Genomic DNA, 56,072 nt, shown 5'->3' with positions numbered 1-56,072 from the left:
CCAGGCCGCCCAGGTCGGTGAACGTCCAGCCGATCTCGGAGGTGGGCTGGAAGCCGTAGACGAAGCTGGAGGCCGACCAGATGAGCGCCCCGGTGGAGAGGCACAGGGCGAGGCGGCGCACGGTCGATTCGGACGGCTGCGCGGACGAGCCGGCGTCGCGGGTGGTCTGCTGCGTGTGATCGCGGAGGGTCTCGGTCATCGTTCTTCGTTCCTTGTCCGGTTCGGCGGTACGGAGCACCGCGTACGGTTCGGCGGTACGGAGCACCGCCTGCAGTTGGCGGTACGGAGCACCGCGGTGACAAGGACGATCCTGGTGATCCGCCGCCCCAGGCCGTCAGGGCGTCGTGTCCCGACTCCGGACCCCTCTGGTGTCCCAGGACAAACAGGACGCGCGTCCTAGGGACATCCCATCCCTGGTGAGGCACACTCATCGGGTGCAGTTTGTGATGGTTTGCCGGTCTTTACGATCAAGGCCCGGCCTCGCGTTCCTCGTGGTCGCCGTGATCATCGCGGTGGCGGCGGCGCTGCTGGACATGCGGGTGCCGCAGGCCCACCGCACCGTGATCGACCTGCGGCCCGGCGGATTCGACGCGATGGCGGGTGTCGCGCTGGCGGCGGCCGGCACGGTGGTGCTCGCCAGGTATCCGCGGCATCTTCTCGGCTGGCTGATGTCGGCCTTCGGCCTCTGGTGGAGCGTGGACGGACTGGCCGCCACGTGGCTCGCCTACGCCACCGTGGCCGCTCCCCCGCTTTCCGGCGCCTCCGCGGCCTTCTACATCTATCACCGGCCCGGGGCCGCCCTGGCGCTGCTCCTCCCCCTGGTGCTGTTCCTGTATCCGGAAGGGAGACTGCCCCAAGGACAGTGGCGGGTCGTCTCGCTGGTCAGCCTCGCCATGACCGCCCTGCTCCCGCTCACCCTGATCGCGGCCCCGTCCGGCATCGCCCAGGACACCTCCGGCGCCGGGCCGATGCCCGCGCCGCTGCGGACGCTGAACCTCGACCCGCTCTACCTCCCCCTGCCGGACGAGGTCTGGACCGGACTGCTGCTGGTCGCGCAGTTCTGCCTCCCCCTGAGCCTGATCGCGCCGTTCATCCTCGTGGTGCGGCGCTACCGTACGGCGACCGGGATCAATCGGATGCGCATGCGCTGGCTGCTGTGGGCGGCCGTGGTCGACCTGATGGTCATGCTGGCGTTCCGGCTGCTCCCCAGCTGGTTCGGCTCCGTCGGCATGACCGTCGCCGTCACCCTCACGGCCGCCTCGGTCGCGATCGGGATCGCGCGCCCCGACCTCGTCGACATCGACCGGCTGCTCGGCGGGACCGTCGTCTACGGCATCCTGCTCGCGCTGACCACCGTCCTCGACCTGCTCGTCCTCGGCGGCGTCGGCCGGTTGCTCGGGGCACACCTGAACGAGGGCGAGCGCCTGGTCCTCGCCGTCTTCGCGGTCGCGATCATCTACGCACAGCTACGCCACCGGCTGTGGCGGCTGGTACGGCGCCGGGTGGTCGGAGACCGGGACGACCCCTACCAGGTGATGTCCGGCCTCGCCGAACGGCTGGAACGCACCGACGACTCCGAAGCCCAGCTCCACACCCTCGCCAGAACGGTGGCCCAGGCCTTCCGCACCCAGTACGTGGGCGTGGAGATCACCCAGGTCAACGGCGAACGACTGCTCGTCGAAGAGGGCGAACCTCCCACCGAGACCCGCGCCCTGCCCATCACCTATCGGGGTGAGCGGATCGGCCGCCTGTTGCTGCCCCGCCAGGCCGCCCGCCTCAACCGTCTCAGGGACAGCGACGAACGACTCCTCGCCGACCTGGTCCGCCAGGCCGCCGCGGCCACCCGCGCCGTACGCCTCGCCGAGGAACTGCAGCAGAGCCGCGAACGCATCGTCTCGGCGGTCGAGGACGAGCGACGACGTCTGCGCCGCGAACTCCACGACGGCCTGGGACCGACCCTCGCCGCGGTCGCGTCCCTGATCGACACCGCGAGGATCACCGGGCGCCGGTCGGCGGAGAAGGCCGACCCGATCCTCGGGCTCGCCCGCCAGGAGCTCACCGGCATGCTCACCGAGGTGCGGCGGCTGGTGCACGGCCTGCGTCCGCCCGCTCTCGACGACGTCGGCCTGGTCGGCGCGATCCGCCAGTTGGCCGAACGGCTGCGCCCCCCGGAGCTGGCCGTACGCGTCGAGGAGCACGGTGATGCGGCCGGCCTGCCGGCCGCGGTCGAGGTGGCCGCGTACCGGATCGCCTCGGAGGCGGTCACCAACGTGGTCCGCCACGCCCGGGCCGGCGAGTGCGTCGTCACGCTCACCCGCGACGTCGAAGCCGGATGCCTCGACGTGGTGATCGTCGACGACGGCGTCGGCTTCGCCGCCGAGGCGGTGACCGGCGTGGGGCTGGTGTCGCTGCGCGAGCGGGCCGCCGAACTCGGCGGCTCGGTGAGCGTGGGCCCCGCGACACCGGGCGGTACGCGAGTATGGGCGCGGCTGCCGTTGGCGCCGTCCAGGCAGGCACCGGCACTGATCACCACTGGAGAAAGCGGGATATGAGCCCCGAACAGCCGATAAGAGTCCTCGTGGTGGACGACCACCCGGTGTTCCGTGAAGGCTTCGCGGCACTGCTCGGCAGCATCGACGAGGTCGAGGTCGTCGGCACCGCCTCGTCCGGCGTCGAAGCCCTCGAACAGGCCGCTCGGGCAGAACCCGACGTGGTCGTGATGGACGTACAGATGCCCGGTATGGATGGCATCGAGGCCACCCGCCGCCTCCTCCAGGAGCGCCCCGGGATCGGCGTCGTGGTGCTCACCATGTCCGAGGAGGACGGCACCATCTTCGACGCGCTGCGCGCCGGCGCCCGCGGTTATCTCCTCAAGGGCGCCGAACCCGACGAGGTGGTGCGCGCGATCACCACCGTCGCGGGCGGCGGCGTGGTCTTCGGCGCGGTGCTCGCCTCACGCATCGCCGACTTCATGACCGGGAAGCCGCAGACCGGCACCACGGCGTTCCCCGGCCTGACCGCGAGGGAGCACGAGGTCCTCGACCTGGTGGCCGCCGGTCTGTCCAACGGCCAGATCGCCGCACGCCTGTTCCTGTCCCAGAAGACCGTACGCAATCACGTCCACGCGGTCCTCACCAAACTCCAGGCGGCCGACCGGGCGGAGGCCATCATCCGCGCGCGGGACGCCGGCCTCGGCCGCTGAAGTCCCCGGAGTCCCTGAAGCCGCTGAAGCCGCGAAGTCCCTGAACCCCTTGAAGTCCCCCGCCATTCGTGATCGGAACCTGTCCACCGGCGCCTCCTGCGCCCGGACCGGCGGCGGGCCACCACCGTCCGGGGCATATCGGCGTCCGGTAGGACCCGATGCCCATGGCGACCTGGAAGACCAACCTGTCCGGGATGGAGGCGGCGAAGGCGGAGGTGGGCAGCGTCGTCATCTGACGCTCCACGATCCGCACGGCGGCCGCTCCGGCGGTCAGCAGAGATCGAGAGCGAGCTCCAGGCGCAGGTACGCGTCGGCCCAGGTCTGCTCGGTCGCCTGGTCACGGCCGTGGGTCAGCGTCGCCCCGAAGGCCGTGACGGCCTGCGCGACGCGGTGCAGTCCGAGCGCGGTCAACCGCTGCGCCGCGTCCGCGAGCCGATCACCATAACTCGGGGGCAGGTGGCTCAGGCCCCGGTGGGGCGCTTCCGCGAGGAGATCCCGAGTGTCGGCCAGGGCCGCGAGCAACGGTTCGCGTGGGGTCGCGTCGGCGACCGCGAGCCCGACGGAGCTCCCGGCGGGCCGCAGGTCGGGGACGATGACCCGATCTTCGACCGCCAGGCCGACCGGTTCGATGACGACGCTTCCGGCGGTTCTGCGCACGATGCCGCTGACGAAACGCAGCTCACCTTCCGTACCGGCGAACACGGCCGCCAGGGCGTCGAGGCGTCCGGGTGCGGCGCTGGTGTGGGTGGCGGCGACGGTGACGGGGTTGCCCGCCCGATCGGTGATCACGGCGTCGAGACGCTGGTCACCGGGAGTGTAGGTGACGGACTCCACCCCGGCCACGGCGACGACCCGGACCAGTTCCGCTTCGACACGCGGACGGATCGGCTGCGGGGGGAGGGCGTCGAGCTCGCGGGCGAGGCCGGTGAAGTCGGTCGCCACCAGTGACGGTGGTAGTTCGTCCCAGTTGCCCCGCGAAGGGCTGACGGTGGTCTTGGCGATCCGTCCTGTGGCCAGCCGCACCGTCCGGTTGGCACTGCGGACCGCGGATTCGGTGACGAGGTTGCCGGCGGCGAGCGCGCCCAGCGTGGTCGTGGCGACCCGTCGCCGGGACAGCTCCGCGCCGTCGGCGTCGCCGTCCCAATGACGGCGAAGCACGAGCACCATGGAACCGGCACCGTGGACGAGATACACCTCGGCGATCCGCTGGTTGCCGAGGGCCCGGATCCGGCAGCCGAGACTGTCGAGCCGGGCCCGGCGCAGGGGTGTCTCCGCGGCCTCCGCGGTGCCCAGCACGCTGCTGCGCAGGGTGGCGTTCGGGCGGATCACCGCACGGTGGCGGGCGTGCAACTCGGCGATGTGACCGGCGAGCAGTTCCGGACGGTAGTGGGCACCGCGGTCGTGGTAGGCGGCCAGTTGCTCGGCGAGGTCGTCGACGGCCAGCAGCGGCCAGCGCAGACCGGCGTCGTCAAGGTGGCGACGCACGTCGGCGACGGTGGTCTCCAGGCTCTGCCCAAGATGCGTCGCGCCCTCGTGCAGGACCGTGGCGGCCAGCGTCAGCGCCCGCTCCAGCCCGGAGCCGGTTCCTGCTTCGACGCCGCCGACGTCGACCCGCACGTCGGGCACCTCGGGATGCCTGTCGTCGGCGGCGCGGAACGCCCACACCGCCAAGGCGACGACCTCGTCGCGGTTGCCCGCGACGGTGTCGGTGTGCACGAAGCCAAGGTCGCCGGGGACCAGGAAACGCACGGTCGCCGTGGCGAGCTCGACCTGAGGCACCGGATTCGCGGCGGTGGCGCGACGGACCCTGGCGGTGTATCCGGCCTGCTCGGCACGGCGGGCGGCGGCCATCATGCGGGTGCCGATCCTGGCGGTGAGTTCGTCGTCGGTCACCTGCCCCGGACTCCAGGGCACGGGCGGGCGGCCGGGTGGGCGTTCCACACCGGGTTCGCCGACCTCTTGACCGGCTGAGAGATCCTCACCCGGCTGGTCGGCACGCCGGGCCGGGAGCCCTTCACCCGGTCGGCCGGCACGCTGGTAGGCCAGGATCACGCCGACCAGGTGGCGGCAGATGCCGGTGGCACCGCAGGTGCACCGCCCCGCGTCGAGGCCGCCGGGAGGCAGACTGGCGGCCGGGCCGTCGGGAAACTCGCCGTGCACCGTACCGTCGGGGTCGGCGCGCAGTCGTGGCGCGACGCTGTCGAGTTCCCTGGTGGCTCGTTTGACCAGGCCACGATTGGTGAGTGCGGCGAGGGAGTCGGCGGTGAGCGCGAGCAGGTCGGTCCTCATCGGCCCACGTGCTCCGCGACGAAGGCGGCCAGTTCGCCAGGTGTCATCGCGCCCACGTGCGCCCCGACGTTCGCCAGGCGCTGCGCCAGCTCCCGGTCGTAGTCGGGGTTGGCCTGCTCGTCGAGAGCGGCCAGGCACAGCACCTTGGTGCCCTGCTCCACCAGGTCTCGAACGATGCGCACCAGCCGATGGGGAGCGCCGCCCTCGTAGAAGTCGGAGATCAGCACGACGATCGCCCTCCGCGGCTGGTCGACCAGGTCGGCGCCGTACGCCGTCGCGCGGGCGATGTCGGTGCCGCCGCCGAGCTGGACCTTCATGAGCAGTTCCACCGGATCGTCGACGTCGGCGGTCAGGTCGACGACCTCGGTGTCGAAGGCGACCAGGTGGGTGCGCACGCCGGGAAGCCCCCACAGGCACGCCGCGGTGACCGCCGAGTGGATCACCGAGTCGACCATGGACCCGGACTGGTCGACGAGCAGGACCACCTGCCACTGCTCAAGGTGGCGGCGGGTGCGGGTGAAGAAGTACGGGGTCTCGATCACCACCTTGCCGGTGTCCGGCCGGTAACGGCCCAGGTTGGCGCGCAGGGTCCGGGTGACGTCGAAGTTGCGGGCCTGCCGCAACCGGCCGGGACGGCGCGCCTTCGTGCCGGAGAACGCGGTCCGCACCTCGGTGGCGAGCTTGTCCGTCAACTGCCGGACGACCGTCTCCACGATCCGCCGGGCCAGCCGCAGCACCTGTGGGTTCATCAGGTGTTTCGTGCGCAGCACGGCCTTGAGCAGGGCCTGGTTGGGTTCGATGCGCTCCAGTACGGCCGGGTCGGTCACCACGTCGTGGATCTCGTAGCGTTCGACCGCGTCGCGTTGCAGCCGCTCGACCGTCTCCTTCGGGAACAGCCGGGTGATGTCGTCGAGCCAGTCGACGGTGGTCGGCGTCGATGCGCCGGTGCCGCCCTCCCGGGAACCGCCGCGCCGTACACCCCGTTTACGCAGGTCGTCGTCGCGGCCGTAGAGCCAGTCCATGGCCGCGTCGCGGGCGCCTGCCTGCGCGCTGAGCCTCTCTCCGCCCAGGCAGGCTTCGCCGGACTCACCGAGCAGCAGCCGCCAGCGTTCGAGGACGGGATCGATCATGAAACTTCCTTCGTCCTTGTGACCGGAACAAGCGTGGTCATGATGTGATCAGTCCCTCCCGGCGGAGCATCGCGTCGACCCGCTCGTCGTCATGATGTGATCAGTCCCTCCCGGCGGAGTGCCGCGTCGACCCGCTCGTCCAGTGCCATCCCGGCCGCCACCAGCTCCGGTCTCGCATCGAGCCGCATCAGGTCCCGGCTGGAGCCGGTGCGCCACCGGACCAGGCGGTTGGCGATGATGTGCCGTTCTCGGGGCGGGAAGTAGCCGAACGCCTGGCGCAGCGCCGGCAGCGCCACCAGGAAGTCATGGTCGGTCATCGCCCCCAGCAGTTCGTCGAGCAGCTCCAGCATCCCTGCGGTGTGCAGCACCTCCTCACGGGCCAGTGCGAACAGCCCGGCCAGCCAGTCGCCCGCCGAGGCCGGGGTGAACGCGCCGCGTACCGCCCGTGTGGGGTCGGCGTGCGACTGGCCGGCCGCACCTCGCAGTGACCAGCCCAGCCCGAACGACGCGCCCCGCAGGTCGGGCGGCGCCTCGTGACAGGCGGCGATCCGGTCGGCGACCCCCAGAGCCGCCCGGGTGTCCAGTTCGAGCGGCGTCGCGGCGTGGATCAGGACGTCGCGGACCGCGATCATGGCACCGATCCGCCCGAGGTCGGCCGGTGCCGGACCACCCCGCGCCCCCTCGGCCAGCCACAGTGCCCGGCGGGTGGCGGCCGCGATGACCGTACCCAGCGTGGTGCTACGGCTGGTCCGGAACATGTCATCGTGTCGCCACATCGCCAGGACGACGGTGAGCGTACGGCCCAGCGACCCCAGGTCGGCCGCCGCGCCGACGGCCCGCGTCAGGTCGTCCAGCACCCGCCCGGTCAGCTCGCCGATGCCGCACACCGCCGCGTCGAACAACAGGCGGGCCAGCTGATCCAGGTCGCCGGTCGTGACCTTCTCCGACAGGGCGGCGGCGGCCGCCTCCCTCGGGTCCACGCCGTAGCCGCCGGCCTCGATCAGGGCGGGCAACCGGTCGTCGGCGTCGGTGAGCGTCCACTGCTCGACCAGCACCGGAGGGCCTGCCAGGTGCGGTCCGGACTCGCGCGCCAGGCCGGGGATCGCCAGGACCCGCAGCCTGTGCAGCAGCCTGCTGCGCTCTCGGTCGATCTCCTTGCCAAGGTCGAGACGCACCTCACCGGAGCCGTCCAGACCGTGGCGGCACAGCTGCTCGGTGACAGCGTGCACCAGCGGCGGCAGCGGCGTCGACGGGTGCAGCCGGCCGACCCGGTCACCGCTGAGCGCCGCGACCATCTCCACGATCGCGGGATGGTTGCCCGCCCGCAGCCGCCCGCGGGTCGCCCAGGGCAGCGGAACCTCGAGCGCCTCGTTGACCAGGGCGCTCGCCAGGCCGTCCAGTACGTCGACCCGGGCCGGATGGCGGTGACCGCGCACCAGCGCCAGCCCGTCCGCGGTGACCCGGGCGGCGATCAGGTCCGCGGTGGACACCTGCAGGCTCCGCGCGCGCAGCCGTACCGCCACCGCCTCGGTGAGTCCGCGGGCGGCCTCCGCCGGGCCCGACTCCCACAGCCGCTGGTAGTAACCCGGCGACGGCATGCCCGACTGGTAGCCGTCGAAGGCGTCCAGCCGCCGGAAGGAGTACGGCACCAGGTAGCTGCCGACGACCGCGTCGTCGGGTGGTTCCGGCAGCTCCGGCCAGGTCCGCTCACCCTGCTCGCTCAGCCGGATCAACGCGGGGCGGTGGAAGCCGCCGGTGACCACGACGACCGGCCGCTCGCCCGCGTCGGCGACGGCGGCTCGGATCCACCGCGCCATGTACGCCTCGCGGGCCATGTCGTCGGTGCCGGGCTCGGCGTCACCACGCACCAGGTCGAAGTAGGTGGCCAGCCGTTCGGCCAGCCCGTCGGCGGACTCGATCTCGAACAGGTGGTCCCACAGGGCGTCCACGTTGTCGACCGCGAAGGTACGGCACAGCCGCTCGGTCACCTCGGCGTAGCGGGCCTCGGCGTCGGCGTAGCGGTTGTGGACCTCGGCCAGCGCCGGATGCCAGGCGGGCAGGTCGATGAAACGCGTCTCCGCACCGACGGCGTGGCCGACGGTCAGCGCCGTCCACTCCGGGGAGTACTCGCACAGCGGCGCCCACGAGCCGTGTCGGCGCTGCGCGTCGCGGTAGCCGGTGTACACCGCGATCGGCAGCTCGTGCCCGAGCAACAGTTCCCCGAGCCGGTGGTTCATGTCGGCCGGGCCCTCGATCAGCACGTACGCCGGCCGCAGCGCCGAGATGGTGTCGGCGACCAGCCGGGCACAGGCGGGACTGTGGTGCCGGACACCGATGAACGTCGCGGTCATCGTCAGCCCGGCAGCAGGTGACGGGCCTCGTACAGGGCCTGCCACTGGTCGCCGCGCCGCCTGCCGGCCTGCTGCTCCAGATATCTGCGGAGCTTCGCCAGGTCCTCGGGATTGTCCTTGGCCGCGGTCCCCGCCAGGCACGACACCAGGTCGGCCGCCGTGCCGGACTCACCGCGCAGGAACCAGCCGCGCAACCCGACGGCGTGCGCGACCGAGACGGCCTCGGCGGTGCTCATCACCCCGGACAGCCGGTCGGTGGCGTCACCCCGCCTGGTCTGCCCCTCGCGCAACTCGCGGAAGGCGGTGACCAGAACCTCCAGCACGTCACGCCGGGGCGGCGCGCCGACCCCCGAGCGCCGCAGGAGCGCCGCGGCCTCCGCCTCCACCAGCGACAACTCGGTGTCGAAGTCGGGAATGGGGAAGACGGTCTCGAAGTTGAAGCGCCGCTTGAGCGCGGCGCTCATCTCGTTGACGCCTCGGTCGCGGGTGTTGGCGGTGGCGATCACGGTGAAGCCCTCCTTCGCGAACACCATCGACTCCGGCCCGGTCAGCTCGGGTATGGAGAGAACGCGGTCCGACAGCGGCGACAACAGGCAGTCCTGCACCTCCAACGGGCATCGGGTGATCTCCTCGAAGCGCACCACCTTGCCTTCGGCCATGCCGCGCAGCAGCGGAGCGGGCACCAGCGACCGTGTCGACGGGCCGTCGGCGACCAGCAGCGCGTAGTTCCACGAGTACTTGATCTGGTCCTCGGTGGTGGCCGCGCCTCCCTGAACGGTGAGCATCGATGTGCCGCTGACCGCTGCGGCGAGCAGCTCCGACAGCAACGACTTCGCGGTGCCCGGCTCACCGACCAGCATGAGCCCTCGATTGGTCGCGAGGGTCACCAGGGCTCGATCGATCAGTGACGGGTCGCCGGCGAACTTGCGGCCGATGCCGAGTTTCTCGTCGCCGACGACGAAGCGCCGGGCGGCTCGCAGGCTCAGCGCCCAGCCGGGCGGCCGGTCGCCGTCGTCGGTTTCGCGCAGCCGGGCCAGCTCGTCGGCGTAGCGCACCTCGGCCGGAGGCCGCTGGATGTGGTCGTTCATCGGATGAGCTCCCGCAGGTCGCGCATGATCTCGGAGGCGGCGATGGGGTCGAGGCCGTCGAAGTTCTGCCTGGAGACATGCAAGGTCTGCTCCTCCTGCATGTCGACGTAGCCGATGGCGACACCGGGTTCGAGACCGACCGTGAAGGTCCTGCCCCCGGGAAGGTCGCGCTCGATCCAGCCCTGCCAACCGGCGTCCTGCGGATGACCACGCCGCCAGGCCCGTCGTTCCAGACCGAGCACCCGGCCGGTCGGGATCTTGGTGAATGCGTCCGGGTCGAAGTCCGCGGCCGAGGTGTAGACCTCCCGGCCCAGCTGCGGGAACGGCTGCAGGATCTCGTAGTCGGCGAACATTTCCGCCCAGGCGCCGAGGGTCTCGGTCAGCTCCAGCGGATGCGCCACCCCGATGAGCACACCGTCGGGCAGGGTCAGCGTCTCGTCCTCGACGTCGGCGAAGCCGCGGTCCTCGGCCACGCGCAACGCGCCGAGCGGCTTACCCGAGGAGTCGTAGTATCCCCAGACCAGCCGCCGCACGATGTGCCACAGCAGCGGGTGGCCGACGAACAGCCGGGCGAAGTCCTCCGCGCTCCAGCGCCGCTGGTCCACCATGGCCTGCTCCAGCCGGCGGATGTTGTCGGCGGCCACGGTACGGACATCCTTCTTCAGTCCGGCGAAACGCCGGTGGGCCGCGGGCGCCAGCTCCGCGTCGTCCTTGGCGCCCGGCTTGGGCAGGCTCTTCAGCCGCTTTCCCCCGGAGTCGACCACATACGGCTTGAGCTGCTCGTCGAAGCCGACCACGAACTTCCTGGCGCCGTAGTCGAGGGTGAGGCTGCCGTCGGCGGCCAGGCCGAAATCCGGCACCAGCCGGTCGGCGAGCTCCTGAGGCTCCAGGCCGAGTTCCGTGGCGACCTCGGCCATCTTCTGTCGGGCCCGGTTCTTGAGCCCGCTGAACTTGACCTTCTCCGCGATACCGTGCAGGTGCATCAGCGCGACCTCGGACCCGAGGGTGGCCAGGATGTCCAGACCGGCGACGGCCCGGCTGTGCCCGCCCTCCCCGGGCCAGATCCGGATCAGCGGGGTCAGTCTGCGGACGGTCTCGTCGTCACCGAGTAACGCGAGCGCGTCCATCATCCAGCTCTCCTTGGACGGGTACCCGGCCATCTGCCACCGCTGGAAGAGCGCCCAGGCGAAGTCCGCGAGACTCCGGCTGTCGCAGGCGTCCTTGACCAGGGAGATGCCGGCGTACGGGTCACCGGGCCGGGAGATCGCCAGCATCGTCATCACGTGGCGAGCCGCCTCGATCGACAGCGCCTCGGCGCCACCGCGCAGCCGGACACGGGTCAAGATCGCCGGATCGGCCCAGTCGGGCAATGCCGGGATCTTGCCGGGGAGCGCGTCGAGCGGGTCGCCCACCAGCAGGTCGGCGATCGCGGCTTCGGCAGCCGGGCCGTACCCTGTGGCGGCCTGGGTCACCGCGTCGCGGTTGCCGCCCGCGACCAGCGCCAGCAGGGCCTGCTCGGCCTGCCGGCGGGCCGGACCCGGCTTGCCCAGGGCCTGCGGAACCAGCGCCCGGGCGGCGGCAGCGGGGTGCCGCGTCAGCCAGGACAACGCGGTGGCCCGCACCGACTTCAGCCGGGTCAACCACTCGGCCATCAGCACGGCGATCTCCGGGGCGGCGAACGGGAGCAGCGCCGAAGCGATCGGCCCGGGGTTCTTCCTGGCGCTGTCGACCGCCATGGGCAGCGCGGCCAATTCGAAGCGGGCGAGCACCACCCGAATCCAGTCGGAGGCGCCCCACAGGTCGGCCGGGCGCCACATCTCGATCAACGGCCCGGCGAGTTCCTCCGGTCCGGCCGTGAACAGACTCACCTCCTGATACCAGGGAACGTTCCTCACCCCGGCCCCGGCGATGCTCTCGGCGGTGCGCTTCCAATCGCGGTCGCCGTAGCCGCTCCAGTAGTGCCCTGGAGCGGAGAGCCAGGCATCGCGCTCGCCCGCCCCCCACACCACCTTCGGCTCATCCGCGCACACCAGGCCGCCCACCACCACCGGCTTGCGAGCCGTACGCCGCCGCGTCCACGGCGGGCTGACCAGCACCTCGGGCAGGGCCTCCGGCGGGGCGACGGCGACCGCCGCAGCGGTCGAGATCGCGCTGACGCGCCGCGCGGCGGCATCGCCCAGCTCCGCCGACACCTCGTCCACCAGCTCGGGGTGGGCCAGCACGTGGGCCCGCAGCAGCTCATCCACCACCTTTCCGCCGGAGGCGGCCAGCATCCGCATCGCCCGGCGCGGGAAGCGGGCCGCCGCCCGCAGAAGCGCCGGCTGGGTGTGCCTGTGCTCGATCCGGTCGATCAGCGCCCGCATCGCCTCGTCGGTCGGCAACTCGGCGATCACCGCCAGCAGCCGCCGCTGCTCCTCCTTGCCGTAGGCGCCGTCGAACCATCCGGCCAGGACCGGTACGGCCGCGGCGCCCATGCCGTCGACGAGCGTGGCCGGCAGGGCGAGAGAGTGGGCCACCTGGTAGACCGAGACGTGATCCACGATCAGCGCCACCTGGGCAGGGGTGCTGATCGCGGCGATCAGGCAACCGGCGAAGCCCGAGCCGAGGCCCACGGCTTCGGCGCAATCCGCGTCCACCCAGTCGATCTCGGTCGGCGCCAGGTAGGACGCGGCCATCCGATGGTGCGGGCCCTTCTCACGGCACCGGGCCAGCGCGGCCACCACCTCGGCGTACTCGGCGTCCGACGTCGCCGCGACGGCGGCGCGGACCCGCAGGGGCAGCTCCGCTCGGTTCCAGTCCCACCAGCGACCGGGGCGGTCGGTCGCGCCCAGCCGCTGGATCGGCAGGGCGGAGCGCGTGCCGCTGTTGTAGTGGTAGTGGTCACCGCCGCACTTCACCGAGTTCAGCTCCGCCACCGCCACCGCCGCGAACACCGGGCCTCGCTCCAGCAGCCAGGTGTCGGCGAACGCGAGCAGCGCCGTCGTGTCCTGCCAGCCCACGTGCGCGCCCACCACCTCCGCGGCCACCGCGGCGCCCAGCGGGGTCACGTTCCCTGCCAGGTACGCCGTGGCCGCTTCGACGATCTCCGGATCGGAGCACAGCTCCAGGGAGTCGAGGATCGTCTTCCGGTACTCGGCCAGTGTCGCGGCGACCGTCGCCGGTGCGCCCGCATCCGGCCGCTTCACGGTGACCGCCACGCCGCCCCGCCGTGGATGAAGGCCGCGTACCCAGCTCGCCGGCATCGTGAAGAGGTCTTCGTCGGCGGTCTCGGCGGGTCGCCGTTCCGGTGTCGGCGCGTCGGGCACGACATGGGTCGGCGTCCGTTCCATGGTCATGGGGATACCTCGCAAGGGTCTGCGCGTCACGCGCTCAGGTGGCACGGGACAAAGTAGCCACGCATGCCGACAAACTCCGGAGCGCACACCCTGACCAGGAATGATGTGGGAACCTCGTCTCGTACGAAGCCGGTCGTGCGCGGACCCGCTCCGGTCACCCGGTCGAGGTCGCGGGCCGGCGGCCGTCGGCCGACTCGGAGGCACCGGTCCGCCAGCTGATCCAGCCTCGGCAGAGCACGTACGCCACCGCGGTCGTCGTCACGACGAAGAGGTCGATGAACGCGGTCTGCATCGCGTCGGGCTTGTCCCACATGACGAAGCAGTAGACGGTGATCGCGCCCTTCTGGAAGAGCAGAAGCTCCCACAGGCCCCACTGCCTGCGCGGTGCGACGGCGAGGATGGCCCATAATCCCGCGAAGACGATGTAGGCGAACGTCCGCCAGGCCTCGGTGACGAGGCGGTCGTCGGAGAAGCTGTTCATCAGGAAGATCCCGTTCGCGAACGGGACGAGCGTCGCGGCCGCGTTGACGGCCATCAGCGTGCGCCCGATCCGATCCGCCACGGGGGACGGGCGTCCGGCGGTGGCGGGGACACCGGTTTCAGCGGTCATGAGAACTCCTTGTGGTGAGGGGTATCGCCGCGGGTCGAGCACCGCGGACCGGCCGTGATCGGCGTCCACGGCCGGACGGAGGGCGCCGGACGACGGCACCGGACGGCCGTGTGCTGTTCGGCGACGGCCATGACAACGACGCTAATGACGTCGTCCCGGATTTGGCAGTGCCAGATTTACCTAACAGCGTTAAGCAGACAGTACGGTGTCGGGCATGACGGACGACTCCGCGACGCCCGACGCCGGCCCGGTACCGCTCCGCCAGCGCCGGCGGGCCACCGCGACCCGCGAGATCCTCGACGCGGCACAGGAGCAGATCGCGCTGCACGGCCCCTTCGGGCTGTCCCTGCGATCGATCGCCCGCGGTCTCGGCATGACGGTGCAGGCGCTCTACCACTATTTCCCCAGCCGCGACGAGCTCGTCACGGCACTGATCACGGAGGCGTACCACGAACTCGCCGACACCGTACGGTCGGCGCTCGACGGCGCACCGCCGCATGGCGACCTGCCGAGGTTCGTCGTCGCCGCGGAAGCCTTCCGCAGATGGGGTCTGGACAACCCCTCACGGTTCCAGCTCATCTACGGGACACCGCTGCTGCGTTACGAGGCGCCCGCCGACGGCCGCACGACCGCCGGTGCCCGCAGGATCGCGGCCCTCTTCCACCGGGAGTTGTTCGGTGCGTTCACCCACGAGCAACTGGGCCGCACCGAGGTTCCACCGCTGAGCCCGGCGCTACGTGCCCGCCTCGAGCAGATGCCGCCCGAGATGATCGGCGGGCTTCCACCGCAGGCCGCCGCCCTCTTCGTCAGCGTCTGGGGCCACCTGCACGGTCTCGTGGTTCTGGAGGTGTTCGGGCACACCTCCTTCATCGGCCCGCTGCAGGCGGAGATCTTCCGCGGCGCCATGCACAACCTGTTCTCCGACGCGCAGCGGCGGATACCCGCCGGCTGACCCTGGCCCCACCTGAGCCGAAGGCCACCTTTTAGCAGGTCAGGAAGGGTTTATCGGCCGGGAGGGCGGGGGGACGTCAGCAGTCCTCCCCCATCGTGGCGCGGGTCTGCTCGGCCGACAGCGGCGGGACGGGCAGCGGCCGGGCGGCGACGGCGCGCAGGCCGTCCAGGGCGAGGGCGAGGTGCCGCCGCCAGGCCCCCGGCGCCACCCGGTACGTCGCCTTGATGATCGCGGTCACGCCCCGGGCCACGAAGGCCACGTCGGCGAGGGTGATGTCGTCGCGCAGCTCCCCGGATCGCTGCGCGCGTTCGAGGATCCCGCTCATCAGGCCGTACCCGCGCTCCCAGTCCACGGCCGCCCCGCGCGCGGCGAGCTCGTTGTAGCCGAGGTCGACCGCCTGTAGCTCGCACACGCCGGTCAGGAACGCGACGAACCCTTCCCAGGCGTCGTCCATCGCCAGCGCCTGCTCGGCCAATCCGTCCACGATCGCCATTCGATCCGCGAAGGCCGCGTCCACCAGGGCGCCCCGGGTGGGGAAGCGGTTGTAGAGCGTCCCGATGCTCACCCCGGCCGAGCGGGCGATCTCTTCGAGCGGCACGTCGAGCCCGTGATCCGCGAACAGCCGCCGGGCCGCCCGCAGGAGTCGCTCCCGGTTCTGTGCCGCGTCCTTGCGCATGCCCTCGATCCTAGCTAAGTTGAGGTCGATCTCAACTTGAGGAGTGCCTCAACTTATGACCCGGACCATCGTGATCACCGGTGGCACCAACGGCATCGGCAAAGCCCTCGCCCGCCACTACGCCGAACAGGGCGACCAGGTCGTCGCCGTGGGCAGCACCGAGGAGGGCGAACGCCGCCTGCGCGAGGCGGCGCCAAGCGCCCGCTTCGTCAGGTGCGACCTCGGCTCACTCGGTCAGACCCGAGACCTGCTGAAACGGCTCAACGCCGAGTACCCGGCGATCGACGCGCTGGTGATCGCCGCATACCGGCACAATCCGGTGCGGGTGGAGACCGAGGACGGATTCGAGCGCACCTTCGCCCTCTACGTGCTCAACCGCTGGCTCATGGCGGAAGGGCTACGTGGCCCGCTGGAGAAAGCACCGGCACCGGTGATCGTCAACCTGTGCGGTGCCGGGCAGGGCAGCCGGATCCACTGGGACGACCTCCAGATGAAGAACAGGTACCGGGGATTCGCCGCGACCCTGCAGGGAGCCAAGGCGTGCGAGTTGCTGGGGACGGTCTACGCCTCCGAGCGCATCAAGTACGTGCTGTACAACCCGGGCGTCGTCGCGACCGCACTGCACGAGCCCTTCAGGCAGCCGATGCGCGGTCTCGTACGGGCGGCCTCCGCGGTGTTCGCCCAGCCGGTCGCGAAGGCCGTACCGCCGATCATCGCGCTCATCGACGAGCCGCCGGCCGAGCCGCTCACGGTCTGGAAGAGGGGCAGGACCGTCGATCTCACGGTGGACCCGGACGAGGCGTCGCGCCTGCGGGAGACCGTCCGCGACCTGGCCCAGCCCGCCCTCCGGTAAAGGTCATCGGAGGATGACGCGTTTCCGAGCCGGCCGGGAAGTGCGATCGGAGACCGCCTGACGAACGATCGGCTCCTCACCCCGACCGATGCGGGAAACCTGCCGCCGATCTCCCAGTCCTTCGGCTGCCGGGGATCACCCCTGCGACGAACAGTACGGGCTCGCCCGCCCGCGACCCGACCCAGCCACCTTCCACGGGCAGCAGCCGGTCCACGTGCTGCGCCCCTGGGCAGGGCACGATCCGGTCAATGGTGAGGAGATCGCCGCTCACCGGGCCTGCCGCGCGGACGGCTGCCTCCAGAGCGGCGGGCGAGATGCCGTGGACCGGCGGGAAGGGTGTCGTCCACAGGTCGGCGGCCGTCACGACGGGCAGCGGGTCCTCCGCCGTTCCGAGAACGAGCCCCGACCAGGCCAGGCGGCCACCGCCGCGCGCCTTGACCGCGGACGGGGCGGGGATCAGGGGAGAGAGCGCGGGAGGTTCCGGCTGGTGATGAGGGAGCGCTGGAGGCTCCGGTTCGTACAGCAGGCGCATCGAACCGGCGACCGCGCCGTCGGCGGCGGTGATCGTGACGTTGACCGTCCAGCCCTCCTCCGTCGTCTCGCCCACCGCCGACGTGGTGAACCGGCCGCCCTCCAGGACCAGCGCCGACAGGTGCACCCGCACGTCACGCACCGAGGCCAGGTGCTGCGGCGGCCAGCCGGGCGGCACCACCCAGTCGGCGACCGAGCACGCCTGCTCCACCAGCACCGACACCGGCAGCGCCGGTCGGCCGTCCACCGTGAAGTCGGTCAGGCAGGGATGGGAGCCCTGCCGGTGGACGATCGAGCCGCGCAGTGAGTGGAAGGGCCGGAAGTCCTCGACGTCGCCGAGGAAGTGCGCCAGGCCGTGCAGCCGGGGCAGGTCGGGGTGGCCGGTGAACAGCCAGAAACCGCGCAGCTGCGTGGGCACCAGCGCGCCGCCCACCTGACCGATGAACATGACCTCGCCGGTTCCGCCGGAGCGCAGCTCGTCGATCCAGCGGCGCACGCCCTCGGCGGGGTCGAGGGTGGACACGTACCGGACCGCCGCGTCGTAGTTGGCGATCACGCCCAGGCGCTCCCACGTCGGCCAGCAGAGCGTCTGAGTCGGCAGCCCGTAGGTGTTCCGCGCCCAGAATCCCAGCCTCGGCAACGCCTCGTTGCCCGCCGCGTAGTCGATCTGGCCGATCATGCCGCCCATCCGGCCGGCCAGCGACCCCACGTTGCAGAAGACCTTGAGCGCCGCCCGCCGCTCCGGGGTGGCGAGCACCGCCCTGGTCAGGGACTCGAACCCCGACACCTTCACCTCCACGGTGCGCACGACCTCCTCGGGGCTCTTCATGTCGAGCCTGGTCGGCACGTCGATGCCCGCGTTGTGCACCACCACGGTCGGAGCCGGGAGACGGGCGAACAGGGCGTCCACCTGTTCCTGCCGAACGCAGTCGCACGCCTCGTACGCGATGCGCAGGCCGTCCCGCTCGGCGGCGGCCAGATTGGCCGCGACCTGGCGCAGCTCCGACTCGCGCTTGAGCGCCGCCCGCGTCTTCCTCAGCGCGTCGGCGGTGCGGGCGGCCGCGATCCGGGCGTGGCGGTGGGCGGCGTAGCGGTCGTCCGGCAGCGTGAGCCAGTCCGCGGTGGGCAGCTCGTCGCGGCCCGTCACCACGACGCGACAGCCGAACCGCTCGGCCAGTCCGCGCGCCAGGGCGAAGCCGACGCCTCGCGCGCCTCCCGAGATCAGCACCACGTCGTCGGCGTCCAGGTCCAGGCGCGGCTGCGGTTCCGGGCTCGGCAGGGCGGTGAGCGCGTGGCGCACGCCCCGCCGGTAGCCGATCTCGAACAGGTCCCACGCCGCCAGCTCGGACTCCAGAAGCCCTGCGAGCCCGTCCGGGTCGGCGGTGTCGACGTCCAGCACCTTCACCGCGAGGTTGGGCAGCTCGCGTGGCAGGCACTTGGCGAACCCCGCCCAGATGCCGCCCAGGGGCGTGCCGATCCGCCCGTCGTCGTAGCCCATCAGGCCGCCCAGGTGGGTGACCGCGACGTAGCAGCATCGGTCGGCGCGCGACTCCGCCCGCCAGGAGGCGTAGCGGCGCTGCACCATGCGGGTGGTCCTGTCCAGCGCGTCCCGCCACTCGCCGCCGCCGAGCCGGTACGGGACGCCGGTGACGTTCAGGTCGACGATTCCGTCCCAGTCGTCGTGCTCCGGCTCGCGACCGGGGGCGCACACGTCGGCGCCGAGGCGGCTCGCCAGCCGCACGGCCAGGTCCGGGTCCGAGCCGATGACCAGCAGCCGCCGCGCCACGGGGGACGGGGGCGGGAGCGGGTGCGGCACCGGCTCCCAGACCATGCGACGCACGGGCCTGACGAAGGAGCCGGTCTCGAACGACACCAGATGCGGCCGGACCGCCGTCACGGTCACGTCCGTTCCCGCACGACCGCCGGAAGCCCCGAGCTGGGGAAGAGCGTGATGTAGTGGCCGCTGCGCACCTGGCGCGTGCCCGGCAGCCGCAGCCGGTAGCGCCGCGACAGCATCGCCACCGCCGTCACCAGCGTCGCCATCGCCAGTCCCTTGCCGACGCACATACGCCGCCCGCCGCCGAACGGCAGGAAGGCGTGCTTGTGCCGCTCGTCCTGGGCGTCGCCCAGGAAACGCTGCGGGTCGTACGCCTCCGGGTCCGCCCAGTGCTCGGGCGAGCGATGCGTGCCGTACACGCTGAGCAGGACCGTCGTGCCCGCGGGGACGTGCCGCCCGGCCAGAGTGTCCGGCTCGATGGCGTCGCGGGGGAACTGCCAGACCGGCGGGTGCAGGCGGAGAGCCTCGTTCACCGCCGCCGTCGTCTGGGGCAGCTCGCCAAGCCGTTCGAGGTCGGGCGGCCCTTCGGCCAGTACCTCGTCCACCTCGCGCTCGACGGCACGGCGGGCCTGCGGGTGACGGGCCAGCTCGTACATGGTCCAGGCCAGCGCCTGGCCGGTGGTGTCGGAGCCGGCCAGCAGCAGCGTGCGCAGGTTGTCCGACACCTCCGCGTCGGACAGTCCGGCGTCCAGCAGCAGTCCGGCGGCGTCCGTGCCATGCTCGCCCGCGGCCCGCCGCTCCTCGATCACCTGGCTGACGATGGCGTCGAGCACCCCTTCCGCCCACTTGCGGTCGCGGTGATAACGCGTCGGCACGAAGGACGGGATCAGCGCGGAGATGCCCTTGATCGTGCTGGTGTACATGACCTTGTTGGCGATCCCCGCGGCCCGGGAGTAGTCGGTGCCCGACAGGTCTCGGCTGATCAGGGCCATGCCCATCACCCGTGCGGACACGTCCATCAGGCCCGGCGCGACGTCCACGACCGCGCCCGAGGCGGCGTGCTCCGACCAGCGCCGCAGCAGTTTCTCCGTGGCCGCGATCGCCTCGCGGGCGCTGCCGGTCACCCGTTGTGGGGTGAAGGCCGGCTGCACCGCCTTGCGCGGGCCGCGCCAGCCATCGGTGTCGAGCGTGAGCAGGCCCGTTCCCATCGTGCCGACGAACCCCTTGTAGAGGGTGCCACGCCGATAGTTGTCCGGGTTGACGCGCAGCACCCGCTCGATCGCCTCCGGCTCGGTGACCTGGACGAACGGGATGGGCAGCTGGACCGACACCAGCGAGTCGCGCTCCTGCATGCGCAGCGTGTAGGCCAGCGGGTCCTTGAAGTAGGGGATGGCGTCGCCGATCACCGGCAGCCCTCGCGGGCCGTGGGCGACCGGGCAGGTCCCTTCGGGGGTCATCGGCGCTCCTCGCGGTCGAATCTCTCTCTGTCGACGTACTCACCGGTCTCCTGGTCCACGTAGCCGACAATGGCGCCGACGATGTCCTTCGCCTGTAGCAGCACCTCACCGTTCGACGCGACCGCGATGGCCCGGTTGTCCGGTTCGGGGTCCTCCAGGTCGAGGTCGACCGGGGTGACGTACAACTCCACCGGCTCGGTCAGCGCGGCCAGCGTCAGGTCGGTGTGCCCGCCGTACAGGTCGACGCGGCGGATCGAGCGGGGGATCGCGACCGGCGTCCAGCGGCCCCCCGCCCGCTCCAGGACGGCCACTCGCACCAGGCCGTCCAGCGTCACGGACGGGACCAGCAGGTCGGGAAACCAGCGGCGCAGCGCGGGCGCGTCGAGTGCGAGCCGGCCGCGCCGCCCCAGCGGATGCGTCCGGGTGTCGGTCGTGGACACGAACACCTCGCGCAGCAGGACGTCGGATCCCGGCATGTGGTACGGATCGCGCAGTGGCCGGCTCCCGTGCTCGTCCCAGTGCGTCCACGAAGGGCCGGGCACCGCCGCGTCGCGCAGCCGCACCGTGACCGAGAAGTGCAGCCGGTCGCGAGCGACCACGACACCGTTCGGGGCGACCACGTCCCCCAGCACCCGCACGGCCACCACCGACTCACGCTCGTCGGCGCGCACCAGCCTGGCGGTGAGCCGCTTCACCTCCGGCCGGTCCGCGCGGTAGACGCGCAGGAACGACTCCAGCCGCAGGTCCTCGAAGACGGCGGGCACCCGGTCGGGCACGAGCGAGACCGCGGCCTGCGCCGCCAGCTCAGGGACGAACGTGCCAGGCAGTGTCGGGTAGCCGCGGACCCGGTGGAGGTCGAGGTATCCGTCCCGGTCCAGGGAGAACGTCCGCTCGGCCACCAGCTCTGCGGCGTCGTGGCGCAACGTCCGGTCGATGAACGGCAGGAGCCGCTTCGCGCCCGCGGAGAACTCCAGGAACTCCGGTACGGCGGCCCTGATCGCGGCCCGCTCCTTGGCGCCGAAGAACACGGTGACGGGCGCGTCCGGGGCGGCGGCCAGCTCGGCCATGAAGTGCTCGACGCCCTCCTCGGTCGGCGTCGGCGTGAACTCTCCGCTGCCTTCCAGAAAGTCGCGCATCAACGGCGACGCGCCCAGTCCGATGTCGCGCCAGAGCGTCCAGCCGATGGTGAACTCCCCGGCGGCGTTCACGGCGGCCGTGTTGAGGAAGTCGTTGGCGGCGCCGTAGTCGGTCTCGCCACGCTGGCCCGTCAGCCCGATGAACGAGCCGAAGTTACACCACAGGCGTGGCTCGCGGCCCCGCGTCGCCTCCTTCAGGTTCAGGTACGCACGCACCTTGAGGTCGCGCACCGCCCGGAAGTCCTGGACGGACTTGGCGGTGACGTCGGAGGCCCGGTTCGTACCAGCGATGTTGAGCAGCAGGTCGATGGGGCCGTCCACGGTGGCGAGCGCGCGCCCGACCTCGTTGCCGTCACGCAGGTCGCAGCGCAGGTAGCGGACGCGTCCCGGCCCGCACAGCCGTTCCAGCCCGGCCAGCGTACGCCGGGTCTGCCGCGCCTCGCCGAGCCGGTCGTACCGGGCGTTCGCCTCCGACACCGGGACTCCCCGCCGCACCTGGACGCGGATGAACGCGCTGCGGTCGAGCTCCTCACCGGCGTCGTCGGGCAACTCGGAACTGCCCAGCACCACCAGGCGCGGACGGTGGCGCGCGGCCAGCGCCTCCAGTATCGGCGCGCCGATACCCCGCGCCCCTCCGGCTGCCACGACCAGGGCGTCCTCGCCCAGCGCCGGGACCTCGGACGGCGGGGCCGGGGTGGGCACCGCTCTCGGTGTGAGCCGCATGCCTCCCGCGTGGTAGGTCACCGGGATGAGCCGCCGCGCGCCCAGCTCGGCGCTCACCGTGGCCAGCACCTCGTCGAGCGGCACGTCCTCGTGCACGGTGGCCAGCACGTCGGCGCCGGGGAACTCCAGCGCCAGGCTCTTGACCAGGCCCGTGAACAGGCCCGTGAACGGCAGCGGCACGCCCGCCTCCGTCACACCGCCCACAACGCTCACCACGAACGAGCCGCCGTCCAGATACGCGGCGCACTCCTTGGCCTTCAAGAACACGCGTTCGTGCAGGTCGAGCAGCTCATCGACCGCTTCCGACCGGCGAGCCGCGCGCAGACGGGGGTCGGTCGCGTCCACAAGCACCCTGACGTGCGCGGACACACCGTCGTCGCGGCCCGTCCTGAAGCGCGGTGCGTTGGTCAGCACGACGGCGTCCGCCGGGATCGCGGGGGGTGCCGTGCGGACAGGGCGGCGCGGGTCGGGGGCCAGCTCGAACACGTGACGGTCCAGCAGCCGTTGCGGTTCGTGCTGTGCGGCGGACCCCGGAGACCGCGCGTCCCGCACGGCGGCCCCTGCCTTCCGCGGGTCCTGCGTGTCAGGTCTCCTCAGTTTGATGAGGCGCGCGCCGGCGCCGGGGTCGGGCCTGAGCTCGATCGCCCCGTCTCCCCCGCCCTCCAGGAACGCGATCAACTCGCGGGCGCCCTGCGCGCCCAGCAGATTCGCCCTGCTCATGCCGTGGCCTCCAGCCTGTCCTCGGCGACCGCCTCGACGGACACCACGGCCAGCACCGGCAGTCCCTCGGCCAGAGCCAGCGACTCGCGGGTGACCGCGAACAGGAACGTGCCCTCGCCGATCGGCCCGCAGCCGAGCAGGTCGCCCCACGACCGCAGGCTGTTGCCGTTACTTCCCGCCACCAGAACGACGTCCACGTCGCCGAAGTCCAGGTAGCGTCCGGCCAGGTCGAAGGCGTCGGCCAGCGAGGCGGCACCGCCGTCCACGGCGATGTTGAGCCCGCGCAGGTCGAAATAGCCACACAGGCGGGCGGCGATGACGTTCGGCATCTCACCGGGAAAGGAGTCCTCGTCCGGCGGCCCGATGAGCCCCTCCACGCGCTCGCGCAGCTCCACCGCCCGCTCGCCCGCCAGGTGATCGAGCTCGTCCAGGTAGGCGCGCACGGCGTACAGGACGGCGTTGCGTGTGGGACCGGTGTGGCCCACGACCACGCCGGTCGTGCGGTTGTGACGGGCGCAGAACTCGCGGACGCGCGGCTCCAGCCGCTGCATGCACTCGATGATCATGAGCTGGGTACGGTCGGTCGCCCGGATCGTGGACGCCGGCAACCGCAGGCGGGCGAACGGCGGATGCGGATAGCGGTCGCCGAACGAGTCCGGCTGGAGGTGCCGTCCGCGCGCCCACGCGCCTACCTGCTCGTTGTCCTCGGCCCCCGGCGTGTGCGCCGACCAACCGACGATCACCATGGGCTCGTCGTTCCTGGCCCCGTAACCCGCACGAGCGGGCCGGTCCTGGAGAAACTCCTGCACCAGCAGGTGCGCGTTCGTGCCGCCGAACCCGAATCCGGACACGGCAGCCGTGCGCGGCCCATCGGGCCGGGACGGCCACCGCACCGGCCGCGTGGGGATGGTCAGATTGCAGGTCGCCAATCCGAAGGAGTCCGGCGCGGCCGAGAAGCGATGCTGGGGAGGGATCGTCTCGTGCCGCAGCCCCAGCAGCGCGTGGATGACCGACACCACGCCCGCCGCCCAGCCGGTGTGGCCGATCAGCGACTTGTTCGAGGTCACCCGCACCTGACGGGTGCCGGCATAGGCGGCACGCAGGCTGAGGAACTCGGCCTCGTCACCCGCCGGGGTGCCTGTGGCGTGCGCGATCACCCAGTCGACGTCGTCGGCGCCGACACCCGACTTGTCGAAGGCGCGGGCGATCGCGAGTTCCTGGCCCGCGCTGGAAGGCGCGTAGATCGCTTTGCCCTTGCCGTCCGCCGACAGCCCGACGCCCGCGATGAGGCCGTGCACGGTGTCGCCGTCCGCCAGCGCCCGCGACAGCCGCTTCAGCACCACGACGCCGGCGCCGTCGGAGAACAGCACGCCGTCCGCGTTCCTGTCCAGGGCGCGCACCTCGCCACCACGCGACAGGCCGTGGAGCTTGGAGAACAGCACAGAACCGCCGGGGGCCAGCGCGAACGCACCGCCGCACACGGCGACCTCGGCCCGGTCCGCCAAGAGGTCGCGTACCCCCAGATCGACGGCGTAGAGGGATGACGAGCACGCGGTGTCCACCATGAGCAGCCGCGTGTCCGCCGGGAGCAGGCCGTCGATCGCGCTCGCGCCCACCCGGTGCGGGAGCGGCTCCGACCGGAGGGCGTCGCCGTGCGGCAGCACACCGGGGCCGCCGAGCTCCAGGTCCACCAGCGCCTCCACCAGGTGCTGGCTGCCGTCGGGGGTGTAGCCGAAGCAGGCGGTGAAACGATCGGCGTCCCGCCTGGTCACACCCTCCAGCGCCTGGTGGACGCTGTGCCGCAGCCACAGTGTGGTGTGGTCGAGCCCGGCGTCCGGGCGTTCCGCGGCCAGGGCGGGGTGCGGGGTGAAGTCGGTGATGAAGCCGGAGCGGCGCTGGTAGGTCTTGTCGGGGGCGCCGGGGTCGTCGTCGTGGAAGCTTGCCAGCGGCCAACGGTCCGGTGGGACGTCCACGAACAGGTCGGCGCCCTCGGTGAGCAGCCGCCAGAACGCGTCGGGATCGTTGGCTCCCGGCACGGCCAGCCCCATGCCGACCACCGCGATCGGATCCACGCCCTGGATCCGCTCTGTGCGCGCCTCGGGCACGGGTCTGAACTCGGATCCGGGTTCCGGCCCGGGTTCCGGCCCGGGTTCCGGCCCGGGCTCCGGCCCGGGTTCCGGTCGCGACCGCGCGGGCTCCGGCCCGGGGCCCGGGGACAGTGCCGCGCGGTGCAGCGACAGGCCGCCGTCCGCGACCACCGTCTGTCCCGTGACCCAGGCCGCACCCGGCGACGCCAGCAGCAGCACCAGGTCCGCCAGGTCGGCCGGGGTCGCCAGCCGGCCCATCGGGGTCGCGGCCACGGCGTTCGCGCTCATCGAGTCGAAGCCGGGGAACATCCGTCCGACAGGGTTGTCCAGCAGCCCTGCGGAGGCGGTGTTCACGCGGATCCCGTCCGGCGCGAACTCGGCGGCCAGGTAGCGGGTCAGCGCCTCCAGCGCCGCCTTGGACAACCCCACCGGCAGGTAGTTCGCCGGTGTGTACGCCGCCCCGACCGAGGAGACGTTGACGACGCAGCCCCCGTCCGAGCGCGCCAGCAGCGGACGGGCTGCGCGAGCACACCACAGCGCGCCCTTGACGTTGGTTTCGTACGCCTGGTCCAGGTGCTCCTCGGTGAGCTCGTCCCAGCCGACGAAGGTGCCCGTGGCAGCGTTGTTGACCAGCAGGTCCAGCCGTCCGTACGCCGAGGTCACCTCGTCGAACATCCGGCGCACCTGGTCTTGCTTGGCCACCGACGCCCGGATCACCCGGACGCCGCCGCCCAGCTCGGCCGCGAGCTCCTTGGCCGCGTCGTAGGAGTGGAAACAGTTCAGCACCACCGTGGCGCCTGCCTCGGCGAGCGAGCGCACGAGGTGCGCTCCCACGCTGCCCGCCCCGCCCGTGACGAGGGCCACCCGGCCCTCGAACGCCGTCATGCCGCGTCCGACTTGGCCAGCGAGTCGACCGTGAAGTCCACCACCTGGCCGAACGTGCGGTAGTCGGACACTCGCAGGTCCTCGGGGCGCCTGCCCAGCTCGAACAGGAGGTTGATCCGGCTCATGAGCTCCACGCGCTTGACCGAGTCGACACCGAGGTCGGCCTCCAGCTCGGCATGGTCCTCGAAGACCTCTTCCGGGTACTCCAGGGCGGTGGCGTAGAGGTCGCGCACGCGGGCGGCGATCGCCTCCCTCGACTGCGAGGCCGCGCCTCCGGCGGATACGGCGGTGCTTTCTTCGACGGCCACCTGAGTGGTGGGGACATCGACGGTCACCGGCCGGGCGACGGCGCTGTCGGCGGAAATCGTCTGGACAGCGGGGTTCTCGATGGTCGTCGACCGAGTGACGGGATTCTCCGCGGTCACCGACCGGGAGGTGGCGGCGGGAGCCAGGAAACGTCCGGTCTCCCGCAACGTGTTCACGTCCTGAAGCAGCGGCGTGCACACGGACGCGGCCCGGTGCGCCGACCGCACCCGTGACGTCAGTGCCCGCCCCGCGCCCACCTCCACCCAGACGCCCGCGCCGGAACGGTGCAGCCGCTCGACGGCCGCGCCGAAGCGCACCGGGGTGACGAGGTGGGAGGCGAGCAGTTCGCCGAGGTCGTCCGAGTCGCGATAGTAACGGCTCAGGATGGGCGAGAAGACGGGCACGTCCAGCCCGCGCCGCCCGTACCCGGTGAGCCTACGGCCCAGTTCCCGCCCGGCAGGGTCGAGCAGCGGGCTGTGGAACGGGTGCGGCGCGCGCAGCTCGGTGACGGAAAGTCCCACGGCGTCGGCGATCGCGGACGTGCGCCGCAGCGCGTCGGCCGACCCCGCCACCACCGTCTGATCCGGCCCGTTGTCCACCGCGATCACGGCCCCGGAGGTGGGCAGCAGATCCAGGATCTGCTGGGTCCGCTCCGCCGCGCAGCCCAGCGCCAGCAGCCCGCCGCCGCTGCTGTCGTGCTCGCGCAGCACGATGATGCGGTGGCAGAGGATCTCCGCCCCCTCGGCGATGTTCAGCGCGCCGCCGGCGACCAGTGCCGCGATCTCGCCGAGGCTGTGCCCGACGAGCACGCTGAACCGTGCTCCCTCCTCGGTGAGCGCGCGGTGAGCCGCGGTGGACGCGGCGAACACGGCCAGCTGCAGGACATCCGGCGCCTCATTCAGCAACTGCTCCGGGGAATCACCGGAAAAAGCGCGATCCAGGCCCTTGCCCAGCATTCCCCTGGCCACTTCGTCGATGATTTCAATCGCTTCTGTCGCACCATTTCCATGGTCCTTCAACCATCGCAGGGCGTTCGGCACATATGCGCCTTGACCCGGGAAAAGGCCGACCACTATCTCTACGGTGCCCAGCATTTCCTTTCCCTCCCCGAGCATGAAGAACAGGCAAACGCGTCGCCCATTGCAGTCCTCACGAAAAAATGCGTGCGAGGGATTGACTCTTTTGACGACAACCGCGATCATGATGCACTGGGCACCCCTAAGGTTTTAACTACATTCGTAGATCATGGTTCAAGTCGCCGGGGGGCAGCCTGTAGCCGGTGGAGCATCCCGCGGCGAGCTTCGCCTTGACCTACGATCTGGCCGTGTCCCGGAATGCCGATCCGACCGCGCTCGCCGGGAAGAACCGGCCGCTCCGACGTCTTTCCGAGCCGACCGCGAAGTACCATCGGTCAATGACCGAAATGACCGAAACCACGCCCGGCTGGCTCGCTCCGGAAGAACTGGAGGCGACCCGCGCACGGATGCCGATCCTCTACGTCGACGCCGTCCCCGTACGGGTCGACGAGACGGGAACGGTCACGCGCGTCGGCCTGCTGCTGCGCATCGGAGCGGACGGAGCCGTCAGCCGCGCCCTCGTCTCCGGCCGCGTGCTTCACCATGAGCGCGTCCGCGACGCGCTCATGCGGCACCTGGAGAAGGATCTCGGTCCGACGGCACTGCCCTGCATCCCCCCTTCCCCGCAGCCGTTCACCATCGCCGAGTACTTTCCGACCCACGGCGTCACGCCCTATCACGACCCCCGGCAGCACGCGGTCTCCCTCGCCTACGTCGTCCCCGTCACCGGCGACTGCCGTCCCCGGCAGGACGCCCTCGACCTCGTCTGGTTCACCCCCGAGGAGGCTTCCTCACCGGTGGTGCAGCAGGAGATGCTCGGCGGGCAGGGCCTCCTGCTGAAGCAGGCCCTCGCACACGTCGGCTGCCTTTCCTGACCGTCGCACGCCCTGTCGCACGCCCTGTCGCACGCCCTGGGGAAGCGACCGGTCGTCGTACTCGGGCCGGTGCCGCACGCATCGACCGCTTTCCCGACCGCCGCACAGGTCGATCACCTTCGGCGACGTACGGCCATGATCCTTTTTCCTGGGCTGTGGCGGTCTGGGTCATGACGGTCTGGGTATGAGGGCTTCACCGACGCCTACGGGTGGCCCTCGCCGAGCCGGCCTTCCCGGGACAGGAAGCGATGGATGCGTTTTCATGCGGATTTGCACATTCACTCGAAATACGCGCGGGCCTGCAGCAAAGACAGCGACCTGGAGCACCTGACGTGGTGGGCTCGGCGCAAGGGCGTCGCGTTGCTGGGCACCGGTGATTTCACGCATCCGGCGTGGTTCGAGCATTTACGCGAAAATCTCGTACCGGCGGAGCCGGGGCTGTTCCGGCCCCGCGAGGAGATCGCCTCGGAGGCCCTCGGACCGCTGCCCGCCGGTGTCGGCCCCGATGAGGTGCGGTTCATGCTGTCCGCGGAGATCTCCACGATCTACCGGCGCGGCGAGCACACCCGCAAGATCCACCACCTGGTCTACATGCCGGGCTTCGACGAGGCCGCGACGTTCAACGCCAGGCTCGACCGGATCGGCGACCTGAGCTCGGACGGACGCCCCATCCTCGGCCTCGACTCCCGTGCCCTGCTGGAGATCACCCTGAGCAGCGGTGACGGCGCCTACCTGGTGCCCGCCCACGTCTGGACGCCGTGGTTCGGCGTCTTCGGCTCGAAGTCGGGCTTCGACACGATCGAGGAGTGCTACGGCGAGCTCTCCGGCCACATCTTCGCGCTGGAGACCGGCCTGTCCAGCGACCCGGCCATGAACTGGCGGGTCTCCGCCCTCGACCGCTACCGGCTGGTCAGTTACTCCGACGCCCACTCGCCGCCCATGGTCGGCCGCGAGACCACGGTGTTCGAGACCGACCTCGACTACTTCGCCGTCCTGCGGGCGCTCCGGACCGGGACCGGGTACGCGGGAACGACCGAGTTCTTCCCCGAGGAGGGGAGATACCACGTCGACGGGCACCGCAGGTGCGACGTCCGGATGGGTCCCGAGGAGACGCGCGGGCGCGACGGGATCTGCCCGGTGTGCGGGAAGCCGCTCACGGTGGGCGTGCTGAACCGGGTCCAGGAGCTGGCCGACCGGCCCGACGGTTTCCGGCCCGAGGGCGTCGCGGGCTTCCGCAACCTCGTACCGCTGCCGGAGATCGTCGGCGAGATCCTCGACGTGGGGTCGAAGAGCAAGAAGGTCCTCAGGGAGGTCGACAGGCTCACCGCCGCGCTGGGCCCCGAGTTGGGGATCCTGGAGGACGTACCGGTCGAGGACATCGCGGACCTCTCACCGCCGCTCGCGGAGGCCGTCGGACGGCTGCGCCGCGGCGAGGTGATCAGGGAACCCGGGTACGACGGCACGTACGGCGTGATCCGGCTCTTCGAACCGGGCGAGCTGGAGCGGGCGCGCGAGGACACCGCCCCGACGCTTTTCTAGTGGGCCGTCACACAACCTTGCTGGGGAAACCAGACCTGAAGAGAGCCGGTCACCCGGTCGTGATACCCGGTCAACGTTCGGAGACGGGCCACCAGCCCCGCCTGCCAGGCACTACTTTCCAGGTCCCCGCCTTTCAGGCCCTGCCTTCGAGACACCGCCTTTCAGGCCCGCTGCCCCGACACCCAACCCCGCTGACCGCGACCTCCCGGCTTCCCCTCGGTCCCGGTCTCCGCGACCGCGCCCCTCGATTCCGTGCGTGCGGCCTTCCTGGACTCCGGATCACCGCAGCGCGCTCATCCTCGCGAGAGCGGCGGCGAAAAAAGAGCGCGGAGCCTGCGCGGCCACCACGAACGCGTCGGCCGCGGTGTCCACGTCGGTGAGGCGGGGCATCAGGGCGACGCTCAACCCGGCCTCCTCCAGCCTCCGCAGCTGGATCTCTCCGACGGTCGGCTCCGACATCGGGACGCCGAGCAGGAGTGTGGGCTCGGGAGCGCGCAGCCCGAGCAGCCAGAACCCGCCGGCCGTCGTCGGGCCGAACACCGCGTCGTAGGCGCTGAGCATGGACAGGGCGTAGACGAGCATGTCCGGGGTGACCTGCGGGGTGTCGGCGCCGATGAGCACGACCGGTACGGGCAGGAGCCGGTGGGCGTCGTCGAAGGCCGCGGCGAGCCGCTCGTCCGGCGCCTCCCCGCGCTGCGGCAGCACCGCGAAACCGTGGGGAAGCCAGGGGCCGGGGGCGCCGTCGAGCGCGAGCACCCTCCTGTCGACGGGAACGCGGGCGACCGCGCGCAGCGTGTCCTCGAGGGCGGCGGCGGCCAGCGCGGCCGCCTCACGCGCGGTGAAGGGCGGGATCAGCCGGGTCTTCACCTGTCCCGGCACCGGCTCCCTCGCGATCACCACCACCTGCCCCTCGGGCGGCCCGCCCTGGGACGGTACGCGCCGCGACGGCCCGCCCCAGGCTCGTCGGCTCCTGGACGCCTCGCCATGAGGTGTCTCGTTCCCGGTGTTCCCGGTGTTCCAGATGTGAGGGAACGGGCCGGTGCCGTACCGTCCGCTCCCGGCACGGCTCATGCGTCCGCTCGATCGGCCATGACCCGGCGCGTCAGAACCGCCTCCCCGTACGGGCACTGCGGCACCACGTCGATCTTCATCGTTCGACGTTAAGGCCGGTGGGCGGGCTCCCTCGTGAGGGCGAGGGCGTGCTGCCAAGAAATGACCGGTTCAGGCCCACGGTTGGAGAATGTTTGGGAATTCCGGCGCGAATACCCCTACTCGCCACGATCACCAACCGGCGTCGCGCCCCCGACCTCTTTCAGGAGCGCGTTCGGGAGAACTCCCTACATGCTCTCGGTGAACGTCCGGGAGTTGCTCTCACTGCTCTGGTAGCTCTGGTAGCCCGGTCCCCACGTCCAGGTCTCCGTACGATCGCCGTTTTTGACGGTCTCCCTCCCGAAGAGCGAGCATTCGCTCGCCATGGCGGGCGTGGGCGGGATGAGGGCGGCGGACGCGACCGGCGCGGCGAGCACCACCGTGGAGGCGGTGAGGGCGATGACAGCGGTGATACAGCGGGCAACAGGCATGGGTTCTCCCATGACGTGCGGATGATCCGACGGAGATATCGCCTTTTTTCCGGAAAGCCGAACCACGCCGACCATCAAGATTCACACCGAGTCACATTCGGATCATCCGGATTTGTCCACCAGCTGGAATCACGTCTTCCATGGTCGGGGGATAAATCATCTCAAATACGAAATTTCGGGCATTGGAAACGGATGAATTTTATCGCTTCTCGCAAAACGCCTGCATCACCCAGCACTGGCGTATAACCTCGCGAAGTCTCAACACGCGGAAAAGGAAGTGGCGTGGCAGGATCATGGGCGGAGCTGCCGACGGGACGCGTCGTGCGCGTTCGCGGCGCGGACCCCGATGCCATCGCCCTTTCGATCGACCCGCTTCCCGACGACGCGCCGGCGATCGTCACCTACTACGCGGGTGACACGCGATCCGCGGGGGAAACGGTCTCCTCGGTACTGGGTGAGCTGGAAAAAGCCGCCGTCGATCTGTTCCCCGCGTGGCTGCCCGGCGCCGAGGGCATCGGCGGCCCCGGTGGCGCGGGCGGGCGCGCCGTACGCGTGCTCGCGCTGCGGGCCGCGTCCGCGACCGAGCACTTCGGCCCCTTCCTCGCCGACCTCGCCGAGCGGGCGCTGCACGAGGTCGAACCTCCCCCGCCACCGGGGACGTCACGGGAGGCCACGGCCCGGGAGGCGCTCCGAGCATCGCGGGAGGCGGCGACCCGGGAGGCACTTCGCGGGGCGTCGCGGGCCGCTCGGGAAGCGCTACGAGGGGCCTCCCGCGAGGCGAGAGCGCGGCGCCCCTCCAGATTCACGGCCGAGACGCGGGCCGCCGGCCTCGGACGAGTGATCGCCGCCAGCTTCGGCCGGTCCCGCGCGGCGATCCTCGTACACGTCCCCGCAGACCTCTCTCCCTCGGCGGAGGAGGCGCTCGTCGCGGGGTGCGAATGGCTCGCCCACCACGGTGGCCTGGGAATCTGGCTCATCGGCGCCCCCCTGGCCACCGTGGACCGGATCGCCGTGACGCCCCTGCGACTGCCGGCCGAGGTGACGGACCTCCTCCGCGGCCTACCGGAACCGGCGGATCCCCAACCCGAGGCCCGTACGGCGCACACGGTCACCTACCCGGCGTTGGCGGGAAGGCCGCATCCGGCGAGCGTCGCCGAACGGACGCTGGAGGCCGCGCTCGCCACGTGCGACTGGGCGACAGGACGCGCGTGGAACCAGACCCACCGGCCGCACCCGCTCGTCAACCCCATCCGGGTGGACCTGCTCTGGCGGGACGAGCGGTGCGTGATCGAGATCGACGGCCCCGAGCACCACTCCCCGCGCGCGTACGCGGCGGACAGGCAACGGGACGTACGGCTCCAACTCGACGGCTACGCCGTGCTGCGCTTCACCAACGCGCAGGTCATCACCGATACGAAAACCGTGCTTCACCAGATAAGGCGATTTCTCCGGGACCGTCGCCCCGGAGCGTTGGAAGGATTAGAACATGCCCGATAAAGCACTTTCACTGCCGGAAATCGCCGCACTGCTGGTGTTGATGATCGAGGCGAAGGAGATCTCCAATCCGGAGCTCAAGGAGCTTCACGGTCTGACGATGACAAAACAGGTGCGCGATAAGTTGAACGACCTGAAGCTCGTGGAGAGCCGGAAGGGAAAGCGCGGCGCGTTCTTCCACACACTGACCGACGCCGGATGGGCCTGCCTGAACACCGAGCTCCGGACCGGGATCGTCGTCCCGAAGGGCTCAAGCTCGGAGAGGGCCGCGCTCCGCGCCGCCCTGCACATCCTGCAGGGCTTCATGAAGCGGACCGACGACAATCTCGCCGACATCTTCGACGGAAACACCACCCCCGTATCCGAGGACTCTTCCGGCGACCCCGCACCGGCACCCGCGGCCTCCTCGGACGAGCCCGCGCCCACGACTTCCGCAGACACCCTCGCAAAGGCCCCCACGGCCTCGGCTTCTGTAAACACCCCTGCGGAAGCCCCCACGGCCTCCGCTTCCGCAGACACCCCCGCGGCTCCTCCGGCCTCGACGGCTCCGGACGTCGAGCAGCGCATTCGTATCGCATACCGCGAGCTGGCCACCAAGCCGGACGCCTGGGTGAGCCTCACGAAGCTCCGCCCCCTGCTGGGCGAGGTGCCGAGGGCGACGGTCGACGAGACCCTCATCCGGATGAACCGTATGAAGGACGTGAACATCGTCCCGGAGTCCAACCAGAAGATGCTCTCCAAGCAGGACAGGGACGCGGCGGTGACCATCGGCGAGCAGGAGAAGCACCTCCTCTGGATCGAGGCGTGATGAGGAACGAGGAGCGCAAGGCCCTGACGGAGCTCAAGCTCAGGCTGAACTCGGTGCTGGCCCTTGACGATGTGTGGAATACCTCGCCGTTCCACGTGAAGGGCCTGCACCGCCACACCGGCCAGCTTCTGCTCGACGGACTGGGCGAGGCCGGGGAGAGCCGAGGTCCGAGCCCGATCGGCGTGGTCGTCCAGGGCCAGCGGGGTACGGGCAAGACGCACCTGCTGGGTTGGGCACGCGCCCGGGTCCTGCGGGAGGGCGGATACTTCATCCTGGTGAGCCTGCTGGACTCCAAGGACTTCTGGGAGAGCGTCGTGGTGTCGATGCTCGACAGCCTCTCCCGCAAGGTCAGGGAGGCAGACGGGGCGAGCCAGCTCAAAATCTTCCTGGAGCACCTGTCGGAGCTGGTCGAGGTCCCCCGGATGGTGCGGCGCGCGGTGACCGGGAACACGGCGCTGACGAAGGAGGCCCTCGACGCCTTCGTCGAGGCGCTGCACCGCTTCGACGGACCGCTGTGCCGGGACACCCAGAACACCGTGCGGGCGCTCGTCCTGCTCGCTTCGGGTGGCCTCGCGACACAGGACATCGGAACCTCCTACCTTTCCTCAATTCCCGAGGAGGAGCCGGGTGAGCGCGCCCAGTGGGGCATCCGGCGGGGCGAGAAGTCACCGCAGGAGATCGTGAAGGACATCTCGCGGCTCATGGCACTCACCGGCCCCTCCGTGATCGCGATCGACCAGATCGACACGCTTATCGCGCAGTCCTCGCTCGCCGGTGTCAACGACTCGGAGCAGGACTGGCGCCTAGCCCTCGTCGTCGAGCAGGTCGCGGGTGGCCTGATGGCGCTGCGGGAGGTCACCCGCAGGACGCTCACGGTCGTCTCCTGCATCCCCTCGACCTGGATCCTCATCGAGAGGCTCGCGACCGACACCGTCCAGGACCGGTTCAGGAAGACGGTCCAGCTCATGACCATTCCCGACGAGAAGGTGGGCCGCGAGCTGGTCGAGCGGCGGTTCGCCGTGCCGTTCCGGAGGGCCGACTTCACGCTGCCCTATCCGACGTGGCCGGTGCTGCCGTCCGCGTTCGAGGACGCACCCGACTTCACCCCACGACAGCTGCTGAAGGTCGTCGACCGGCATCTCCACTCCTGCCTGGTCGACGGCAAGATCAGGGAGCTGGAGAGCCTTCACGCCCGTCCCGCCCTGGATCCGACCCCCGTCCCCGGGCCCCCTGTCTCCCCGCAGGAATTCGCGGCGTTGGACGCCCGCTTCGCCGTGCTGCGAGACCGGGCGGACGTGACCTCGGCGACCGCTCCCTCGACCGAGGACATGACGATGCCCGCGCTGCTCTCGGCGGGACTCAACGCCTGGATCGCCGAACAGGGCGACGCCGGACGCCTGTTCAGCCAGGATCCCCCGCCGAGTTCGAAGCCTCCCCTGCACGCGCGTCTGCGCCGCAGCCTGGACGAGACCACCGAGGACGAGGCGCACTGGTGCTTCCGCGCGATCGCCACCAAGCACGCCAACGCCGCACTGGTCCGCCTGCGCAACGCCTCGGTGGCGGCGGGCCTGGACGCCGGGGTCCCGAAGCGGAAACTGTTCGTGCTGCGGAACGCGGAGTGGGCGAAGGGACCGCGCACCCGGGAGGTTCTCGCGGAGTTCGAGCGGGCGGGCGGCAGGGTGCTCCGCGTGGACGACGAGGACCTCAGGATTCTCACGGCGCTCCGCGACCTGTTCGTCGAGGACCCCGCGAACCTGCAGGCCTGGCTCGTCTCGCGGAAGCCCAGCGGTGACGTCAAGCTGTTCAGCGAGGCGCTGGGTGACGGGTGGACCGTTCCCGGCGAGCTTCCAGGCCCCGAAGGTCCGCCCTCTCCCGTCACCTCCGACGAGCCGTCCGGCCAGGTCGCTCTCGAAGATGCCGAGACGGCGGGGCACGCCACCGTAGTGGCCGAGCCCGGACACACCGCCGCCGGAGGGCACCCCGGCCAGGCCGCTTCCTCACCGCAGGTCTCCCCCGTGGCAAGACCCGCTGTGAGGCCCGACACGGAGTCCGACGCGAGCCCTCACGCGAGACCCGCGAACCACGGATCCGCGAACCACACGGACCGTCGTACGGGAACCGGCACGGAATCCAACACGAGCCCTCGTACGAGACCCAACGCGAACCGCGCGCCTTCCGTCACCCTCGGCAGGGCGATGGCCGACGGCACCCCCCTCGATCTCGACCTGGAATCGCTCAGGAAACACACCGCGATCTTCGCCGGGTCCGGGTCGGGGAAGACCGTGCTCATTCGCGGCCTGATCGAGAGGTGCGCGCTCCAGGGCGTGTCGGCCATCGTGCTCGACCCCAACAACGACCTGGCACGTCTGGGAGACCCCTGGCCGTACCCGCCGACACACTGGGACGCCGATGCCCCCGCGAAGGCCGAGAGGTATCTCGCCGACACCGACGTCGTGATCTGGACGCCGCGTCGCAGCGCGGGACGTCCCCTCAGCTTCCAGCCCCTGCCCGACTTCGCGAGTGTCCTCGACAACCCCGACGAGTTCACCGAGGCCGTGGAGGTGGCCGTCGCGTCCATCGTGCCGCGGGTCAAACTGGATGCGAGAACGGCCAAGGCCCAGCTCGGGCAGGCGGTGCTCAGGGAGACGCTCAGACACTACGGAAGGCAGGGGGCGAGCGGCCTCAGAGGGCTCATCGCGATGCTGTCGGCACTGCCGGACGGGGTGAGCGGGCTCGACAACGCGGAGAAGATCGCGTCCGAGCTGGCCCAGAACCTGACCGCGGCCATGGTGAACGACCCGTTGTTCGGCGGTGAGGGTACGCCGGTGGATGCCGGACTCCTGCTCACCCCTCCCCCTGGAAAGCGGGCACGCGTCTCGGTGATCAGCCTTGTCGGGCTGCAGTCGGACCACCAGCGGCAGAGCTTCGTGAACCAACTGCAGATGGCCCTGTTCGCCTGGATCAAGAAGAACCCGGCCGGCGACCGGCCGTTGGGCGGGCTGTTCGTGATGGACGAGGCCCAGACGTTCGCGCCGTCCGGCACGATGACGCCCTGCACGCACAGCACGCTCGCGCTCGCCTCCCAGGCCCGCAAGTACGGGCTCGGTCTCGTGTTCGCGACCCAGGCACCCAAGGGACTGCACAACCGGATTCCCGGTAACGCCGCGACCCAGTTCTTCGGCCTGCTGAACAGCCCGATCCAGATTTCCGCCGCGAGGGAGATGGCCCAGGCCAAGGGGAGCGACGTCACCGACATCTCGCGGCTGCGGACGGGCCAGTTCTACGCGGCCTCCGAGGGTTCGGCGTTCGTGAAGGTGCAGGTTCCCATGTGCCTGAGCCACCATCCGAAAGACCCGCTCAGCACCGAGGAGGTCATCGCGAGGGCGGGGAGGCCGGTGGCGGACTCCCGCTGACCTCGCCGATCGAGCGCAGGACGGCGTCGGGGACGACGAGGTCGGCGCGGAAGCGGGTGGTGGCGATGAGGTCGGCGTTGCGCTGGTCGGTGCCCAGCGCCCAGGCCGCGGCGGCCTCGGGGTCCTTGCCGAAGCGCTCGTGCCGGGCGACGAGGCGGCGTACGCGCTCGTCCGGGTCGAGGTCGCAGTACCAGACCTCGTGGAGCCACGATCGCACGCGTGCCCAGTCGCCCCGGTCGAGCAGCAGGTAGTTTCCCTCGGTGACGACGAGCCGGGCGGCCCGAGGGACCGGGATGCTTCCCGCGATCGGCTGCTCCAGGTCACGCTCGAACGCGGGCGCGTAGACCATGTCGTCCTCGTCCTCGCGCAGGCGGCGGAGGAGAGCGGCGTATCCGGCGGCGTCGAAGGTGTCGGGGGCGCCCTTGCGCTCGCGGCGCCCGAGCCGGTCGAGCTCGACGTCGGCGAGGTGGAAGCCGTCCATCGGCACGTACGCCACCCACTCCCGCTCCGGCAGTCCCTCCGGAGGCGCCGATCGCAGCAGGCCGACCAGGTGCTCGGCGAGGGTGGTCTTGCCCGCCCCCGGGCTCCCGGTGACGCCGAGCAGCGCGCGGTGCCCCTCCCGTACGAGGGAGCGCGCCCTGACCACCAGGTCGTCGAGGGAGGTCGTCGGGTCGTCCCCGGCCGTAACCGCCGAAGTGCTCGTCACGTGAACGAACGTAGCCGAGCCCTCCGCCGACAGCCAGCGCGGCCCGTACGTCTCGACGGCGCTGCAACAATTCCGGTCCCTGCGCCGTCTAGGCCGTAACGACGCAGAAAGGACGACAGTTGGCCGACGAACCCGGCTTTGACGACTTCGTGGTCGAACGAGGCGAGGCGCTGCTCCGCTACGCGTACGTCCTGACCGGCAACCCCCACGACGCCGCCGACCTCACGCAGGAGGCGCTGACCCGATTACGCGCCGCCTGGCCGAGGGTGCGGCGCAAGACCGACGCGCTCGGTTACGCCCGGACGACGATGGCTCGGCTGCACATCAGCATCTGGCGCCGGCGCAGGCGCGAGCATCTCACCGGGGAGCCGCCCGAGCAGACCTGGGAGGTGGTCTTCCCGTCCGACGAGGACCGGGGGCTCTGGAAAGAACTGGCCGCGCTGCCCCGCAGACAGCGCGCCGTGCTGGTGCTCCGCTACTACGAACAGCTGACCGACGCCGAGATCGCCGAGGTGCTCCGCATCTCCCAGGGGACCGTGCGCAGCCAGGTCTCCCGGGGTCTGGACAAGCTGCGATCCGCCATCTCCACCTCACCGAAGGTCTACGGGGGCAAGCGATGACCGAGATCGAAGACAAGCTGAGCCGCGTCCTGTCCGCAGCGGCGGAGCAGGTGCCCGAGCAGGCGCGGGTCAGGCTGTCGGCGGCGGTCAAGGAACGCCGTCGGCCTCGGCGGGCGCCCGCCGCGCTACTCGCGGCGGTGGCCGTGGTCGTGGTGGCCGGTGGAGCGGGTACGGCGGTACGAACCCTGGGCGCGTCGGCCGTACCCCAGCCCGCGACGAACGCCACGGATGCTCAGAAATCCACGCCACCGCCGATCCCGGGATGGGATGACGACCTGCCACCGCACATCGAGCGGGTATGGCCGCAGGCCCTGCACAAGATCCCGGCCAGGCTGCCCGATGGCCGTGTCTACCATCCGCAGTTGCTTCTCGACGATCGGACGCTGCTCGTCATAACGAGAGTGGGCGCCGAGAAAAGGCGGCTCCTGTGGAGCTACGACCTGGTGAGCGGCAAGCTCCGGCGGATCGCCGAGTTCCCGAGCCGGAATTCGACGCTCATCGCCGAAAACGTCACCGTGAACGGCGGAAACATCGCCTGGTGGGCGTCGTACAAGGAGCCGGGCAAGCAGCGGGTCGCGCGGATCTGGACGGTGCCCGTCGGCGGCGGCACTCCCCGTAAGGTGACCGACGTCCCGCTGGAGGACGTCATGAAGAAGGGCCACATCCGGGCATTGGAAGTGGTGGGCTCGGACGTGGTCTTCTCCCGCGAGAGCGGCGGGGTGTACACGGCACCGCTACGCGGCGGCACTCCGCACCTGGTGCCGGGCACCGAAGGACAGCACCTCCTGCGGTGGCCCTGGGTCGGCTCCCACAGCAAACAGGCCGTCTTCGCCAAGCTGTTCAATATCAAGACGCGGGAGCGGCGCGACGCCGTCGTCAGGCCCGGCGAGAAGTTCGTCAGGTGCGGCGTCAACCGATGCTATGGCCACAGCTCGTCCGGCGGGCCCGGCCCGCGCGTCTTCGCCCGCGACCGCGACGGCTCCCGGGAGCAGACGCTGCCCTCCGTGATCGAGGTAGGTGACGATCCTGGCCTGGAGCGGTTCTACAAGGGGACGCTCATGAAAGGCGTCGTCCTCCACGACGCGCTTACCGGCACCTCCGCCGACCTGGGCGTACGGCAGGACAAACAGGGGGTGATGACCATACCCGACGGCGGCTTCGACCGGCTGATGGCCTATCAGGTCGGCAAGGAGATGTACGTCGTGGACCTGGCTGCCATCGAATAGCGAAGATGCCGGGACTCATGCCCACCCCGGCACCTTCGGGGAACACTCCTCACCGCGAGAACAGCCGACCTCTCCCCCTGAAGGAACCCGGGGAAGACCGGCCGGTCCGAGGTGTACGGGTCATCGTCGGGGGCCGAAGGCGGAGGCGTGGTCAGAGCGGCGGCGTGGAGGCGGTGCGGAGGGCGGAGATGACGAGTTGGGTCGCCTCGCGGCCGGCCTTCAGCATCTCCTCCGCCGAGGCGCCGTTGCTCAAGCTGACGACGGCGGCGAGCTTGCCCCCGCCGATCACCGCGCCGACGACCGCCGACGCCTCGATGAGGCTCAGCTCCTCCGGAAATGCCTGGTGCAGGGCCTCGGCGAGCTCCCGCTGGCTCTCGAAGAGGAGCAGCAGGCCGCGTGCCCGCAGTGAGGGGACGGTCATGACGAGGTGGTTGATCGGGCCTATCTCGCCCTGGAGCTGCTCGTCGAGGGTGATCGCGGAGAAGCCGGACTCGACGGCGCGGGCGAGGAGGTCGATCGCCCGGTCTCCAGGACGGGGCTCCGCGATCACCCGTAGCACGCGCTCGATGCCGTCGCGCGAGTTGCAGAAGATCACGTCCTCCTTGCTCGCGAAGTAGCTGAAGAAGGTGCGCGTCGAGACGTCGGCGGCCGCGGCGATCTCCGAGACGGTGGTCTGCTCGTAGCCCTTGTCCATGAAGAGCTTCAGCGCGGCGGCGATGAGCGCGTGCCGGGTGCGCAGTTTCTTGCGTTCGCGCAAGCCCAGAACCTCACACATGCGGGCAGTTTAGTACATCAGACCATACTTTGCATCTATTGAAACTTTGCATTTGATGTAGTTTTCTGGATGGGACGAAGCACGTCACCGCAAAGGAGCGTGAGATGGCACAGTCCCAACCGGAAGCCCAGGCCCACCAGGAAGCCGTCACCTTCCCCTTCGGACGTCCCAGCCCCTTCGAACCGCCCGAGCGACTCACCTCGCTGCGTGAGGAGGGACCCATCACCCCGATGGTCTACCCGGACGGTGCGACGGGCTGGCTCGTGACCGGCTACTCCGCCGTACGGTCGATCCTGGCCGACCCCCGCTTCAGCTCCCGGCGCGAGTTGCTGCACATCCCCGTGCCCTTCCCGCTGATGCAGGAGATGCGCCGGCCGGCCGACCCCGGCATGTTCATCCGGATGGACCCACCCGACCACACCCGCTACCGCAAGCCGCTTACCGCGCAGTTCACGGTACGGCGGATGAAGCAGCTGGAGCCGAGGATCCGCGAGATCACCGAGGAGCGGCTCGACGCGATGGAGAAGGCCGGGCCTCCCCAGGACCTGGTGAAGGAGTTCGCGCTGCCCATCCCCTCCCTGGTGATCTGTGAACTGCTCGGCGTCCCGTACGCCGACCGCGACGAGTTCCAGCGGTCCACCGCGGTGTTGCTGAACCTGGAGTCCTCCGTCGAGGACATCCGCGCGACGATCGCCGGCTTCAGCGCGTTCTTCGCCCGGCTCATCGAGGCCAAGCGGGCCGACCCCGCCGACGACCTGCTCAGCGGGCTGATCGAGGGCGGCGAGCTGACCGACGAGGAACTGGGCAACGTCGGGTTCCTGCTGCTCGTCGCCGGACACGAGACGACGGCGAACATGCTCGGCCTGGGCACGTTCGCCCTGCTCCAGCACCCCGACCAGCTCGCAGCGCTGCGCGCCGACCCCTCGCTGATCGACAACACGGTCGAGGAATTGCTGCGCCATCTCACGATCATCCACGTCGGCCCGCTCCGCGCGGCCCTGGAGGACGTCGAGGTCGAGGGGCGGCTCATCAAGGCGGGAGACCCGGTGACCCTCTCGCTCATGGCCGCCAACCGCGACCCCGCCCGCTTCGCCGACCCCGAGCACCTGGACATCACCAACCCCGCGGCCGGGCACCTCACGTTCGGCCACGGACTGCACCAGTGTCTCGGCCAGCAGCTCGCCCGCGTGGAGATGCGCACCGCGTTCCCGATGCTGTTCGACCGCTTCCCCGGCCTGCGCCTCGCCGTACCGGCGGAGGAGGTCCCCATGCGCGAGAAGATGTCCATCTACGGTGTACGGGAGCTGCCGGTCAGATGGTAGGAGGCGAGATGAAGGTCACCACGGACGTGGCGCGGTGCATCGGAGCGGGCATGTGCGTGCTCACCGCGCCCGAGGTCTTCGACCAGAGCGAGGACGAGGGCACCGTCGTGCTCCTCGACGAGACGCCCCCGCCCGAGTTGCACGCCGCCGTCCGCCGGGCCGTGCAGCTCTGCCCCTCTGGCGCGATCTCGGTGAGCGATCCGGAGGGCTGAGGTAAACGGACCGGTCGGCCCTGAACAGGAGGACTGAGGCCGGCGGGCCCGTCGACTCTGAACGGGAGGGTCGAGATTACACGGGCCTGCCGGTCCTGACCGGGAGGGCCGAGGCTACGCGGGCCCGCCGGTCCTGAAGTAGTGGCCCTTCTCCAGGTCCTCGATCAGGCCCGGCTGGGTCGGCTGCCATCCCAGCAGTTCGCGGGTGAGTTCGCCGGAGGCGGGGTTGTCGGTGGCGAGGAACCATGACAGCCAGCCGAAGTGTCCGGCCGCGTCGTCGACGGGGACGGAGCGGGTCGGCAGGTCGAGGTGGCGGCCGATGACCTCGGCGATCGAGCGGATCGGCACGCCCTCTTCGGCGACCGCGTGCAGGACCGATCCGGGCGGCGCCCCCTCCAGGGCGAGCCGGAACAGGTGCGCGGCGTCGAGGCGGTGCGTGGCCGGCCAGCGTTGGGAGCCGTCGCCGACGTAGCCGGAGAAGCCCTTGTCGAGGGCGACGCCGACCAGGGCCGTCATGAACCCGTTGTCGCCCTCGCCGTGCACGGTCGGCGGAAGTCGCACGACGGACGAGCGGATGTTCCGGTCGGCGAGGGCGAGGGTGACGTGCGCGGTGCTCAGCCGGGTCCGCGGGCCGCTCTCCAGGCCCGCGGGCAACGCCTCGGGGGTGAGCACGTCCTCTTCCGTGGCCATATGGCCCGGGCTGAGCCCGAGCACCCCGGAGGCGAGCAGGAACGGCCGGGCGGACCCGGCGAGCACCTCACCGAACGTCTCGACGACGCGGCGGTCCGCGTCGGCGGCGCCCTGGAAGTCTCCCGTGAAGGCGCTCTCGTGCTTGAACGCGAGGTGGATCACCCCGTCCGAGGCGGCGGCCGCGTCGCGCAGGACGTCGAGATCGTCGAGCGTGCCGCGGACCACCTCGACCCCGGCCCCGGTGAGGGCGGCGGCCGAGGCGTCGGAACGGGCGAGCCCGACGACCCGGTGACCCGCGTCGATGAGTTCGGGAACGAGTGCGGAGCCGATCCATCCGGATGCTCCGGTGACGAAAACGCGCATGAGTCATGCCTCCAGCCCGGGTCGGTCGCCCTCGCGCGGCAAAGACGCGTCGGACGGCCGACTAATGTCAGTCACTGCCATCACACCGTAGCAACCGATGTCAGCCGCTGTCATCACCCGACGGCACACAATGTCAGCGACTGTCGTCACGCGACGCCGACCGATGTCAGCCACTGCCATCGGGTACACTGCCCGACATGGGAAGATGGGAGCCGAACGCACGATCTCGGCTCGAACAGGCGGCGCTGGACCTCTACCTTGAGCGCGGCTTCGAACGCACCTCGGTCGCGGAGATCGCCCAGCGGGCGGGGCTGACCGAGCGGACGTTCTTCCGCCACTACGCGGACAAGCGCGAAGTGCTGTTCTCGTGTCCGAGCCTGCTGCAGCAGCTTTTCACGGACGCGGTCACCCAGGCCCCCGAGTCCGCCGCCCCGATAGAAGCCGTGGCGGCGGCCATCGAGGCCACCGCGGCCGTGCTCCAGGAACGCCGGGAGTACACCCTCCGGCGCCAGACCATCATCGCCGCCAGCGCCGAGCTGCAGGAACGCGAGCTGATCAAACTCGCCTCGCTGTCGGCCACCCTCGCCGACGCGCTGCGGCAACGCGGAGTCGAGGACGCCTGCGCGAACCTCGCCGCCGAGGCGGGCATCGCCGTCTTCAAGATCGCGACCCGCCTCTGGGTCGAGCAGTCAGGCCAGGGGGACCTCTCCCAGTTCGTCAAGGAGTCGTTCGAAGGACTCAGAGCGGTGACCGCGGGCACCTGACCCGAGCGCCCCGAATTCCCGGCGCTCGACGTTCCCCTTGATCAGGTGCCCGCGTTCTCCCGGTCAGGTGCCGACGTAGGCCGCGAGGTGTTCGCCGGTGAGGGTGGGGCGGGCGGCGACGAGGTCGGCGGGGGTGCCCTCGAAGACGATCCGGCCGCCGTCGTGGCCTGCACCCGGACCGAGGTCGATGATCCAGTCGGCGTGCGCCATCACCGCCTGGTGGTGCTCGATGACGATGACCGACTTGCCGGAGTCGACGAGCCGGTCCAGCAGGCCGAGCAGCTGCTCGACGTCGGCGAGGTGCAGGCCGGTGGTCGGCTCGTCGAGGACGTAGACACCGCCCTTCTCGGCCATGTGGGTGGCGAGCTTGAGCCGCTGCCGCTCGCCGCCGGACAGCGTGGTGAGCGGCTGACCGAGGCTGAGGTAGCCGAGCCCGACGTCGGCGAGCCTGCCGAGAATGGCGTGCGCGGCCGGGGTGCGCGCCTCGCCCGCGCCGAAGAACTCCTCGGCCTCGACCACCGACATCGCGAGCACCTCGCTGATGTCGCGACCGCCGAAGCGGTACTCCAGCACCGACGCCTGGAACCGCTTCCCCTCGCACTCCTCGCAGACGGTGGCGACGCCCGCCATCATCGCCAGGTCGGTGTAGATGACGCCCGCGCCGTTGCACTCGGGGCAGGCGCCCTCGGAGTTCGCGCTGAACAGCGCCGGCTTCACGCCGTTCGCCTTCGCGAACGCCTTGCGGATCGGTTCGAGCAGGCCGGTGTACGTCGCCGGGTTGCTGCGCCGCGAGCCGCGGATCGCGCTCTGGTCGACCGAGACCACCCCCGCGCCCCGGGGGATCGACCCGTGGATGAGCGAGCTCTTGCCGGACCCCGCGACGCCGGTGACGACGACGAGCACCCCGAGCGGGATGTCGACGTCGACGTTCTGGAGGTTGTGGCGGTCGGCGCCGCGGATCTCCAGCGTGCCCTTGGGCGTCCGCACCGTCTCCTTGAGCGTGGACCGGTCGTCGAAGTGACGGCCGGTGATCGTGCCACCGGAACGCAGCCCCTCGACGGTGCCCTCGAAGCAGACGGTGCCTCCCTCCGTACCGGCTCCGGGGCCGAGGTCGACGACGTGGTCGGCGATCACGATCGTCTCCGGCTTGTGCTCCACGACGAGCACCGTGTTGCCCTTGTCCCGCAGCCGCAGCAGCAGGTTGTTCATCCGCTGGATGTCGTGGGGGTGCAGGCCGATGGTCGGCTCGTCGAAGACGTAGGTGACGTCGGTGAGCGAGGAGCCGAGGTGCCGGATCATCTTCACGCGCTGCGCCTCGCCACCCGACAGCGTGCCCGCGGGCCGGTCGAGCGAGAGGTAACCCAGCCCGATCTCCACGAACGAGTCGAGGGTGTGCGCCAGCGTGCCGAGCAGCGGAGCCACCGAGGGCTCGTCCAGGCCGCGTACCCATCCGGCCAGGTCGCTGATCTGCATCGCGCACGCGTCGGCGATGCTGACCCCGCCGATGCGCGAGGACCTCGCCGCCTCGCTGAGCCGGGTGCCGTCGCACTCAGGGCAGGTGGTGAAGGTGACCGCCCGGTCCACGAACGCCCGGATGTGCGGCTGCATCCCCTCCCGGTCCTTCGACAGGAACGACTTCTGGATCTTCGGGATCAGTCCCTCGTAGGTGAGGTTGACGCCGTCGACCTTCACCTTGACCGGCTCCCCGTAGAGGAAGTCGTGCAGCTCCTTCTTGGTGTAGTCGCGGATCGGCTTGTCCGGGTCGACGAACCCCGACTCGGCGTAGACCCGCACGGTCCAGAAGCTGTCCGACTTCCAGCCGGGGATGGTGAACGCCCCCTCGGCGAGCGACTTGGAGTCGTCGTAGAGCTGGGTGAGGTCGATGTCGGAGACCGCGCCCCGGCCCTCGCAGCGCACGCACATGCCGCCGATACGGGTGAAGGTCGCCTTCTCGGTCTTACGGGCACCGCGCTCGACCGTGATCGCACCGCTCGCCCGGACCGTGGCGATGTTGAAGGAGAACGCCTGCGGCGAGCCGATCTGCGGCTGCCCAAGCCGGCTGAAGAGGATGCGCAGCATCGCGTTCGCGTCGGTGGCGGTGCCGACCGTGGAGCGGGGGTCGGCGCCCAGCCGCTGCTGGTCCACGATGATCGCGGTCGTCAGCCCTTCGAGGACGTCGACCTCGGGCCGCGCCTGCGTCGGCATGAAGCCCTGCACGAAGGCGCTGTAGGTCTCGTTGATCATCCGCTGCGACTCGGCGGCGATCGTACCGAAGACCAGAGAGCTCTTGCCCGAGCCGGAGACACCGGTGAACACCGTGAGCCGTCTCTTCGGGATCTCGACGCTCACGTCCTTGAGGTTGTTCACCCGCGCGCCGAGCACGCGGATCAGATCGTGGCTGTCGGCGGCGTGCGGCTCGGACGACCTCTCGGTCATGCTCATCGGCTCTCCAACTGTCTGCGGGGGCGGCTGTGCGAGTTCTTGGCTGCGATCCCCGGGGGGATCAGCGCAGCTCCTGGATACGGATCAGGTTGCCCGCGGGATCGCGGACGGCGCAGTCTCGAACGCCGTACGGCTGCTCGGTCGGCTCCTGACTGATCTCGGCGCCACCGGCACGCAACCGTTCGAAAATACTATCGAGATCGTCGGTGGAGAGGACAATACCGGCGTAGGTGCCCTTCGCCATCATTTCCACGACGGTACGGCGCTCGTCGTCGGTGACTCCGGGGTCGGCGACCGGCGGCTGCAGCACGATGGAGGTGCTCGGCTGGCCTGGAGGACCGACCGTGATCCAGCGCATCCCGGCGTATCCGGCGTCGTTGCGGACCTCGAAGCCGAGGATGTCGCGGTAGAAGGCGAGGGAGGCGTCCGGGTCGTCATGCGGGAGGAAGCTCGCGTGAATGGTGATGTCCATGACGTTCACGCTAGGTGCGGCTCGGGGGTGGTCGCTTCTCCGATCCTGACCGGTCGGGTCACCCGTTTCACCAGGCAGGACGGCCCTCTGCCGCCGCCCGGCCGAATCCGTACGGAGATTTCGACCTCTCTCCCGGGGAGACCGCAAAAATCTCATGCCCGCTCCGACTACTCATCGAAAGGACACACCTCAACGATCATCGGAGAACGAGATGGACCATCCCCGTATCGGCGTCAGCCTGCCGCACTTCGGGCCGTACGCGGGCCCGGACGCCGTCGTCGCCGTGGCGCGGGCGACGGAGCGGCTCGGGTTCCACGCCGTGTCCGTCAGCGAACGGCTGCTCATGCCCGCCGCACCGGACTGGACCAACGACGCCGGCCTGCCCGAGTCCCATGTCTGGGACTCGCTGGAGATCCTGACCTGGGCCGCCGCCCACACGGAGCGGATCCGGGTGAGCACCGGAATCGTCAACTCGATCTTCCAGTCGCCCGTCATCCTCGCCCGCAGGCTGGCCACCCTCGACCGGCTGTCCGGTGGTCGCCTCGACGCCGGTATCGGCCAGGGGGGCGGCACGATGGAACCGCCGTACTACATTCCCGAGGAGTTCGTCGCGGCGGGAGTGCCGGCCTCGCGCAGGGGCGCCGGGTTCGTCGAGCACGTCGCCGCGATGCGGGCCTGCTGGGGGCCGGATCCCGTCACGCATCACGGCCGCCACTACCAGATCCCGTCGTCCCTGGTCGGGCCGAAACCGTTCGGGGACACCATCCCCCTGTTCATCGGCGCGCTCACCCGGCACACCATCGAACGGGCGGCGCGCGTCGGTGACGGCTTCATCGTCGTGGCCCTGGACTGGGAGGAGACCCGGACCAAGATCCAGTGGTACCGGGAGGCGGGCGGCACCGGCACGGTCGTGGTGAACACGATCCAGGCCTACCCCGACGCCCCGATCACCCCCGCCACGTTCACGGACGCCATGCTGAACGACCTCGAACGCGCCGCGAAAGCCGACGCGGACGAGATGCACCTCACCCTCAACCTCAAGCCCGTCTCCCCGGACGATCAGATCGAACTGCTGGAGGCCCTCGCCGGCAAACTCGGCCTGCCCGCGTGACGAGGGTCCGGTGAACGCCTCGTCCCGCGTCCACCGGACCGTCCTTTAGGGAGCGCCGGTCGGGGCCGGACCGCCCCCGGAGCGGTGCCCTCGCCACCCCTGACAAGGGCACCGCCACGGCGGCCGGGGTCATGAGTCCCAGTCGCCTCCGGCCCCGCGAGCGATCCCGGAAGGTTCGCACCACCGCTCACGCTCGCGGGAGTCGTCGGCACGACGATCACGAGACCGCCGCCGCGCCCGTCCGGGAGACGTACCGGAGCCTTCCACCTCGGGCCGGACAGCCAGAGCCATCACGATCCCGTACATCTGGGCTTCGAGATCGTCGGCGGTGGCCCCCTGGAGGATCACCGGGCCGGGCACCGGCCAGGCCGCAATCGCGTAGAACAACCGCGAGTGCGTGCCGTAGAAAACGGTCCAGTCCTTCCACTCGCGATCCAGCCGCTCCGCCTCACCGCGGGCACGGTGATCCCACGTACGACGGGGAACAAGGGCGGGAGCCATCCCGTCGCGGTGCCGCCCTCCGCCGGACGCGGGCCTGCGCCGGATCACGAGACCGCCTGCCCGCTCACCTGCCGAGCGGCACCTTCCTGCCGCTCGACCTCCTCCCGCAACTCGTCGAGAGTGTCGGCGTCGACCGTACGCGCCGCCCCGGCATCGAACTCCGCATCGGTGAACGGAACGACACGAGACGCCCACAACCGCCCCTTGTCACTGAGAATGACCCGCCAACCGGAAATCACCGGCTCGCGGGGCGTTGATTTATCATCGTCCATGGATCGGACCTCCATCCGATCAAGGGGCCCGTTCCGGCGTGTAGTGCCGTGGCGGGCTCCGCCATTCCACGGGGATCTTCGCCGTGTCCATGTAATAGTGGAATTGGCCAACGAGATATCCAAGAGATTTACTGGGGGAAGAGGCACACCCCCCAAACTCCCCAATCCCGGAGTGCGAAATGCCACGTACGTCCCAGCCGGTTAATCCCGCTGATTCACCTTGGCACCTGCTTGGTAGCACTATTCGCCATTGGCGGGAAAATGCCCGTTTTTCGCAGCGCGATCTCGCCGCGATGATCCACGTGGACCACACGATGATCTCCGCCTGGGAGCGTGCCGCCTCACGCCTGGACACCACCAACGTCCGGGCAATCGACACGGCATTAGCGGCGAATGGGCAGATCTCAGAGCTTCATACCCTCGTCGTGGAAGTTGACCGATTCCGGGTAAGTAAGGTGGAAACAGGCACCTCACTATGTAATGAGGATGATGTGGAGCGCCGTACTCTCCTCCAGCTTTTAGCGATGATGGGTGCCGGTGCCGGCATCCCCGCTTCCGCCGTAGGCGCTCTCCACGCGGGCCTGTGGCGGGTCACGGACGCGGCCGACAACAGCGTGAGCGACTGGGAGCAGATCGCGTGGGACTACGCACAAGGCGTGTGGACCGAATCACCGGCTTCCAGAATCGTCGACCTGGCAGGCGACATCCGTAGCCTTGAACAGGCTTTGACACGCGCTCCGACCCTGGCCGAGCACACCACCTTGCTGCGCGTCTACGCTCAGTTGGCGGCCTTCATGGCCCTCGACCTGGCTGAAACCTCCAGTCCTCGCGCATGCTGGCGTTCATGGCGTGCGGCCCGGTCGGCAGCCGACGCCTCCGGCGACCGTGAGTTGAGCGTGTGGATACGCGCGGAAGAGGCCACCCAGTCGTTCTACATGCATCGTCCTGGACCGGCTGCGGATGTCCTGATCGAGGAAGCCCTCCATCTCGCCAACGGCCATCCATGCCTCGGCTTGGCACAGACACTGAAAACGCGGAGCCGCATTCTCGCCGCAACCGGGCGGATGGCCCCTGCCCGTAAGGCCCTCGACGATTTCAAGGGTGTTTACGAGCGTCTTCCTTCCTCCGTGACCGATGAACCCATCTCCGTGTGGGGCCTGCCTCTGGAAAGCGCACAGTACGCCGAAGCTTTTGTGCTCTCCATGCTGGGAGACGGGAAGTCGGCGCTGCCGATACTTGAGCAGGCTCTCGCCTCATGCCCGCGAGAGAAGGCCGGAGGCAGGGCCAACATCGGCCTCATCCAGGCATGGGGACTCATCCAGGAGCGAGATGTGACCGAAGGGCTCGATCACGCTCTCAACATCGCGACCTCCCTTCCCACCACAACCGCCAGACGCAAAATCATGCGGGAGGTCGTAATCGCCCTCCCCGAACGCGCCCGAACCCTACCCGCCGCTCGCGAACTCCACGCCCTGACGACAGGCACCCGCCCAAGTTGACGCATTGGAGAACGTCGATGGAGAGATAGTGCATAGGGACCCAAACCTTGAGCAAGCCTTACCGAAATGACGTGGTCCTCAATCCGTGGCCTTCCCCTCCACAGCAAGGAGTCACCATGACCACCTTTGATCTGTTCGGTGCCGAATTCCGCAAGAGCAGCCACAGCGTTGGCGGAAATGACTGCGTAGAAGTGGCCACCAACCTGCCGAACCTCGTCGCCGTCCGTGACAGCAAGGATCCGTACGGCCCGATGCTCACCTTCACCTCGAAAAGTTGGAATGACTTCCTGACAGGCATCCGCGCCGACGCCTTCTGACCCAACGGAAGCCTCAACTACGGCTCAGCTCAGGCGAGAGCCACGCACGTTTTGCAGCAGACCCATCAGGTTTAATACAGCAAAGCCGCTCTGAACGATCAAAAGCACCAGACCGCATCTGCCGCTTAGAACTCCTGACAGAATGCGGCCGACCGTTGGGGCCGCACCCTTCTACATCACCCTCAAGCCGGACAAACGGCGACCAAGTTTCTTACAACCCCCGTCCGGTCAGTGCGACGAGTCGGAGGAAACACGCCGGTGTGGGGTGCGCAGCCCGTCGATGAGCAGCGCGACCATGCGCCGGCTGTGGTCGTGGCCTTCGCCGGGTACGGGCATGCACAGGTTGGCGACGGCGTACAGGAGGTCCCGGGCGCTGACGTCGTCGCGCACTGATCCGTCGGCCACGGCGGCATCGAGCAGTGCCGTGAGAACGGGACCGGCCTTGTCGATGAAGTAGCCGGAGAGGGTCTCGTAGGCCGGGTCGCCGGAGTGGAGGGCGGGGGCCAGTCCTCGTTTGGTCCCCAGGAGCTCGGCGTACCGGCGCAGCCACCGGGCGAGCGCTTCCGCGGGCTCGTGGGCGGCGCTGAGCTCGGGTCCTGCCGCGGCGACGGCGTCGATCCCGCTTTCCACGACCGCTTTGACCAGGTCCGAGCGCAGCGGGAAGTGCCGGTAGAGAGTTCCGACGCCGAGTCCGGCCAGGTCGGTGATCTCTTTCGCGGGTGCGTCGACACCGGTCGTGTCGAAGACCGTCTTCGCCGCCTCGATCAGGGCGTCGACGTTGCGCTGCGCGTCCGCGCGCATGCGGCGGGACGGCCCTGTCTTCTCGGTCATGAGATCCCTCCGGTTGCGTAACCGGAAAAGCTTTCCATATAGTTCCGGAAAGCTTTTCCGCTTAGATGGAGCGTAGAGCACCCTGCGGACGCTCCACCACACCCCGAGGAGAAACCCCATGCAGTACCGTCCCCTGGGCCGCACCGGCATCAAGGTCAGTCCCTACGCGCTGGGCACCCTCATGTACGCCACGCGCATGGGCAACGAGCCCGAGGAGTCAGCACGCATCATTCACAAGGCTCTGGACTCCGGCATCAACTTCATCGACACCGCCGACGCCTACGGCGACTCGGAGGAAGTGGTGGGCAGGGCCCTCAAGGGACGCCGTGACAGCGTCGTCCTCGCGACCAAGTTCGGCAATCCGATGGGCGAGGACCCCAACCAGCGGGGCACCTCCCGGCGCTGGATCACGACTGCCGTCGAGAACTCGCTGCGACGGCTGCGGACGGACCACATCGACGTCTACCAGATCCACCGCCTCGACCCCACGACCGATGTCGAGGAGACCCTCTCCGCGCTCACCGACCTGATCCGCAGCGGCAAGATCCGCGCGATCGGCTCCTCCACCACCCCGGCCTCCGACATCGTCGAGGCGCAGTGGGTCGCCGAGCGCCGGAACCTGGAGCGATTCCGGACCGAGCAGCCGCCCTACTCCCTGCTCAACCGCGGCATCGAGCGCGAGGTCCTGCCCGTCGCACAGAGCTACGGCATGGGCGTCATGGTCTGGGGTCCGCTCGGTCAGGGCATGCTCACCGGCCGCGTGCGCAAGAACGGGGAGAACGACCTGAGCCGCGCGGGCTTCTTCAGGCACCTCAACGACGAGCGCCGCATCGACGTCGTCGAACGACTCATCCCTGTCGCCGAGGAGGCGGGCATGCCCCTGACCCACCTCGCCATGGCATTCACCATCGCCCACCCGGGTGTCACCAGCGCCCTCGTCGGAGCCCGCACGATGGCCCACCTTGACGACCTCCTCGCCGGCATCGACGTCCGGCTCGGCGACGACGTCCTGGATCGGATCGACGAGATCGTCCCGCCCGGCACCGACGTCGGCGCCCTCGACCAGGACTACCTGCCGCCCGCCCTGCAGACCGCGGCCCTGCGCCGCCGCCCCATCGGCGAACGCACGGCAGCCTGATATCCCGGTCCGAATCCCGCGTACGCCGAGCAGCCTGCTCGACCAGGTTCGAGCTCACTCTCAGCTCCAGGCCCTGCCAGTGTTCCCGAGGCCGACGAGGCGGCTGCCCGCTCAGCCCTGGAAGCCCTCATCGCTCCTGCGAGGGGGCCATTGGGATACGACGCTGCTGTTTCCCCGCCAAGCTGGCACCGTCTAAGTATGATTCCGAGTATGAGCGGAGAGAAGAAGGCTCGGATCACGATCACCGTGGACCCTGATGTTGTCGATTACGCTGAGCACCTGGTCGCCAGTGGCAAGGCAACCAGCGTGGCCGCTGTCTTCAACGACGCCATCGCCGCCAAGCGCATGGCCGATCAGCAGGCGCTGACCCTGCTGCGGGAACGCGCCCGCAGAGCCGACCCGGACCGAGTAGCTCGCATGATGCGGCACGTGAACCGCCAGCTCGCCGAGCAGGGCTTCCCGGCGGCATCAAGTGAGTGACTTCACTCCCACACCGCACATCCTCGACTTCAGCATCCTCGCCGACGTGGCCCGTGGTGACGCCGACCTCATCGGCTTCCTGCAGGACTTCGACCGGGCAGGCCAATCCCTGGTCATCCCGTCGCTCGCAGCGGCTGGGGCACTGCTCGACAGCCAGGGCCTCCCGGAGGCACAGGCACTGCTCAACGGTCTGGCCGCGTTCGAACGTGTTACCGTCGCCTCGCTCGATGGCATCTATCAGGCCGCCAAACTCGCCGACATGATGTCCGCCACCAAGCTCAACCAGTGGGACGCGCACGTCGCCGCTATCGCTGACGTGGCGGTCTGCCCGATTCTCACGCTCGACGCCGCCAAGTGGGTGCAACCGTCCAGTGCCCTGGACAACCCGCTGCACATCATCGAGATCGCCGATCCTGACCAATAAAAACCGGCCCCCATCGCCCTGACGAAGGGCGCGAGCGGAGATCGGCGAGGCGGGGAGCCGCCTCGGGCGGTTACAGCCAGTCGTGTTCACGCGCGTATCTGGCCGCTTCGTGGCGGGTGCGGGTCTGGGTCTTCTGCATCGCGTTCGAGAGGTAGTTGCGGACCGTGCCCTCGGCCAGGCGGAGCCGGGTGGCGATGTCGGCGGCCGAGTAGCCTTCGCCGGTCGCTCGCAGGACGTCGAGCTCGCGGTCGGTGAGCGGGCAGTCGTCGATCACGGCGAGGGCGGAGACGTCCGGGTCGATCCATCGCCTGCCCTCGTGCAGGGTGGTGATGACCGAGACGATGTGTGCCGGTTCGGCGGACTTGCTGACGAAGCCCTGGACGCCGAGCCTGAGCGCCCTGCGCAGCACGCCGGGTCTGGCGTGGCGGGTGAGCATGAGGATCACCTGCTCTGGCCGGGTACGGCGGATCTCCGCGACGGCGCCGAGGCCGTCCACACCGGGCATCTCCAGGTCGATGACGAGCACGTCGGGCCGGTGTCGCAGGGTGGCCTGGACGGCCGTCTCCCCGTCCTCCGCTTCGGCGAGTACGGTGATGTCGCCTTCGAGGGGGAGCAAAGCGGCCAGCGCCTTGCGGAGGAGGGCCTCGTCGTCGGCGAGCACCACGGTGGTCATGTCGGTCGATTCTCCTTCCACAGATCGTCGATTTTCACAGGTCGTCGATTTTTCTTCCACAGGTCAGGGAGTGGCGTTCGAAGGGCCGTGGAGGAATGTCGCGGCCGTGAGGAAACGTCCGTCCTTCTGCTCCACCGTCAGCTCGCCTCCGTTGGTCGCCACCCGTTCTCTGAGTGTGGCGAGCCCTCGGAGCGGGGGAAGCGGGGCGTCCGGCACGCCGTCGTTCACGATGACGATGCCCGACTCCGAGAGGGTGACGCGCACCTGCCTGGCCTGCGCGTGCCGCAGGATGTTGGTCGTCGTCTCCCGCAGGACCAGGCCGAGCAGTTCGCCCGCGCGGGCGTCGACCTCGGCCTCGCGGTCGACGCGTACGTGGATGCCCGCGGCCTCGAAGAGGTTCTTCGCGTTCTCCAGCTCCGCGGAGAGGTTGAGCCGCCGCTGGGCGTAGGCGAGCTCCTTGGTCTGGTTGATGGTGTCGCTGACCAGGGCGTGAACCTCGCGTAGCTCCTGCTCGGCCCGTTCGGCGTCGCTGCGGACGAGCCGCTGTGCCAGCGCGATCTTGAGCTTCACCACGTGCAGGGTGTGGCCCTGGATGTCGTGCAGGTCGCTGGCGAACCGGACGCGTTCGCGGATGACGGCCAGCTCCGCTTCGCGCTCTCGTGCCTCCTCCAGTTCCTCGACGAGGCCGTAGAACCGCTTGTTGGGGAACATGAGGCCGATGACCGCGGCCGTGCCTCCCGTGGGAAAGACGACGTACTCGATCAGGGCGGAGGAGTCGACCTCCTGGGTGATCAGCAGCCTCGTCGCCCCCACCGCGGCGACGTAGGCGACCACTCCCACAGCCGCCGCGACCCGGTGGCGCGGTAGCTGGGGGATGACGTGGGAGGCCACGATCGAGATGCCGTAGAACGCCATGCCGCCGCCGACCACGAACACGGAGAAGGGCCACACGGCGGCGGTGACGATCAGGCCGGGGATCGCGACGCGCAGGACGTCGCCCGCCGCCCACCGTACGAAGACCACCAGGGCCGCCACCACGCCCGCGCTCAGGACGAGGACCTCCCCCCAGGTCCGGGCGTCCTTCACCACCGTCAGCACCCCGACGCCGATGAGCATCGGGAGGAACAGGGTGAGGTTGAGCCTGCGCAGCCGCCCCCGCGTGGCCTCGGTGGCCTGGGGCACCGCGTGTGTCGGGCTCATTGATCCTCACCTGGTCGCCGGGCGTCCGTCCGCGCGGTCGGGCCGCTGGGCCGCTGGTCGTACACATCGGCCGTGTCGTGTCCACAGCCGGCGGTATCGCGCGGTGGTCCCGCGCGGGTGGCTCTCCAGGGTCGAACAGCGGAGTCCGTCCCGGCATTCCTCTCGCTCCGGGGCACCACCGGTGACACCGTTTCATGGATTAAATGGATTGACCTGCGGAAACGTCACGCCAGTCCATCGCGTCCCGCCGCCGCGGCAGGAGCACACGAGGCACTCTCGTACGGTCGGCGGCGTCGAGGGACGTCATCGGCGCGGCTCCCAGCGGAAGATCCGGGAGGCGAGCGCGACGGCGACGACCACCCAGCCCAGGGTGGGCCCGAGGAGGAGCAGGGAGTCGGTGAAGGGGACGCCGCCGTTCCAGGCGTTGACGGCGAGTTCGGTGGCCGAGCCACCGGGGAGCAGCCGTTTGAGCATGGCGAGTTCCTCGGTGCCGGTGATTCCCACCCAGCTGGCCACGGCGATGGCGCCGAGACTGACGGGCAGCGTGGTCACCTGGGCGTGTTCGGGGGAGTTCGTCACTCCCGCCGTGGCCAGTCCCAGGCCGAGCATCATGATCATCATCGAGAGGACGGCCGCCGCGAGGAGGAGGACGTTGTCCGGCCAGCCCGTGACGGCGGCCAACGCGGTCATGATCACGGCCACCTGGACGAGCGCGATGACGGTGACCGGGAGGATCAGCCCGGAGATGATCTCACTGTCGCTCGCCGCGGTGGAGCGGAGCCGCTTGAGGAAGAGGTTCTGCCGACGTGAGGCGAGGGTCGTCACCACGGTGGTGTAGAGCCCGAACGCCCCCACGGTGAACATCATGATCGCCGCGATGTATCCGAGGCTGCCGATGGCGGCGAAGCCCTCGTGCTGGTAGATGAAGAACCCGCTGACCACCATGGGCATGACGAGACTGGTGACCAGGACCAGCCGGTTCCTGAAGATCTGGATCAGCTCGCTGCGAGCGATCGAGAGCATGGCGAAGCTTCTTTCCTTTGAAGGTTCGGGGGTTTGCTAAGGGCTCGGGGGTCCACGCGCTTGAGAGGACGGAGGTCTACTCGCTGCCGAGGGCGCGGAAGACGTCGTCGAGCCGGGT

General features: G+C 70.1%; 47 protein-coding genes (2 of these 47 only partly in view). 20 read left to right on the top strand and 27 right to left on the bottom strand.

Translation table 11 applies throughout. The annotated features are described in order from the left end of the window. Positions 1-199: the 5' portion of a hypothetical protein gene (locus tag ACFY3V_RS28785; RefSeq protein ID WP_362897833.1), read on the bottom strand. It extends 437 nt beyond the left edge of the window; 199 of the gene's 636 nt are visible here — the first part of the coding sequence; its start codon is at positions 197-199; its stop codon lies beyond the left edge, outside the window. A 301-nt stretch (positions 200-500) separates the two neighbouring features. Between ACFY3V_RS28785 and ACFY3V_RS28780 the strand changes: the two genes are divergently transcribed. Together ACFY3V_RS28780 and ACFY3V_RS28775 are read left to right on the top strand one after the other, a co-directional pair. Continuing rightward, positions 501-2,552: a sensor histidine kinase gene (locus tag ACFY3V_RS28780; RefSeq protein WP_389777880.1), complete on the top strand. Its 2,052-nt coding sequence runs from the start codon at positions 501-503 to the stop codon at positions 2,550-2,552. Next, positions 2,549-3,202 (top strand): response regulator transcription factor, encoded by a 654-nt coding sequence (locus ACFY3V_RS28775; RefSeq protein WP_362897837.1) that lies wholly within the window; start codon positions 2,549-2,551, stop codon positions 3,200-3,202. Before ACFY3V_RS28780 ends, ACFY3V_RS28775 begins: the two co-directional genes overlap by 4 nt. Positions 3,203-3,472: 270 nt before the next feature. On the opposite strand, the gene ACFY3V_RS28770 is transcribed toward ACFY3V_RS28775, so the two are convergent. The 6 genes from ACFY3V_RS28770 to ACFY3V_RS28745 all read right to left on the bottom strand — a co-directional run bounded on the left by ACFY3V_RS28770 (position 3,473) and on the right by ACFY3V_RS28745 (position 14,005). Continuing rightward, positions 3,473-5,491 (bottom strand): hypothetical protein, encoded by a 2,019-nt coding sequence (locus ACFY3V_RS28770; protein ID WP_389777877.1) that lies wholly within the window; start codon positions 5,489-5,491, stop codon positions 3,473-3,475. After that, on the bottom strand, positions 5,488-6,621 hold the full coding sequence (locus ACFY3V_RS28765; RefSeq protein ID WP_389777875.1) for a VWA domain-containing protein: 1,134 nt from the start codon (positions 6,619-6,621) through the stop codon (positions 5,488-5,490). Before ACFY3V_RS28765 ends, ACFY3V_RS28770 begins: the two co-directional genes overlap by 4 nt. A gap of 89 nt (positions 6,622-6,710) precedes the next feature. Continuing rightward, positions 6,711-8,972: a DUF5682 family protein gene (locus ACFY3V_RS28760; protein WP_389777873.1), complete on the bottom strand. Its 2,262-nt coding sequence runs from the start codon at positions 8,970-8,972 to the stop codon at positions 6,711-6,713. Positions 8,973-8,974: 2 nt separating this feature from the next. Beyond that, positions 8,975-10,060 carry an AAA family ATPase gene (locus tag ACFY3V_RS28755; protein ID WP_389777871.1) on the bottom strand — a complete coding sequence of 362 codons (1,086 nt, stop codon included), beginning with the start codon at positions 10,058-10,060 and terminating at the stop codon, positions 8,975-8,977. Next, complete coding sequence (locus ACFY3V_RS28750) at positions 10,057-13,395, bottom strand: DUF4132 domain-containing protein (protein WP_389777869.1); 3,339 nt, start codon at positions 13,393-13,395, stop codon at positions 10,057-10,059. Before ACFY3V_RS28750 ends, ACFY3V_RS28755 begins: the two co-directional genes overlap by 4 nt. 154 nt (positions 13,396-13,549) lie before the next feature. Then, on the bottom strand, positions 13,550-14,005 hold the full coding sequence (locus ACFY3V_RS28745) for a hypothetical protein (protein WP_389777867.1): 456 nt from the start codon (positions 14,003-14,005) through the stop codon (positions 13,550-13,552). A gap of 214 nt (positions 14,006-14,219) precedes the next feature. Between ACFY3V_RS28745 and ACFY3V_RS28740 the strand changes: the two genes are divergently transcribed. After that, the gene (locus ACFY3V_RS28740; RefSeq protein ID WP_389777865.1) at positions 14,220-14,957 is read left to right on the top strand and encodes a TetR/AcrR family transcriptional regulator; all 738 of its coding nucleotides are present in this window, start codon (positions 14,220-14,222) and stop codon (positions 14,955-14,957) included. Between the two features lie 76 nt (positions 14,958-15,033). On the opposite strand, the gene ACFY3V_RS28735 is transcribed toward ACFY3V_RS28740, so the two are convergent. Further along, complete coding sequence (locus ACFY3V_RS28735; RefSeq protein ID WP_389777863.1) at positions 15,034-15,633, bottom strand: TetR/AcrR family transcriptional regulator; 600 nt, start codon at positions 15,631-15,633, stop codon at positions 15,034-15,036. A 55-nt stretch (positions 15,634-15,688) separates the two neighbouring features. On the opposite strand from ACFY3V_RS28735, the gene ACFY3V_RS28730 reads away from it, so the two are divergent. Beyond that, a complete protein-coding gene (locus ACFY3V_RS28730; protein WP_362897846.1) occupies positions 15,689-16,486 on the top strand; it encodes an SDR family NAD(P)-dependent oxidoreductase in 798 nt (265 codons plus the stop codon). 76 nt (positions 16,487-16,562) lie between these two features. On the opposite strand, the gene ACFY3V_RS28725 is transcribed toward ACFY3V_RS28730, so the two are convergent. Genes ACFY3V_RS28725 through ACFY3V_RS28705 form a run of 5 tightly spaced genes read right to left on the bottom strand, consistent with a single transcriptional unit; the run spans position 16,563 to position 27,076 of the window. Beyond that, positions 16,563-18,920 (bottom strand): SDR family NAD(P)-dependent oxidoreductase, encoded by a 2,358-nt coding sequence (locus ACFY3V_RS28725; RefSeq protein WP_389777860.1) that lies wholly within the window; start codon positions 18,918-18,920, stop codon positions 16,563-16,565. Further along, the gene (locus ACFY3V_RS28720) at positions 18,917-20,251 is read right to left on the bottom strand and encodes a cytochrome P450 (RefSeq protein ID WP_350941408.1); all 1,335 of its coding nucleotides are present in this window, start codon (positions 20,249-20,251) and stop codon (positions 18,917-18,919) included. The genes ACFY3V_RS28725 and ACFY3V_RS28720 overlap by 4 nt, the downstream gene beginning before the upstream one ends. Continuing rightward, a complete protein-coding gene (locus tag ACFY3V_RS28715) occupies positions 20,248-22,830 on the bottom strand; it encodes a KR domain-containing protein (protein ID WP_389777857.1) in 2,583 nt (860 codons plus the stop codon). The genes ACFY3V_RS28720 and ACFY3V_RS28715 overlap by 4 nt, the downstream gene beginning before the upstream one ends. Further along, a complete protein-coding gene (locus ACFY3V_RS28710) occupies positions 22,827-25,802 on the bottom strand; it encodes an SDR family oxidoreductase (RefSeq protein WP_389777855.1) in 2,976 nt (991 codons plus the stop codon). Before ACFY3V_RS28710 ends, ACFY3V_RS28715 begins: the two co-directional genes overlap by 4 nt. Then, entirely contained in the window at positions 25,799-27,076 is a 1,278-nt protein-coding gene (locus ACFY3V_RS28705) for an acyltransferase domain-containing protein (RefSeq protein WP_389777853.1), read from the bottom strand. The genes ACFY3V_RS28710 and ACFY3V_RS28705 overlap by 4 nt, the downstream gene beginning before the upstream one ends. A 446-nt stretch (positions 27,077-27,522) precedes the next feature. On the opposite strand from ACFY3V_RS28705, the gene ACFY3V_RS28700 reads away from it, so the two are divergent. After that, a complete protein-coding gene (locus tag ACFY3V_RS28700) occupies positions 27,523-28,059 on the top strand; it encodes an NUDIX hydrolase family protein (RefSeq protein ID WP_350941413.1) in 537 nt (178 codons plus the stop codon). A gap of 270 nt (positions 28,060-28,329) precedes the next feature. Then, the gene (locus tag ACFY3V_RS28695) at positions 28,330-29,598 is read left to right on the top strand and encodes an endonuclease Q family protein (protein ID WP_389777851.1); all 1,269 of its coding nucleotides are present in this window, start codon (positions 28,330-28,332) and stop codon (positions 29,596-29,598) included. 279 nt (positions 29,599-29,877) lie between these two features. Here the strand turns inward: ACFY3V_RS28695 and ACFY3V_RS28690 are convergent, their stop codons facing one another. Together ACFY3V_RS28690 and ACFY3V_RS28685 are read right to left on the bottom strand one after the other, a co-directional pair. Then, complete coding sequence (locus ACFY3V_RS28690) at positions 29,878-30,669, bottom strand: TIGR04282 family arsenosugar biosynthesis glycosyltransferase (RefSeq protein WP_362897859.1); 792 nt, start codon at positions 30,667-30,669, stop codon at positions 29,878-29,880. 266 nt (positions 30,670-30,935) lie between these two features. Continuing rightward, the gene (locus ACFY3V_RS28685; protein WP_362897861.1) at positions 30,936-31,178 is read right to left on the bottom strand and encodes a hypothetical protein; all 243 of its coding nucleotides are present in this window, start codon (positions 31,176-31,178) and stop codon (positions 30,936-30,938) included. A 282-nt stretch (positions 31,179-31,460) separates the two neighbouring features. Here ACFY3V_RS28685 and ACFY3V_RS28680 point away from each other — a divergent pair, with 282 nt between their 5' ends. Genes ACFY3V_RS28680 through ACFY3V_RS28670 form a run of 3 tightly spaced genes read left to right on the top strand, consistent with a single transcriptional unit; the run spans position 31,461 to position 36,893 of the window. Next, on the top strand, positions 31,461-32,675 hold the full coding sequence (locus ACFY3V_RS28680) for a DUF559 domain-containing protein (RefSeq protein ID WP_389777848.1): 1,215 nt from the start codon (positions 31,461-31,463) through the stop codon (positions 32,673-32,675). Then, on the top strand, positions 32,665-33,480 hold the full coding sequence (locus tag ACFY3V_RS28675) for a hypothetical protein (protein ID WP_389777846.1): 816 nt from the start codon (positions 32,665-32,667) through the stop codon (positions 33,478-33,480). Before ACFY3V_RS28680 ends, ACFY3V_RS28675 begins: the two co-directional genes overlap by 11 nt. Next, positions 33,480-36,893: a helicase HerA domain-containing protein gene (locus tag ACFY3V_RS28670; RefSeq protein ID WP_389777919.1), complete on the top strand. Its 3,414-nt coding sequence runs from the start codon at positions 33,480-33,482 to the stop codon at positions 36,891-36,893. The genes ACFY3V_RS28675 and ACFY3V_RS28670 overlap by 1 nt, the downstream gene beginning before the upstream one ends. On the opposite strand, the gene ACFY3V_RS28665 is transcribed toward ACFY3V_RS28670, so the two are convergent. Beyond that, the gene (locus tag ACFY3V_RS28665) at positions 36,853-37,599 is read right to left on the bottom strand and encodes a nucleoside/nucleotide kinase family protein (RefSeq protein ID WP_389777844.1); all 747 of its coding nucleotides are present in this window, start codon (positions 37,597-37,599) and stop codon (positions 36,853-36,855) included. The genes ACFY3V_RS28670 and ACFY3V_RS28665 overlap by 41 nt on opposite strands. A 119-nt stretch (positions 37,600-37,718) precedes the next feature. Between ACFY3V_RS28665 and ACFY3V_RS28660 the strand changes: the two genes are divergently transcribed. Together ACFY3V_RS28660 and ACFY3V_RS28655 are read left to right on the top strand one after the other, a co-directional pair. Next, positions 37,719-38,219 (top strand): SigE family RNA polymerase sigma factor, encoded by a 501-nt coding sequence (locus ACFY3V_RS28660; protein WP_389777842.1) that lies wholly within the window; start codon positions 37,719-37,721, stop codon positions 38,217-38,219. Next, entirely contained in the window at positions 38,216-39,445 is a 1,230-nt protein-coding gene (locus ACFY3V_RS28655) for a hypothetical protein (protein WP_389777840.1), read from the top strand. The genes ACFY3V_RS28660 and ACFY3V_RS28655 overlap by 4 nt, the downstream gene beginning before the upstream one ends. A gap of 151 nt (positions 39,446-39,596) precedes the next feature. Here the strand turns inward: ACFY3V_RS28655 and ACFY3V_RS28650 are convergent, their stop codons facing one another. Beyond that, positions 39,597-40,220: a TetR/AcrR family transcriptional regulator gene (locus ACFY3V_RS28650; protein ID WP_389777838.1), complete on the bottom strand. Its 624-nt coding sequence runs from the start codon at positions 40,218-40,220 to the stop codon at positions 39,597-39,599. Between the two features lie 104 nt (positions 40,221-40,324). Here ACFY3V_RS28650 and ACFY3V_RS28645 point away from each other — a divergent pair, with 104 nt between their 5' ends. Both ACFY3V_RS28645 and ACFY3V_RS28640 read left to right on the top strand, forming a co-directional pair. Beyond that, positions 40,325-41,542, top strand: coding sequence for a cytochrome P450 (locus ACFY3V_RS28645; RefSeq protein ID WP_362897875.1), 1,218 nt, complete (start codon positions 40,325-40,327; stop codon positions 41,540-41,542). An 8-nt stretch (positions 41,543-41,550) separates the two neighbouring features. Beyond that, positions 41,551-41,754: a ferredoxin gene (locus tag ACFY3V_RS28640; RefSeq protein WP_362897877.1), complete on the top strand. Its 204-nt coding sequence runs from the start codon at positions 41,551-41,553 to the stop codon at positions 41,752-41,754. A gap of 114 nt (positions 41,755-41,868) precedes the next feature. Here the strand turns inward: ACFY3V_RS28640 and ACFY3V_RS28635 are convergent, their stop codons facing one another. Then, entirely contained in the window at positions 41,869-42,807 is a 939-nt protein-coding gene (locus tag ACFY3V_RS28635; RefSeq protein WP_389777835.1) for an SDR family oxidoreductase, read from the bottom strand. Positions 42,808-43,004: 197 nt separating this feature from the next. Between ACFY3V_RS28635 and ACFY3V_RS28630 the strand changes: the two genes are divergently transcribed. Next, positions 43,005-43,571, top strand: a complete 567-nt coding sequence (locus ACFY3V_RS28630; protein ID WP_389777833.1) for a TetR family transcriptional regulator — start codon at positions 43,005-43,007, stop codon at positions 43,569-43,571. A 63-nt stretch (positions 43,572-43,634) separates the two neighbouring features. Here ACFY3V_RS28630 and ACFY3V_RS28625 read toward each other — a convergent pair whose 3' ends face one another. Both ACFY3V_RS28625 and ACFY3V_RS28620 read right to left on the bottom strand, forming a co-directional pair. Further along, positions 43,635-46,013, bottom strand: coding sequence for an ATP-binding cassette domain-containing protein (locus ACFY3V_RS28625; RefSeq protein WP_389777831.1), 2,379 nt, complete (start codon positions 46,011-46,013; stop codon positions 43,635-43,637). A 61-nt stretch (positions 46,014-46,074) separates the two neighbouring features. Beyond that, positions 46,075-46,485, bottom strand: coding sequence for a VOC family protein (locus ACFY3V_RS28620; RefSeq protein ID WP_389777829.1), 411 nt, complete (start codon positions 46,483-46,485; stop codon positions 46,075-46,077). Positions 46,486-46,696: 211 nt separating this feature from the next. Between ACFY3V_RS28620 and ACFY3V_RS28615 the strand changes: the two genes are divergently transcribed. Continuing rightward, the gene (locus tag ACFY3V_RS28615; protein ID WP_389777827.1) at positions 46,697-47,596 is read left to right on the top strand and encodes a TIGR03619 family F420-dependent LLM class oxidoreductase; all 900 of its coding nucleotides are present in this window, start codon (positions 46,697-46,699) and stop codon (positions 47,594-47,596) included. A gap of 129 nt (positions 47,597-47,725) precedes the next feature. Here the strand turns inward: ACFY3V_RS28615 and ACFY3V_RS28610 are convergent, their stop codons facing one another. Both ACFY3V_RS28610 and ACFY3V_RS28605 read right to left on the bottom strand, forming a co-directional pair. Then, positions 47,726-48,097 (bottom strand): hypothetical protein, encoded by a 372-nt coding sequence (locus tag ACFY3V_RS28610; protein ID WP_389777825.1) that lies wholly within the window; start codon positions 48,095-48,097, stop codon positions 47,726-47,728. Between the two features lie 44 nt (positions 48,098-48,141). Next, on the bottom strand, positions 48,142-48,369 hold the full coding sequence (locus ACFY3V_RS28605) for a hypothetical protein (RefSeq protein ID WP_389777823.1): 228 nt from the start codon (positions 48,367-48,369) through the stop codon (positions 48,142-48,144). 179 nt (positions 48,370-48,548) lie between these two features. Here ACFY3V_RS28605 and ACFY3V_RS28600 point away from each other — a divergent pair, with 179 nt between their 5' ends. Together ACFY3V_RS28600 and ACFY3V_RS28595 are read left to right on the top strand one after the other, a co-directional pair. Further along, positions 48,549-49,868 carry a helix-turn-helix domain-containing protein gene (locus tag ACFY3V_RS28600; protein WP_389777821.1) on the top strand — a complete coding sequence of 440 codons (1,320 nt, stop codon included), beginning with the start codon at positions 48,549-48,551 and terminating at the stop codon, positions 49,866-49,868. Positions 49,869-49,984: 116 nt separating this feature from the next. Then, positions 49,985-50,185, top strand: coding sequence for a DUF397 domain-containing protein (locus ACFY3V_RS28595; protein WP_389777819.1), 201 nt, complete (start codon positions 49,985-49,987; stop codon positions 50,183-50,185). Between the two features lie 228 nt (positions 50,186-50,413). Here ACFY3V_RS28595 and ACFY3V_RS28590 read toward each other — a convergent pair whose 3' ends face one another. Beyond that, on the bottom strand, positions 50,414-51,016 hold the full coding sequence (locus tag ACFY3V_RS28590) for a TetR/AcrR family transcriptional regulator (protein WP_389777817.1): 603 nt from the start codon (positions 51,014-51,016) through the stop codon (positions 50,414-50,416). A 118-nt stretch (positions 51,017-51,134) separates the two neighbouring features. Here ACFY3V_RS28590 and ACFY3V_RS28585 point away from each other — a divergent pair, with 118 nt between their 5' ends. The 3 genes from ACFY3V_RS28585 (at position 51,135) to ACFY3V_RS28575 (ending at position 53,058) form a co-directional block, all read left to right on the top strand. Further along, complete coding sequence (locus ACFY3V_RS28585; protein ID WP_389777815.1) at positions 51,135-52,154, top strand: aldo/keto reductase; 1,020 nt, start codon at positions 51,135-51,137, stop codon at positions 52,152-52,154. Between the two features lie 210 nt (positions 52,155-52,364). Then, positions 52,365-52,634, top strand: coding sequence for a hypothetical protein (locus ACFY3V_RS28580; protein ID WP_389777813.1), 270 nt, complete (start codon positions 52,365-52,367; stop codon positions 52,632-52,634). After that, positions 52,627-53,058: a hypothetical protein gene (locus ACFY3V_RS28575; RefSeq protein WP_389777811.1), complete on the top strand. Its 432-nt coding sequence runs from the start codon at positions 52,627-52,629 to the stop codon at positions 53,056-53,058. The genes ACFY3V_RS28580 and ACFY3V_RS28575 overlap by 8 nt, the downstream gene beginning before the upstream one ends. Positions 53,059-53,128: 70 nt before the next feature. Here the strand turns inward: ACFY3V_RS28575 and ACFY3V_RS28570 are convergent, their stop codons facing one another. The 4 genes from ACFY3V_RS28570 to ACFY3V_RS28555 all read right to left on the bottom strand — a co-directional run. Then, positions 53,129-53,731 (bottom strand): response regulator transcription factor, encoded by a 603-nt coding sequence (locus tag ACFY3V_RS28570; RefSeq protein WP_362897893.1) that lies wholly within the window; start codon positions 53,729-53,731, stop codon positions 53,129-53,131. A gap of 63 nt (positions 53,732-53,794) precedes the next feature. After that, a complete protein-coding gene (locus tag ACFY3V_RS28565; protein ID WP_389777809.1) occupies positions 53,795-54,931 on the bottom strand; it encodes a sensor histidine kinase in 1,137 nt (378 codons plus the stop codon). 303 nt (positions 54,932-55,234) lie between these two features. Beyond that, a complete protein-coding gene (locus ACFY3V_RS28560; protein WP_389777806.1) occupies positions 55,235-55,954 on the bottom strand; it encodes an ABC transporter permease in 720 nt (239 codons plus the stop codon). 76 nt (positions 55,955-56,030) lie between these two features. Beyond that, positions 56,031-56,072 carry the end of an ABC transporter ATP-binding protein gene (locus ACFY3V_RS28555; RefSeq protein WP_389777804.1) on the bottom strand. It continues 849 nt past the right edge of the window, so only the last 42 of its 891 coding nucleotides appear in the window; its start codon lies off the right edge, out of view — the gene reads right to left on this strand; it ends in the stop codon at positions 56,031-56,033.

This window comes from Streptosporangium sp. NPDC000095 (genome assembly GCF_042899335.1).
Classification (GTDB): domain Bacteria; phylum Actinomycetota; class Actinomycetes; order Streptosporangiales; family Streptosporangiaceae; genus Streptosporangium.
Note: the sequence above shows the minus strand (reverse complement) of the source record. Positions and strands in the feature narration are given on the sequence as shown.

Excerpts from the sequence above, each read along its gene's own strand:
- ACFY3V_RS28775 (WP_362897837.1), top strand. The coding sequence starts at position 2,549 with ATGAGCCCCGAACAGCCGATAAGAGTCCTCGTGGTGGACGACCACCCG.
- ACFY3V_RS28770 (WP_389777877.1), bottom strand. The coding sequence starts at position 5,491 with ATGAGGACCGACCTGCTCGCGCTCACCGCCGACTCCCTCGCCGCACTC.
- ACFY3V_RS28765 (WP_389777875.1), bottom strand. The coding sequence starts at position 6,621 with ATGATCGATCCCGTCCTCGAACGCTGGCGGCTGCTGCTCGGTGAGTCC.
- ACFY3V_RS28760 (WP_389777873.1), bottom strand. The coding sequence starts at position 8,972 with ATGACCGCGACGTTCATCGGTGTCCGGCACCACAGTCCCGCCTGTGCC.
- ACFY3V_RS28755 (WP_389777871.1), bottom strand. The coding sequence starts at position 10,060 with ATGAACGACCACATCCAGCGGCCTCCGGCCGAGGTGCGCTACGCCGAC.
- ACFY3V_RS28750 (WP_389777869.1), bottom strand. The coding sequence starts at position 13,395 with ATGACCATGGAACGGACGCCGACCCATGTCGTGCCCGACGCGCCGACA.
- ACFY3V_RS28745 (WP_389777867.1), bottom strand. The coding sequence starts at position 14,005 with ATGACCGCTGAAACCGGTGTCCCCGCCACCGCCGGACGCCCGTCCCCC.
- ACFY3V_RS28740 (WP_389777865.1), top strand. The coding sequence starts at position 14,220 with ATGACGGACGACTCCGCGACGCCCGACGCCGGCCCGGTACCGCTCCGC.
- ACFY3V_RS28735 (WP_389777863.1), bottom strand. The coding sequence starts at position 15,633 with ATGCGCAAGGACGCGGCACAGAACCGGGAGCGACTCCTGCGGGCGGCC.
- ACFY3V_RS28730 (WP_362897846.1), top strand. The coding sequence starts at position 15,689 with ATGACCCGGACCATCGTGATCACCGGTGGCACCAACGGCATCGGCAAA.
- ACFY3V_RS28720 (WP_350941408.1), bottom strand. The coding sequence starts at position 20,251 with ATGACCCCCGAAGGGACCTGCCCGGTCGCCCACGGCCCGCGAGGGCTG.
- ACFY3V_RS28715 (WP_389777857.1), bottom strand. The coding sequence starts at position 22,830 with ATGAGCAGGGCGAATCTGCTGGGCGCGCAGGGCGCCCGCGAGTTGATC.
- ACFY3V_RS28710 (WP_389777855.1), bottom strand. The coding sequence starts at position 25,802 with ATGACGGCGTTCGAGGGCCGGGTGGCCCTCGTCACGGGCGGGGCGGGC.
- ACFY3V_RS28700 (WP_350941413.1), top strand. The coding sequence starts at position 27,523 with ATGACCGAAATGACCGAAACCACGCCCGGCTGGCTCGCTCCGGAAGAA.
- ACFY3V_RS28690 (WP_362897859.1), bottom strand. The coding sequence starts at position 30,669 with ATGAGCCGTGCCGGGAGCGGACGGTACGGCACCGGCCCGTTCCCTCAC.
- ACFY3V_RS28685 (WP_362897861.1), bottom strand. The coding sequence starts at position 31,178 with ATGCCTGTTGCCCGCTGTATCACCGCTGTCATCGCCCTCACCGCCTCC.
- ACFY3V_RS28675 (WP_389777846.1), top strand. The coding sequence starts at position 32,665 with ATGCCCGATAAAGCACTTTCACTGCCGGAAATCGCCGCACTGCTGGTG.
- ACFY3V_RS28670 (WP_389777919.1), top strand. The coding sequence starts at position 33,480 with ATGAGGAACGAGGAGCGCAAGGCCCTGACGGAGCTCAAGCTCAGGCTG.
- ACFY3V_RS28655 (WP_389777840.1), top strand. The coding sequence starts at position 38,216 with ATGACCGAGATCGAAGACAAGCTGAGCCGCGTCCTGTCCGCAGCGGCG.
- ACFY3V_RS28650 (WP_389777838.1), bottom strand. The coding sequence starts at position 40,220 with ATGTGTGAGGTTCTGGGCTTGCGCGAACGCAAGAAACTGCGCACCCGG.
- ACFY3V_RS28645 (WP_362897875.1), top strand. The coding sequence starts at position 40,325 with ATGGCACAGTCCCAACCGGAAGCCCAGGCCCACCAGGAAGCCGTCACC.
- ACFY3V_RS28640 (WP_362897877.1), top strand. The coding sequence starts at position 41,551 with ATGAAGGTCACCACGGACGTGGCGCGGTGCATCGGAGCGGGCATGTGC.
- ACFY3V_RS28635 (WP_389777835.1), bottom strand. The coding sequence starts at position 42,807 with ATGCGCGTTTTCGTCACCGGAGCATCCGGATGGATCGGCTCCGCACTC.
- ACFY3V_RS28630 (WP_389777833.1), top strand. The coding sequence starts at position 43,005 with ATGGGAAGATGGGAGCCGAACGCACGATCTCGGCTCGAACAGGCGGCG.
- ACFY3V_RS28625 (WP_389777831.1), bottom strand. The coding sequence starts at position 46,013 with ATGAGCATGACCGAGAGGTCGTCCGAGCCGCACGCCGCCGACAGCCAC.
- ACFY3V_RS28620 (WP_389777829.1), bottom strand. The coding sequence starts at position 46,485 with ATGGACATCACCATTCACGCGAGCTTCCTCCCGCATGACGACCCGGAC.
- ACFY3V_RS28615 (WP_389777827.1), top strand. The coding sequence starts at position 46,697 with ATGGACCATCCCCGTATCGGCGTCAGCCTGCCGCACTTCGGGCCGTAC.
- ACFY3V_RS28610 (WP_389777825.1), bottom strand. The coding sequence starts at position 48,097 with ATGGCTCCCGCCCTTGTTCCCCGTCGTACGTGGGATCACCGTGCCCGC.
- ACFY3V_RS28605 (WP_389777823.1), bottom strand. The coding sequence starts at position 48,369 with ATGGACGATGATAAATCAACGCCCCGCGAGCCGGTGATTTCCGGTTGG.
- ACFY3V_RS28600 (WP_389777821.1), top strand. The coding sequence starts at position 48,549 with ATGCCACGTACGTCCCAGCCGGTTAATCCCGCTGATTCACCTTGGCAC.
- ACFY3V_RS28595 (WP_389777819.1), top strand. The coding sequence starts at position 49,985 with ATGACCACCTTTGATCTGTTCGGTGCCGAATTCCGCAAGAGCAGCCAC.
- ACFY3V_RS28590 (WP_389777817.1), bottom strand. The coding sequence starts at position 51,016 with ATGACCGAGAAGACAGGGCCGTCCCGCCGCATGCGCGCGGACGCGCAG.
- ACFY3V_RS28585 (WP_389777815.1), top strand. The coding sequence starts at position 51,135 with ATGCAGTACCGTCCCCTGGGCCGCACCGGCATCAAGGTCAGTCCCTAC.
- ACFY3V_RS28580 (WP_389777813.1), top strand. The coding sequence starts at position 52,365 with ATGAGCGGAGAGAAGAAGGCTCGGATCACGATCACCGTGGACCCTGAT.
- ACFY3V_RS28570 (WP_362897893.1), bottom strand. The coding sequence starts at position 53,731 with ATGACCACCGTGGTGCTCGCCGACGACGAGGCCCTCCTCCGCAAGGCG.
- ACFY3V_RS28565 (WP_389777809.1), bottom strand. The coding sequence starts at position 54,931 with ATGAGCCCGACACACGCGGTGCCCCAGGCCACCGAGGCCACGCGGGGG.
- ACFY3V_RS28560 (WP_389777806.1), bottom strand. The coding sequence starts at position 55,954 with ATGCTCTCGATCGCTCGCAGCGAGCTGATCCAGATCTTCAGGAACCGG.